This window comes from Marinovum sp. 2_MG-2023 (genome assembly GCF_030548265.1).
Lineage (GTDB): Bacteria > Pseudomonadota > Alphaproteobacteria > Rhodobacterales > Rhodobacteraceae > Marinovum.
In genome coordinates, this window is the sequence record NZ_JAUOSD010000009.1 from 115344 (window position 1) to 171986 (window position 56643).

Annotated in this window: 56 protein-coding genes and 1 riboswitch (2 of these 57 running past the window's edge); of the genes, 23 read left to right on the forward strand and 33 right to left on the reverse strand. The window is 60.6% G+C overall.

Features of this window, described 5'->3' with window-relative positions:
* Nucleotides 1-1016, forward strand: the 3' portion of a protein-coding gene (gene ettA / locus Q4577_RS12280; protein WP_244688831.1) for an energy-dependent translational throttle protein EttA. The gene continues 640 nt to the left of window position 1, outside the view; only the last 1016 of its 1656 coding nucleotides appear in the window; the start codon falls outside the window, past its left edge; the stop codon is at nucleotides 1014-1016.
* 93 nt (nucleotides 1017-1109) lie between these two features.
* Here ettA and Q4577_RS12285 read toward each other — a convergent pair whose 3' ends face one another.
* Complete coding sequence (locus tag Q4577_RS12285) at nucleotides 1110-1487, reverse strand: acyl-CoA thioesterase (RefSeq protein WP_244688830.1); 378 nt, start codon at nucleotides 1485-1487, stop codon at nucleotides 1110-1112.
* Nucleotides 1488-1732: 245 nt separating this feature from the next.
* On the opposite strand from Q4577_RS12285, the gene Q4577_RS12290 reads away from it, so the two are divergent.
* Complete coding sequence (locus tag Q4577_RS12290) at nucleotides 1733-1939, forward strand: cold-shock protein (protein WP_244688829.1); 207 nt, start codon at nucleotides 1733-1735, stop codon at nucleotides 1937-1939.
* A gap of 468 nt (nucleotides 1940-2407) precedes the next feature.
* Here the strand turns inward: Q4577_RS12290 and Q4577_RS12295 are convergent, their stop codons facing one another.
* Nucleotides 2408-2890, reverse strand: coding sequence for a DUF2938 domain-containing protein (locus Q4577_RS12295; RefSeq protein WP_303469434.1), 483 nt, complete (start codon nucleotides 2888-2890; stop codon nucleotides 2408-2410).
* 157 nt (nucleotides 2891-3047) lie between these two features.
* Here Q4577_RS12295 and Q4577_RS12300 point away from each other — a divergent pair, with 157 nt between their 5' ends.
* The 5 genes from Q4577_RS12300 to Q4577_RS12320 all read left to right on the forward strand — a co-directional run bounded on the left by Q4577_RS12300 (nucleotide 3048) and on the right by Q4577_RS12320 (nucleotide 6156).
* Complete coding sequence (locus Q4577_RS12300) at nucleotides 3048-3266, forward strand: hypothetical protein (RefSeq protein ID WP_303469432.1); 219 nt, start codon at nucleotides 3048-3050, stop codon at nucleotides 3264-3266.
* A 120-nt stretch (nucleotides 3267-3386) separates the two neighbouring features.
* On the forward strand, nucleotides 3387-3944 hold the full coding sequence (locus Q4577_RS12305; protein ID WP_303469431.1) for a L,D-transpeptidase: 558 nt from the start codon (nucleotides 3387-3389) through the stop codon (nucleotides 3942-3944).
* A 107-nt stretch (nucleotides 3945-4051) separates the two neighbouring features.
* Nucleotides 4052-5203 (forward strand): geranylgeranyl reductase family protein, encoded by a 1152-nt coding sequence (locus Q4577_RS12310; RefSeq protein WP_303469430.1) that lies wholly within the window; start codon nucleotides 4052-4054, stop codon nucleotides 5201-5203.
* 32 nt (nucleotides 5204-5235) lie between these two features.
* Complete coding sequence (locus Q4577_RS12315) at nucleotides 5236-5742, forward strand: histidine phosphatase family protein (RefSeq protein WP_303469429.1); 507 nt, start codon at nucleotides 5236-5238, stop codon at nucleotides 5740-5742.
* Between the two features lie 207 nt (nucleotides 5743-5949).
* Complete coding sequence (locus Q4577_RS12320) at nucleotides 5950-6156, forward strand: cold-shock protein (protein WP_244688822.1); 207 nt, start codon at nucleotides 5950-5952, stop codon at nucleotides 6154-6156.
* Nucleotides 6157-6230: 74 nt separating this feature from the next.
* Here Q4577_RS12320 and Q4577_RS12325 read toward each other — a convergent pair whose 3' ends face one another.
* The gene (locus Q4577_RS12325; RefSeq protein ID WP_244688820.1) at nucleotides 6231-6869 is read right to left on the reverse strand and encodes an arylesterase; all 639 of its coding nucleotides are present in this window, start codon (nucleotides 6867-6869) and stop codon (nucleotides 6231-6233) included.
* Between the two features lie 55 nt (nucleotides 6870-6924).
* On the opposite strand from Q4577_RS12325, the gene Q4577_RS12330 reads away from it, so the two are divergent.
* The 3 genes from Q4577_RS12330 (at nucleotide 6925) to Q4577_RS12340 (ending at nucleotide 11180) form a co-directional block, all read left to right on the forward strand.
* Nucleotides 6925-7617 (forward strand): ABC transporter ATP-binding protein, encoded by a 693-nt coding sequence (locus Q4577_RS12330; RefSeq protein ID WP_244688818.1) that lies wholly within the window; start codon nucleotides 6925-6927, stop codon nucleotides 7615-7617.
* Nucleotides 7614-10142, forward strand: a complete 2529-nt coding sequence (locus Q4577_RS12335) for an ABC transporter permease (protein ID WP_303469427.1) — start codon at nucleotides 7614-7616, stop codon at nucleotides 10140-10142. The genes Q4577_RS12330 and Q4577_RS12335 overlap by 4 nt, the downstream gene beginning before the upstream one ends.
* 123 nt (nucleotides 10143-10265) lie before the next feature.
* On the forward strand, nucleotides 10266-11180 hold the full coding sequence (locus Q4577_RS12340; RefSeq protein WP_303469425.1) for an inositol monophosphatase: 915 nt from the start codon (nucleotides 10266-10268) through the stop codon (nucleotides 11178-11180).
* 98 nt (nucleotides 11181-11278) lie between these two features.
* On the opposite strand, the gene gcvP is transcribed toward Q4577_RS12340, so the two are convergent.
* From gcvP to gcvT, 3 genes are all read right to left on the reverse strand, one after another.
* On the reverse strand, nucleotides 11279-14128 hold the full coding sequence (gcvP, locus tag Q4577_RS12345; protein ID WP_303469423.1) for an aminomethyl-transferring glycine dehydrogenase: 2850 nt from the start codon (nucleotides 14126-14128) through the stop codon (nucleotides 11279-11281).
* 288 nt (nucleotides 14129-14416) lie between these two features.
* Entirely contained in the window at nucleotides 14417-14776 is a 360-nt protein-coding gene (gene gcvH, locus Q4577_RS12350) for a glycine cleavage system protein GcvH (RefSeq protein WP_244688811.1), read from the reverse strand.
* A gap of 17 nt (nucleotides 14777-14793) precedes the next feature.
* Complete coding sequence (gcvT, locus tag Q4577_RS12355) at nucleotides 14794-15939, reverse strand: glycine cleavage system aminomethyltransferase GcvT (RefSeq protein ID WP_303469419.1); 1146 nt, start codon at nucleotides 15937-15939, stop codon at nucleotides 14794-14796.
* A gap of 168 nt (nucleotides 15940-16107) precedes the next feature.
* Nucleotides 16108-16193, reverse strand: a riboswitch (glycine riboswitch).
* A gap of 164 nt (nucleotides 16194-16357) precedes the next feature.
* Here gcvT and Q4577_RS12360 point away from each other — a divergent pair.
* Both Q4577_RS12360 and Q4577_RS12365 read left to right on the forward strand, forming a co-directional pair.
* Nucleotides 16358-16930 carry a gamma-glutamylcyclotransferase family protein gene (locus tag Q4577_RS12360; RefSeq protein ID WP_303469418.1) on the forward strand — a complete coding sequence of 191 codons (573 nt, stop codon included), beginning with the start codon at nucleotides 16358-16360 and terminating at the stop codon, nucleotides 16928-16930.
* Nucleotides 16927-18117, forward strand: a complete 1191-nt coding sequence (locus tag Q4577_RS12365) for a DUF2254 domain-containing protein (RefSeq protein WP_303469417.1) — start codon at nucleotides 16927-16929, stop codon at nucleotides 18115-18117. Before Q4577_RS12360 ends, Q4577_RS12365 begins: the two co-directional genes overlap by 4 nt.
* 41 nt (nucleotides 18118-18158) lie before the next feature.
* Here Q4577_RS12365 and gltX read toward each other — a convergent pair whose 3' ends face one another.
* Nucleotides 18159-19484 carry a glutamate--tRNA ligase gene (gltX, locus tag Q4577_RS12370; RefSeq protein WP_303469416.1) on the reverse strand — a complete coding sequence of 442 codons (1326 nt, stop codon included), beginning with the start codon at nucleotides 19482-19484 and terminating at the stop codon, nucleotides 18159-18161.
* A 169-nt stretch (nucleotides 19485-19653) separates the two neighbouring features.
* Nucleotides 19654-20088: a DUF1801 domain-containing protein gene (locus tag Q4577_RS12375; protein ID WP_303469415.1), complete on the reverse strand. Its 435-nt coding sequence runs from the start codon at nucleotides 20086-20088 to the stop codon at nucleotides 19654-19656.
* Between the two features lie 152 nt (nucleotides 20089-20240).
* Here Q4577_RS12375 and Q4577_RS12380 point away from each other — a divergent pair, with 152 nt between their 5' ends.
* The 3 genes from Q4577_RS12380 to Q4577_RS12390 all read left to right on the forward strand — a co-directional run bounded on the left by Q4577_RS12380 (nucleotide 20241) and on the right by Q4577_RS12390 (nucleotide 22339).
* On the forward strand, nucleotides 20241-21176 hold the full coding sequence (locus Q4577_RS12380) for an MBL fold metallo-hydrolase (RefSeq protein WP_303469414.1): 936 nt from the start codon (nucleotides 20241-20243) through the stop codon (nucleotides 21174-21176).
* 127 nt (nucleotides 21177-21303) lie between these two features.
* On the forward strand, nucleotides 21304-21630 hold the full coding sequence (locus Q4577_RS12385; protein WP_303469548.1) for a metallopeptidase family protein: 327 nt from the start codon (nucleotides 21304-21306) through the stop codon (nucleotides 21628-21630).
* A gap of 25 nt (nucleotides 21631-21655) precedes the next feature.
* Nucleotides 21656-22339: an SGNH/GDSL hydrolase family protein gene (locus Q4577_RS12390; protein WP_303469413.1), complete on the forward strand. Its 684-nt coding sequence runs from the start codon at nucleotides 21656-21658 to the stop codon at nucleotides 22337-22339.
* 85 nt (nucleotides 22340-22424) lie between these two features.
* Here Q4577_RS12390 and Q4577_RS12395 read toward each other — a convergent pair whose 3' ends face one another.
* Nucleotides 22425-24083 (reverse strand): NAD+ synthase, encoded by a 1659-nt coding sequence (locus Q4577_RS12395; RefSeq protein WP_244688797.1) that lies wholly within the window; start codon nucleotides 24081-24083, stop codon nucleotides 22425-22427.
* Between the two features lie 226 nt (nucleotides 24084-24309).
* Between Q4577_RS12395 and Q4577_RS12400 the strand changes: the two genes are divergently transcribed.
* Together Q4577_RS12400 and Q4577_RS12405 are read left to right on the forward strand one after the other, a co-directional pair.
* Nucleotides 24310-25782, forward strand: coding sequence for an MORN repeat-containing protein (locus Q4577_RS12400; protein WP_303469411.1), 1473 nt, complete (start codon nucleotides 24310-24312; stop codon nucleotides 25780-25782).
* Nucleotides 25783-26226: 444 nt separating this feature from the next.
* Nucleotides 26227-27810, forward strand: a complete 1584-nt coding sequence (locus Q4577_RS12405; protein ID WP_303469410.1) for a 2-isopropylmalate synthase — start codon at nucleotides 26227-26229, stop codon at nucleotides 27808-27810.
* A gap of 124 nt (nucleotides 27811-27934) precedes the next feature.
* Here Q4577_RS12405 and Q4577_RS12410 read toward each other — a convergent pair whose 3' ends face one another.
* The 3 genes from Q4577_RS12410 to Q4577_RS12420 form a co-directional block, all read right to left on the reverse strand.
* The gene (locus Q4577_RS12410) at nucleotides 27935-28516 is read right to left on the reverse strand and encodes a hypothetical protein (RefSeq protein ID WP_303469409.1); all 582 of its coding nucleotides are present in this window, start codon (nucleotides 28514-28516) and stop codon (nucleotides 27935-27937) included.
* 133 nt (nucleotides 28517-28649) lie between these two features.
* Entirely contained in the window at nucleotides 28650-29588 is a 939-nt protein-coding gene (locus Q4577_RS12415) for a DUF4339 domain-containing protein (RefSeq protein WP_303469407.1), read from the reverse strand.
* A gap of 159 nt (nucleotides 29589-29747) precedes the next feature.
* Nucleotides 29748-30734, reverse strand: a complete 987-nt coding sequence (locus tag Q4577_RS12420) for a D-glycerate dehydrogenase (RefSeq protein ID WP_244688791.1) — start codon at nucleotides 30732-30734, stop codon at nucleotides 29748-29750.
* A gap of 175 nt (nucleotides 30735-30909) precedes the next feature.
* Between Q4577_RS12420 and Q4577_RS12425 the strand changes: the two genes are divergently transcribed.
* Nucleotides 30910-31362, forward strand: coding sequence for an SH3 domain-containing protein (locus Q4577_RS12425; RefSeq protein ID WP_303469404.1), 453 nt, complete (start codon nucleotides 30910-30912; stop codon nucleotides 31360-31362).
* A 117-nt stretch (nucleotides 31363-31479) separates the two neighbouring features.
* On the opposite strand, the gene Q4577_RS12430 is transcribed toward Q4577_RS12425, so the two are convergent.
* The 4 genes from Q4577_RS12430 to Q4577_RS12445 all read right to left on the reverse strand — a co-directional run bounded on the left by Q4577_RS12430 (nucleotide 31480) and on the right by Q4577_RS12445 (nucleotide 35971).
* A complete protein-coding gene (locus tag Q4577_RS12430; RefSeq protein WP_303469402.1) occupies nucleotides 31480-32670 on the reverse strand; it encodes an HPP family protein in 1191 nt (396 codons plus the stop codon).
* A 60-nt stretch (nucleotides 32671-32730) separates the two neighbouring features.
* A complete protein-coding gene (locus Q4577_RS12435; protein WP_303469400.1) occupies nucleotides 32731-33996 on the reverse strand; it encodes an ABC transporter permease in 1266 nt (421 codons plus the stop codon).
* Nucleotides 33993-34799, reverse strand: coding sequence for a taurine ABC transporter ATP-binding protein (locus tag Q4577_RS12440; RefSeq protein WP_303469397.1), 807 nt, complete (start codon nucleotides 34797-34799; stop codon nucleotides 33993-33995). Before Q4577_RS12440 ends, Q4577_RS12435 begins: the two co-directional genes overlap by 4 nt.
* Nucleotides 34800-34960: 161 nt before the next feature.
* Complete coding sequence (locus tag Q4577_RS12445) at nucleotides 34961-35971, reverse strand: ABC transporter substrate-binding protein (RefSeq protein WP_303469395.1); 1011 nt, start codon at nucleotides 35969-35971, stop codon at nucleotides 34961-34963.
* Between the two features lie 373 nt (nucleotides 35972-36344).
* On the opposite strand from Q4577_RS12445, the gene Q4577_RS12450 reads away from it, so the two are divergent.
* On the forward strand, nucleotides 36345-37739 hold the full coding sequence (locus Q4577_RS12450; protein WP_303469394.1) for an aspartate aminotransferase family protein: 1395 nt from the start codon (nucleotides 36345-36347) through the stop codon (nucleotides 37737-37739).
* A 160-nt stretch (nucleotides 37740-37899) separates the two neighbouring features.
* Entirely contained in the window at nucleotides 37900-39363 is a 1464-nt protein-coding gene (locus Q4577_RS12455; protein WP_303469393.1) for a PLP-dependent aminotransferase family protein, read from the forward strand.
* Nucleotides 39364-39419: 56 nt separating this feature from the next.
* Here the strand turns inward: Q4577_RS12455 and Q4577_RS12460 are convergent, their stop codons facing one another.
* The 16 genes from Q4577_RS12460 to coxB form a co-directional block, all read right to left on the reverse strand.
* A complete protein-coding gene (locus tag Q4577_RS12460; protein WP_244688777.1) occupies nucleotides 39420-39656 on the reverse strand; it encodes a hypothetical protein in 237 nt (78 codons plus the stop codon).
* Nucleotides 39656-40570 carry a methionyl-tRNA formyltransferase gene (fmt, locus tag Q4577_RS12465; RefSeq protein ID WP_303469391.1) on the reverse strand — a complete coding sequence of 305 codons (915 nt, stop codon included), beginning with the start codon at nucleotides 40568-40570 and terminating at the stop codon, nucleotides 39656-39658. Before fmt ends, Q4577_RS12460 begins: the two co-directional genes overlap by 1 nt.
* Nucleotides 40571-40594: 24 nt before the next feature.
* Complete coding sequence (gene def, locus Q4577_RS12470) at nucleotides 40595-41086, reverse strand: peptide deformylase (RefSeq protein WP_303469547.1); 492 nt, start codon at nucleotides 41084-41086, stop codon at nucleotides 40595-40597.
* A 73-nt stretch (nucleotides 41087-41159) separates the two neighbouring features.
* Entirely contained in the window at nucleotides 41160-41696 is a 537-nt protein-coding gene (gene def, locus Q4577_RS12475; RefSeq protein ID WP_303469390.1) for a peptide deformylase, read from the reverse strand.
* Nucleotides 41693-42214, reverse strand: coding sequence for a peptide deformylase (def, locus tag Q4577_RS12480; protein WP_303469389.1), 522 nt, complete (start codon nucleotides 42212-42214; stop codon nucleotides 41693-41695). The genes def (Q4577_RS12475) and def (Q4577_RS12480) overlap by 4 nt, the downstream gene beginning before the upstream one ends.
* Before the next feature lie 171 nt (nucleotides 42215-42385).
* A complete protein-coding gene (locus tag Q4577_RS12485; protein ID WP_303469388.1) occupies nucleotides 42386-43813 on the reverse strand; it encodes an FAD-binding oxidoreductase in 1428 nt (475 codons plus the stop codon).
* A gap of 46 nt (nucleotides 43814-43859) precedes the next feature.
* Nucleotides 43860-44696 carry an MBL fold metallo-hydrolase gene (locus tag Q4577_RS12490; protein WP_303469387.1) on the reverse strand — a complete coding sequence of 279 codons (837 nt, stop codon included), beginning with the start codon at nucleotides 44694-44696 and terminating at the stop codon, nucleotides 43860-43862.
* 114 nt (nucleotides 44697-44810) lie between these two features.
* Entirely contained in the window at nucleotides 44811-45398 is a 588-nt protein-coding gene (locus Q4577_RS12495; protein ID WP_244688766.1) for a GNAT family N-acetyltransferase, read from the reverse strand.
* Complete coding sequence (locus Q4577_RS12500) at nucleotides 45398-46660, reverse strand: pitrilysin family protein (RefSeq protein ID WP_303469385.1); 1263 nt, start codon at nucleotides 46658-46660, stop codon at nucleotides 45398-45400. The genes Q4577_RS12495 and Q4577_RS12500 overlap by 1 nt, the downstream gene beginning before the upstream one ends.
* Nucleotides 46657-48045, reverse strand: a complete 1389-nt coding sequence (gene thrC, locus Q4577_RS12505; RefSeq protein WP_303469384.1) for a threonine synthase — start codon at nucleotides 48043-48045, stop codon at nucleotides 46657-46659. Before thrC ends, Q4577_RS12500 begins: the two co-directional genes overlap by 4 nt.
* Nucleotides 48046-48048: 3 nt before the next feature.
* A complete protein-coding gene (locus Q4577_RS12510; protein WP_303469382.1) occupies nucleotides 48049-48726 on the reverse strand; it encodes an SURF1 family protein in 678 nt (225 codons plus the stop codon).
* Between the two features lie 320 nt (nucleotides 48727-49046).
* Entirely contained in the window at nucleotides 49047-49847 is an 801-nt protein-coding gene (locus Q4577_RS12515) for a cytochrome c oxidase subunit 3 (protein WP_244688759.1), read from the reverse strand.
* A 27-nt stretch (nucleotides 49848-49874) separates the two neighbouring features.
* Nucleotides 49875-50450 (reverse strand): cytochrome c oxidase assembly protein, encoded by a 576-nt coding sequence (locus Q4577_RS12520; protein WP_244688757.1) that lies wholly within the window; start codon nucleotides 50448-50450, stop codon nucleotides 49875-49877.
* Nucleotides 50450-50614, reverse strand: a complete 165-nt coding sequence (locus tag Q4577_RS12525) for a cytochrome C oxidase assembly protein (protein WP_244688754.1) — start codon at nucleotides 50612-50614, stop codon at nucleotides 50450-50452. Before Q4577_RS12525 ends, Q4577_RS12520 begins: the two co-directional genes overlap by 1 nt.
* Nucleotides 50611-51567, reverse strand: coding sequence for a heme o synthase (cyoE, locus tag Q4577_RS12530; protein WP_303469381.1), 957 nt, complete (start codon nucleotides 51565-51567; stop codon nucleotides 50611-50613). Before cyoE ends, Q4577_RS12525 begins: the two co-directional genes overlap by 4 nt.
* 83 nt (nucleotides 51568-51650) lie before the next feature.
* The gene (gene coxB, locus Q4577_RS12535) at nucleotides 51651-52514 is read right to left on the reverse strand and encodes a cytochrome c oxidase subunit II (RefSeq protein WP_244688750.1); all 864 of its coding nucleotides are present in this window, start codon (nucleotides 52512-52514) and stop codon (nucleotides 51651-51653) included.
* A gap of 195 nt (nucleotides 52515-52709) precedes the next feature.
* Here coxB and tldD point away from each other — a divergent pair, with 195 nt between their 5' ends.
* Nucleotides 52710-54131, forward strand: a complete 1422-nt coding sequence (tldD, locus tag Q4577_RS12540) for a metalloprotease TldD (protein ID WP_303469545.1) — start codon at nucleotides 52710-52712, stop codon at nucleotides 54129-54131.
* 621 nt (nucleotides 54132-54752) lie between these two features.
* Entirely contained in the window at nucleotides 54753-55910 is a 1158-nt protein-coding gene (dprA, locus tag Q4577_RS12545) for a DNA-processing protein DprA (RefSeq protein WP_303469377.1), read from the forward strand.
* A 118-nt stretch (nucleotides 55911-56028) separates the two neighbouring features.
* Here dprA and Q4577_RS12550 read toward each other — a convergent pair whose 3' ends face one another.
* Complete coding sequence (locus Q4577_RS12550) at nucleotides 56029-56481, reverse strand: hypothetical protein (RefSeq protein WP_303469376.1); 453 nt, start codon at nucleotides 56479-56481, stop codon at nucleotides 56029-56031.
* Nucleotides 56482-56620: 139 nt separating this feature from the next.
* On the opposite strand from Q4577_RS12550, the gene topA reads away from it, so the two are divergent.
* Nucleotides 56621-56643: the 5' portion of a type I DNA topoisomerase gene (gene topA / locus Q4577_RS12555; protein WP_303469375.1), read on the forward strand. 2710 nt of this gene lie beyond the right edge of the window; only the first 23 of its 2733 coding nucleotides appear in the window; the start codon lies at nucleotides 56621-56623; its stop codon lies off the right edge, out of view.

Below are 56643 nucleotides of genomic sequence, written 5' to 3' on the forward strand. Positions count from 1 at the left end.
ACCGCTATTTCCTCGATGACATCACCGGCTGGATTCTCGAACTCGACCGTGGTCGCGGCATTCCCTACGAAGGCAACTACTCTGCCTGGCTGGAACAAAAGGCCAAGCGCCTGGCGCATGAAGCCAAGGAAGACAAAGCCAAGCAAAAGACGCTGGAACGCGAATTGGAATGGATGCAGCAGGGGGCCAAGGCCCGTCAGGCGAAATCCAAAGCGCGGATTCAGGCCTATGAACAGATGGCAGGCCAGTCCGAGCGCGAAAAAATCACCCATGCCCAGATCGTCATTCCCAACGGCCCGCGCCTTGGCGGCAAGGTGATCGAGGTCGAGGGGCTGAAAAAGGCGCTTGGTGACAAGCTCCTGGTCGAAGACCTCTCTTTCTCGCTGCCCCCCGGCGGGATTGTCGGTGTGATCGGGCCGAACGGTGCGGGTAAAACCACCCTGTTCCGCATGTTGACCGGCCAGGAACAACCCGATGAGGGCACAGTTTCTTATGGCGACACGGTTGATCTGTCTTATGTCGACCAATCGCGGGATGACCTGAAACCGGATGAAACCGTCTGGGAGGCGATCTCTGGCGGGGCGGAAATCATCGAACTGGGCGATGCCCAGGTCAATTCCCGCGCCTATTGCTCGTCCTTCAACTTCAAGGGCGGCGACCAGCAGAAAAAGGTTGGCCTGTTGTCGGGCGGTGAACGCAACCGTGTGCACATGGCGCGTCTGTTGAAAGAAGGCGGCAACGTGCTGCTGCTCGATGAACCGACCAACGATCTGGACGTCGAAACCCTGCGGGCATTGGAAGACGCGCTCGTCGATTTTGCCGGTTGCGCCGTGGTCATCTCGCACGACCGCTTCTTCCTCGACCGGATCTGCACCCATATGCTGGCGTTCGAGGGCGAGGCCCATGTCGAATGGTTCGAAGGCAACTTCGAGGACTATGAAGAAGACAAGAAACGTCGTCTTGGCGCCGATGCGCTAGAGCCGAAGCGGATCAAACACAAAAAGTTTGTGCGCTAAACTGACCAAAGGGTGCGCAATGGCTGCGCACCCCTCGACCTGTCGACCCGATCCGTCGAACCGAACCGGCAATGCGCCATGGCGCATTGTCGCCTACCCCGGCACCACACGCGGCTTGCCCACGTCATCGATCGCCACAAAGGTAAACACCGCCTCTGTCACCTTTTCGCGTTCCACAAGCCGTTCGCGGCGCACCCAGCATTCCACTTCGATCGCCATCGACGTCCGGCCCACCCGGACAATCCGGCAGTAGACGCACAGCACATCACCGACCTTTACCGGGCGGATGAACTTCATCGCGTCAACTGCAATGGTCGCCACCCTGCCCTGCGCCTTGTCTCCGGCGATGATTCCCGCCGCCATGTCCATTTGGCTCAGCACCCAGCCGCCAAAAATATCGCCTGACACATTGGTGTCGGCCGGCATTGCCAATGTGCGCAACATCAGCTCGCCTTTTGGTTCCTTGTTCATCAATATAGCCTCCGAATTTGAACTACATAGTAGCCATCACCGCCAGATTGCCAACGCAAGAACACGGTTGCCGCCCCCCGCTTTCCCCTTGCAAACGACCGCATCACATGGCATATCACGGCCTGCTAACGATCTTCTTTTCGACCTTCTGTTTTCCTTCATCGGCACAGAGTCTTCGATCCAGACGTGACTTCGCCGGGCTGTCGCATACTGCGGACAGTATAGAAAAACTAAGGATACTTCACATGGCCACTGGCACAGTGAAATGGTTCAACACCACCAAAGGCTTCGGCTTCATCGCACCCGACGGCGGCACCAAGGACGTTTTCGTCCACATTTCTGCTGTTGAGCGTTCGGGCCTGACCGGTCTGGCCGACAACCAGAAAGTCACCTTCGACATCGAAGCTGGCCGCGACGGCCGCGAGAGCGCGACCAACATCGCACTGGCGTAAGCCGGGCTGCTGGTTCAAGCCTTCTGGCTTTCGAATTCGAAAGGCGCGCTTAGGCGCGCCTTTTTGCGTTTACGGATATGGTTGCCTGTGGGGTTCGGGCACCTGAGGTAAGGAATACATCCGTCTGGAATCCCTGACTGTCGCGGAATGTCGCCTTGCTGCAAACTTGTTGGCAGGAGGATGATCAAATGACCCCGAGCCCCAGCACCCCGCAGCCAGCCCCAAGCAAACCGCAACCCGGTCCGCAGATGCCTGCCACATGGCGCTTCACTGATTGGGCCGCGATCTAGCGGCTCAGGTTCTGTGATTGATCCGCATTTGGCGGCACAACTTTATTGATTGGACCGCATTCAGCGGCTCAGATTCATTAATTCGTCCGCATTTAGCGGCCGAAGCGCAGGGTGGGCACCTGTCCCTCCCCCGGAACGCCCACCCTGCCGCAGAATCAAATGATCCGAAACATTTTGCTCAGGCCGCTGCCAACAGCGCCACCACCCACATTCCAAGTCCGAAAAACGTATGCGCCACAAGGCCCAGCGCCCGCCCCTTCCATGGTGTGGGCGTGCGCGACAACGCAACCCCCAGCCCCATGCCCGGTTGCAACAGGAACCAGCCCGCCGAAATTGTGACCAATGCAAACAGCCACACCGGAAGGAACGTCGGCGCCGCCAACCAACCCTGTCCCGCCAAAAAGACAAAGATCACGCCATAAAGAATGCCAACGCCATAATGAACGGCCCAGCCCAAGGCCAATTCACCCGGCACCGGGCGCACAGCGGCAATATCATCATGAAACACCTGCCCGCGCGGCACATGCCCGGCCCAACGACCGACATTGGCCCAATTCGGCCGCCCTTGACCGAATCCCCGCGCCAGCACCTCGGCCCAGATATCCATCGCTATTGTTCCGCCGAGCCCAATGAAAATCCCGGCCCAGATCAGTTCGTTCATTAAAAAGTCCCCCAAAATCTATCTTGCAGAGGCTGGCAGAACAGCTAACCTGCCACAACCCCGAACCGAACAGGGCACAAAAACGCACAACAGCCGCCCCAATCCCGCCCCACTTTAACGATTTATTAACCATGGACAGGGACAGAAGGACACTCACATGGCACTTGTTTCACTCTTGGGCGGCTCGACATTGGGCGCAAGCGGCGGCCTCTTGGCATGGTTGCTCTTCGGGGTCAGCGCGGCAACCGCGTTTGGATTTTATCTGGCCTGTGGCGTGTTGATGCCTGTGACCGTGGTTGCCATCTCTTTGCTTGTTTCGCCGGGCTCACGCGACGATGTCGCCCATGCGGAACCGGCCAAAGCACTGGCTGCTTGATCGCTCTTGATCGCAACCCGTTGCGAAAGCCCCACATTCGCACATGGTAACGGATTCCTGACTCCCGCTTTGACCCCGACTGGCCTATGATTTTCAGGCTCAGTTCTGGAGGGACAAAGTATGTTAACACGCCGCAGTTTTATCGGCACTGCTGCTGCAACCCTGGCAATGCCGGCGGTGGCCAATGCGCAATTCAAACTTGATCCGAAATATGTTCCGCAATACGTGCGCGTCCGCGCCGATCTGGCCCCGGGCCAGATCATCGTGTTGCAAAAGGCCCGTTTCCTGTATCACATCGAGGAACCAGGCAAGGCGCTGCGCTATGGGATCAGCGTCGGCCGTGCCGGGCTGGAATTTTCCGGCACCGCGGTCATTCAGGTCAAGAAGGAATGGCCGACCTGGCGTCCGACAAACGACATGATCGAGCGCGAACCCCACACCTATGCCAGATTCGTCGACAACGACTATGTGCAACCGGGTGGCCCCGGCAACCCGCTTGGCTCGCGCGCGCTGTATCTGTTTCAAAACGGCCGCGACACCTTTGCCCGCATTCATGGCACCGATGCCGTGCAATCCATTGGCCGCGCTGCATCAAACGGGTGTTTCCGCATGGCAAATGATCATGTTGCTGCCCTCTATGAACGGGTGCCAATCGGCACCACCGTCACTGTCATCTGACGCCCCGATCCCGGGCGACCGCATCTGCCGGGGCATGTATCTGCCATGCATGCCCCGGCTTTGTTTTGCCACTTGACCAAAGGCCGGGATAAAGGGAAACCGCGCGCATGGAATTCGATCTGATTGTCATTGGGGCCGGTCCCGCCGGTGCCGCCGCCGCAATGACCGCTGTGCGCGCCGGACTTCGCTGTGCCTTGGTCGACAAGGCACGTTTTCCGCGTGACAAGCTTTGCGGGGCCGGTTTCACCGGGCGGGCGGCCAAATATTACCGCGAAATCTTTGCCACGGATCTGCCCAGAGAATTTGACCGGAAAACCACGGTCGAGCTTTACGGTTTTGGCGAAAAGCTTGGCATCATTGCGGATGTGCCAACCGTTTATTTGACCATGCGGCTGTCGCTGGATGCGCATTTATGCGCTCTGGCACTGGCGGCGGGGGCGGTGGATTTCACCGGCCAGAGGATCGCCGAACTCAGCCCCGAAGCGGGCAAGGTCACCCTGTCCGATGGCCGTATATTGACCGCACCAATTGTCATTGGCGCCGATGGGGTGAATTCCATGACGGCGCGCACCTTGTTTGGCCGTGCGTTTGATCCCGCCCGGATCGGGTTCGCGCTAGAGGTCGAGGCACCGCCAATTTCCCCTGACGCGCCGTTACGCATCGACATGGGGGCGGCGCATTGGGGCTATGGCTGGTCCTTTCCCAAATCCGGCAGCCACACCGTTGGCGTTGGCGGGGTGCATAGCCGAAATCCCAATCTCAAATCCCTGATGCAGGATTATATGTCACTGCTGGATGTGCCATCCGATTTGCGGATCAAGGGGCAATACCTGCCGTTTGGACAGGCGCGAAAGCGCCCCGGACGGGCCAATGTCCTTTTGGCGGGCGATGCCGCCTGGTTGGTCGATCCGGTCACCGGCGAAGGCATCGCCTATGCGCTGAAGTCCGGTCAATTGGCGGCGCTGGCAGCACGGGATGCCTTGGCGCGGCATGAACCGGCTGCGGCGCTGATGCTCTACCGGCATCGCCTGCGGCCAATCCTGAACGCAATGCGCCATGCAAATTTGGTGCGTTATTTGCTGTATTGGGGGCCGTTTCAACGCGGCTTTGTCCGTGCGGCGCGTGGATCGGGCCGATTGCGCCACGATTACATGGCGCTGCTGGGCGGCAACTTGGAATATAGCGATCTGATGTGGCGTTTACTGCGGCGGTTCCCGAACTACATCGCGCGGGCGACCGGGATCAAGACCAACACTTGACCTAACGTCACCTGTCGGTTTCTATTGAAACCATGCAGCTCACTCGTCGTCTTTTCCTCTTTGCGCCCCTGGCCATTGGTGGTCTGGCAGTATCGGCCTGCGCGGTTGGGCCTTTGGCGCCGCTGCGCCTTGCGCCCGGATCGACCCTGATTCTCGTGCGTCATGCGGATCGCACCGACGAAAACCTGAACGCCGCCGGTCGCGCCCGTGCTGCGGCACTGCCCGCCGCTTTGGACGGCCTTGCATTGGACCTTATCCTCAGCCCCGGCATCCAGCGCAATCTCGACACCGCCAAACCGTTGGCAGAAGCCCGGGGCCTCGCAATCACCCGCCTGCCCCAGGAACGCCCGGCCGCGCGCATTGTCGCCCTTGGGGCCGGAAAATCCGCGATCTGGATTGGCAACAAGGGCAATTTGCAAAGCATCTGGGACGATCTCGCCCCGGGCGGAGAGCCGCCGCTTGAATATGGCGATCTGTTTATCCTGACCGCAGATGCAGAAGGCCGGCTTCTGGTCGACCGCCGCCATTGGGGGGCCTGACCGCGCCGCCAGCCCACAAAAGGCCGCGAAACGCATCCATTAAACCTCACCGTGAAATATCTTGAAACATGCGCGCATTGGTCGCATATTTCGCGCGCGAAGTTAACTATCGACCACTGCACCTATTACGGCTCAGTCCTTCGATCTGCATTGACTAAGCCGGGCTGTCGCAGTTCCGCGGACAGCAAAACACGAGGAGAAGACAGAATGGCCACTGGCACTGTCAAATGGTTCAATACCACCAAAGGCTATGGATTCATCGCGCCCGATGGCGGCAGCAAAGATGTGTTTGTCCATATTTCCGCAGTTGAACGCTCTGGTTTGACCGGACTTGCCGACAACCAAAAAGTCACGTTCGACATTACCCCCGGCCGCGACGGCCGTGAATCCGCCGAAAACATCGCACTGGCCTAAGCCATCCGGCAAAACGGTTTCACAGCGATCCCAGGACCCCGCCCGCAAGCGGGGTCTTTTCTTTGCCAAAACGCCTAGTCTTCGCGATCAACAATCGCGATCAACTGCTCCACATGCGGGCCAATCCCCTGGACGATCTGCCCCACGCCCACGGCATTCGGGTGAATGCCATCACCTTGAATCAAGTGCTGAATTTCTGCCGGGGTCTGCCCGCCTGACAGCAGGATGTCAAAAAAGCTGGGCGCCAGCAGCACGTCATATTCTGCGGCCAACGCGGGATAAAGTGCATCGAATTGTAATTTGTAATCTTCGCCATAATTCGCCGGGGCCTGCATCGGCACCAGTAGCACCGCAATCCCGTGGTCCCGGGCGACCTGCAAAATTCCGTCCAGATTGGCCCGCGCCACATCCGGCGCGATGCCGCGCAACACGTCATTGCCGCCAAGCGCGACGATCATCGCATCAATCTCGGGCGTCAAACTCCATTCGACCCGCGCCAATCCGCCTGCCGTCGTATCCCCGGACACACCGGCGTTGATCAGGGTCACGTCATGGCCCTGTTCCGCCAGCCAACCGCGCATTTGCGGCACAAATCCCTGATCTTCGACCAAGCCATAGCCCTGGATCAGGCTGTCCCCCAGCGCAAGAATATCCAGCTCTTGCGCGGATACAGGCGCAGACATCGCCAAAACCAGTGCTGCCGCCTTGCTCATCTGGCACCGCACCCCATATGTCAAAAGCTGAAACATTACCCAAAAGGCCCTTTTCATGACGGATCCCGTTCTCTCGCTTAAAGATGTGCATCTGGCGCTGGATGGCAATGCCGGACGGGTCGAGATTCTGCATGGAATCACGCTTGATGTCGCAAAGGGCAGCTCTCTGGGGCTGATTGGGCCATCCGGGTCGGGAAAATCTTCGCTTTTGATGTTGATGGGCGGATTGGAACGCGCGACCGGCGGCAGTGTGACGGCCCTGGGCCAAGAGCTGGGCGCAATGGGCGAAGACGGGCTGGCGCGGTTCCGGCGTGATCACATGGGCGTTGTATTCCAAAGCTTTCATTTGATCCCGACAATGACCGCATTGGAAAACGTGGCGACGCCGCTGGAACTGGCCGGGCATCGCGATGCCTTTGACCGGGCCGCAGCAGAGCTTGAGGCCGTTGGCCTTGGCCATCGTGCCGACCATTATCCTGCGCAAATGTCCGGCGGCGAACAACAGCGTGTGGCGCTGGCACGGGCGCTGGCACCACGCCCCGCGATCCTTCTTGCGGATGAGCCGACCGGCAATCTCGACGAGGCAAACGGCGGCGCGATCATGGATCTGCTGTTTGGACTGCGCGATCGCCATGGCGCGACTCTTGTTCTGGTCACCCATGCGCCCAGTCTGGCTGCGCGCTGTGACAATGTCGTGCGGTTGCGCGATGGCCGGGTCGATGACGTTGCGCGTGAGGCCGCAGAATGAGCCTTGCGACCGACGCGGCCTCTGCCGCCCGTTTTGCCCGTCGCGAGCTGCGCGGTGGCCTGCGCGGATTTCGTATTTTTCTGGCGTGCCTGGCACTGGGTGTGGCTGCAATCGCCGGAATCGGCATGGTGCGCGCCTCGATCCAGATGGGACTGGAAGAAAAAGGCGCGGAACTGCTGGGCGGCGACGCCGAGGTGCGGTTCACCTATCGTTTTGCCGAGGCCGAGGAACGCGCCTGGATGGCGGCGCGCGCGACCAAGGTTTCCGAGATCACCGATTTCCGATCCATGGTTGTGGTCGACGGCCCGGAGGGAACCGAACGTGCGTTGACCCAGATCAAATCCGTCGATGCCAACTATCCGCTGTTGGGCGCTGTGACGCTTGCGCCGGACATGCCGCTGGATCAGGCGCTGGCCGATCATGGCGCGGTCATGGCCCCGGTGCTGGCCGATCGACTTGGCCTGGAACCGGGTGACAATTTTCGCCTTGGAACGCAGGATTTTACCCTCTCCGCACTTCTGATGGTTGAACCGGACAATGCCGGTGGTGGGTTTTCGCTTGGGCCGCGCACCTTGGTGCGCACAGACGCTTTGACAGATTCCGGTCTTCTGCAACCCGGCACCCTGTTTGAAACCCATTATCGTTTGCAATTGCCGGCGGATACCAACCTCGACACATTGGAAACCGAGGCCCGCGCACGGTTTACCGAGACCGGCGGTCGCTGGCGGGATGCCCGCAATGGCGCGCCGGGAATTGGCCGGTTTGTCGACCGGCTCAGCAATTTTCTGATCCTTGTCGGCCTGTCCGGTCTTGCGGTCGGCGGCGTCGGCGTGTCGGCAGCGGTGCGCGCCTATCTGGCCACCAAGACATCCGTGATTGCCACCCTGCGGACCCTGGGCGCGACGCGTCGGGTGATTTTCCTCACCTATTTCCTGCAAATCGGCGTCCTCAGCCTGGTCGGGATCACCATTGGCCTCGCTCTGGGGGCCATTGTCCCGCTGGCCCTTGCCCCGCTGCTGCAATCGCAACTGCCGGTGCCTGCGGTGTTTGCCCTGCATGCGCAACCGCTGGCCGAGGCTGCGCTTTATGGTGCGCTGACTGCGTTGATTTTCACCCTTTGGCCACTGGCCCGAACCGAAGACATCCGCCCCGCCACCCTGTTTCGCGATGCGATGGGCGGCGCGCGGCTGTTGCCGCATTGGCCTTATGTGGCGACAACCCTGGTGCTGACAGCCGCCCTTCTGGGCGCGGCGGCCCTGTTTTCCAATTCTCTCTGGCTCACGCTCTGGACCGCAGGCGGGATCATTGCGGCCTTGATCGTGCTGGCACTGACCGCCGTCCTGATCCGATGGATCGCCCGCCGGTCGGGCCGCGCCGTGCGCCACCGTCCTGCCCTGCGCTGGGCCTTGTCGGCGATTTCCGGCAAGACCGAGGGCGCGGCGGCCACCGTGTTGTCGCTGGGTCTGGGGCTCTCGGTGCTGGCCTCTGTTGGCCAGATCGAAGGCAACATGCGCGCCGCCATTCAAACCGACCTGCCCGAGATTGCGCCGTCCTATTTCTTTGTCGACATCCAGAAAGATCAGATGCCGGGGTTTCAGGCCCGCCTGGACGATGACCCTGCGGTCAGCAAGGTCGACAGCGCCCCGATGCTGCGCGGGATCATCACCCAGATCAACGGACAGCCGGCCCGTGATGTGGCCGGGGACCACTGGGTCATTCGCGGCGATCGTGGCATCACCTATTCCGCCGAAATTCCGGCGGACACGACACTCACATCCGGGGACTGGTGGCCGTCAGATTATTCCGGCCCGCCTCTGGTCAGCTTTGCCGCCGAGGAGGCCGAAGAAATCGGCCTGAAGCTGGGGGATGAATTGACCGTCAACATCCTTGGCCGCGACATCACCGCCACCATCGCATCCTTTCGCGAGGTCGATTTTTCCACCGCCGGGATCGGGTTCGTGATGTCGATGAACGCCGCCGCCCTCTCGGCTGCCCCGCATAGTTTCATCGCCACCGTCTATGCCGAAGAAACCGCCGAGGCGGCAATCCTGCGCGATCTTGCAACCGCCTATCCCAATATCACCGCCATTCGCGTGCGCGACGCGGTGGATCAGGTGGCCGGCATACTGACCGGCATCGCCTCGGCCACGGCCTGGGGCGCGGCGGCCACCCTCCTGACCGGGTTCCTGGTGCTGATCGGCGCCGCCGCCGCCGGAATACAGGCGCGCACCTACGAGGCGGCGGTGTTGAAAACCCTTGGCGCCGCCCGCGCCCGGATATTGCAGAGCTTCGCCCTGCGCGCGATCCTTTTGGGAATGGCGGCCGGATTGGTGGCGCTGGGGGCCGGAATTGCCGGGGGCTGGGCCGTCATGACCTACCTGATGGAGGTCAGCTATTCCGTACAATGGGCCTCCGCGCTTTTGATCGTGTTCGGCGGTGTCATGGCGACGCTTCTGGCCGGTTTGGCCTTCGCCTGGCAGCCGCTGGCCGCGCGCCCGGCACAGGTGCTCAGAGCCAGAGAATGAGGCGCGTAATGCCTGCCCCCCCCATCAAGGGCGAGATCAACCAACAATCCTGCCCTTGATCCCCTGCCGCCGCACTGGCACACCCGGCACAACAGTTTTGAAACCCTTGGAATCGGAGCCCCCATGTCAGACAACCTGCCCATGGCCGTGCATGCACCGCTAACCCGCGCCCAGAAAACCGCCCTGCTGAACCTGGTGCGCCGTGCCGCACGGGCCGAAATCCTGCCACGGTTCCGCGCCCTGGACCCTTCCGAGATTTCCGAAAAGACCAGCAAGCTGGATCTGGTCACCGCCGCCGATGAGGCCGCCGAAGCCATGATCACCCGTGGCCTGCAAATGGCATTCCCCTCTGCGGTCATTGTCGGCGAAGAAGCCGCCTCGAAGAAGCCCGAGATTCTGGATGCCCTGGACGACGCGCCGCTTGGCTTCCTGATCGACCCTGTTGATGGCACGTGGAACTTCGCCCATGGCCTGTCGGTTTTTGGCACAATGGTTGCGGCCACCCGTTTCGGCAAACCCGTCTATGGCATGATCTATGACCCGCTGAACGACGATGTGGTCGTCGCCGACGAAGACAGCCTAACAACCTGGACCGGGCCGCGCGGACGCCGCCGCACCCTGACCACCGCCGCGCCCAAGCCATTGGACGAAATGGTGGGCTATATCCATCTGAAGCTGATGCCCGAAGCGGTTCAGCCGCAGGTGGCCGCCGTTTACCCCCGCATTGGCCGCCCCGACGCGCTGCGCTGTTCGGCCCATGAATACCGCCTGCTCGCCGAGGGGCATTGCGACTTTGTCCTGTCGTGCAAGATGACCCCCTGGGATCATGCTGCCGGGGTATTGCTCTGCCAGAAGGCCGGCGGCCATGTCGCATTTTTGGATGGCCGCGAATTTTCGGTGTCCGAGCGTGAAGGCTATCTGCTCTGCGCCAGCAGCGAAGAAGCCTGGAACACCGTGGCCGCGGCACTGGATTTTCTGGTAGAGCCGAAACCCGATACCGCGGAAGCCAGCGACGAAGAAACCCCCGCCGCCAGCTGAGCCGCACCACGGTCCCGGACTTGATCCGGGACCTCATATGTCAGTTACCGTGGAGGTCCCGGATCAAGTCCGGGACCACGCCGAAAGCACCGCCGACGTCACTCCGCCGCGTCGGCATATTCCTCCATCGGGGGACAGGTGCAGACCAGATGGCGGTCCCCATAGACATTGTCCACGCGGTTGACCGGCGGCCAGTATTTGTCCACCCGGAACGCGCCCGGCGGAAAACAGCCCTGTTCGCGGCTATAGGGCCGGTCCCAATCGCGCACCAGATCTTCCATCGTATGCGGCGCGTTTTTCAGCGGGTTGTTCGCCCGGTCCATCCGCCCCGCCTCGATTTCACGGATCTCTTCGCGGATCGCCAGCATGGCATCGCAGAACCGGTCCAACTCGGCCTTGGTCTCGCTTTCTGTTGGCTCGACCATCAAGGTGCCGGCCACCGGCCAGGACATTGTCGGCGCGTGGAACCCGCAATCCGCCAGACGTTTGGCAATATCGTCGACGCTGACATCCGCGCTTTCGGCAAAGGGACGTGTGTCGATGATACATTCATGTGCCACCCGCCCATTGCGCCCCCGGTAAAGGATGTCAAACGACCCCTCCAACCGCTTTGCGATGTAATTTGCATTCAGGATCGCGACCCGTGTCGCCTGCGTCAGCCCCTCGCCGCCCATCATCAGGATATAGGCCCATGAAATCGGCAAGATCGAAGGCGAACCAAAAGGCGCAGCGCTGACCGGCCCTTCGGCACCCGACACTTCGGGATGGCCCGGCAGATGCGGCACCAGATGCGATTTCACCCCGATCGGCCCCATGCCGGGACCACCGCCGCCATGCGGAATACAGAACGTCTTGTGCAGGTTCAGGTGGCTGACGTCGCCGCCCAGATCACCCGGACGGCTGAGACCGACCATCGCATTGAGGTTGGCCCCGTCGATATAGACCTGTCCGCCAAAGTCATGCACAATGCTGCACACGTCACGCACGGTTTCTTCGAACACCCCATGGGTCGACGGATAGGTGATCATGCAGGCCGCCAGATTGTCGGCGTGCTGTGTCGCCTTGGCGCGGAAATCATCCAAGTCGATATCGCCATTGGCCGCCGATTTCACCACCACGACCTTCCAGCCCACCATCTGGGCCGAGGCCGGGTTGGTGCCATGTGCCGACATCGGGATCAGACAGACGTTGCGATGCCCCTGCCCCTGTGCCGCGTGATAGGCCGCGATTGTCAACAGACCGGCGTATTCCCCCTGCGCGCCGGAATTCGGCTGCATCGAAAAATCATCGTATCCGGTGATCTGGCACAGCTTGGACGATAGATCGTCGATCAGATGTTTGTACCCCAGCGCCTGATTTTCCGGGGCAAAGGGGTGCAATTCGGAAAATTCCGGCCAGCTGATCGGCATCATTTCCGCGGCCGAGTTCAACTTCATCGTGCAGGACCCCAGCGGGATCATCGCCCGATCCAACGCCAGATCACGGTCCGCCAACCGGCGCATATAGCGCATCATTTCGGTCTCGGCCCGGTTCATGTGGAAAATCGGATGGCCCAGATAGCCGGACGTGCGCAGCATCGCCTCTGGCATCTTGTAAACGGGTTCGAAATCATCGTCTTTCTGTTCGATGCCAAAGGCCCGCCAAACCGCCTCGATGGTCGAGGGGCGTGTACATTCGTCAAGTGTGATCCCGACACGGGTCTCACCGACACGGCGCAGGTTCACGCCTTCGTCGCGCGCCGATTTCAGCACCGCGGATTGCAAGGTGCGCACATCGACGGTGATCGTGTCAAAGTAGTTCTTTGGATCAACGGTAAAGCCCGCCGCCTCCAATCCGCGTGCCAGCCGAACCGTTTTGCGATGGATACGCTGGGCAATCGCGCGAAGCCCCTCAGGCCCATGAAACACCGCATACATCCCGGCCATGACCGCCAGCAGCGCCTGTGCCGTACAGACGTTTGATGTCGCTTTTTCGCGGCGAATATGCTGTTCGCGGGTTTGCAACGACAGCCGATAGGCCCGGTTGCCGTGGCTGTCCACCGACACGCCGACAATCCGGCCCGGCATCGCGCGTTTATAGGCGTCGCGACAGGCCATATAGGCCGCATGCGGCCCGCCGTATCCCATGGGCACGCCAAAACGCTGAGTCGACCCGACGGCAATATCCGCACCCATCGCCCCCGGTTCCTTCAACAGGGTCAGCGAAAGCGGATCGGCGGCCACGATCCCAACCGCCTTGGCCCCATGCAGGGCCTCCATTTCGGCGCTGAAATCACGCAGATGGCCATAGGTGCCCGGATACTGGAAGATCGCGCCAAAAACCGCCTCCGGGTCAAGGTTTTCCGGCTTGTCCACAATCACCTCGATCCCCAGCGGCGCGGCGCGGGTCTGCATCACGGCGATGTTCTGGGGGTGGCAGTCACGGTCGATGAAAAATGCCTTGGCCTTTGATTTGGCCACTCGCTGCGCCATGGTCATCGCCTCGGCACAGGCGGTCGCCTCGTCCAGCAGGGACGCATTGGCAATCTCCAGCCCGGTCAGGTCGCTGACCATGGTCTGAAAGTTCAACAGCGCCTCAAGCCGACCTTGGGAAATCTCGGGCTGATAAGGGGTATAGGCCGTATACCATGCCGGATTTTCCAGAATGTTGCGCTGGATCGCCGGCGGTGTGACCGTGCCATGATAGCCCTGACCGATCAGCGAGGTCAGAACCTTGTTCTTGCTGGCGACTTCGCGCATGTGATGCAGCAACTCGCGCTCTGACTTCGGCTTGCCGAAATCCAGTGGCGCATCCTGACGGATCGCCTTTGGCACGGTTTCGTCGATCAGCGCGCCAAGGTCAGAAACCCCAAGAACCGCAAACATATCGGCCATTTCTGCCGGTGACGGGCCGATATGACGCCGGTTGGCAAAATCATAGGGCAGATAGTCTGTTGGTGTGAATGTCATGGCAAAGCCCCTGCTTCATTTCGGATCGGCATATCTCTCGGTCAGCCCCAAGGAACGCCTTTGTTGTAGTCGATTTCGAGCCGCCCAAACCGGATAACGCCGACAGTACCGTCGCGCGCCCATGTCCTGCGCAATGTGCCCGGCATCATTTGACGCCCTCCGGGTCGCCTTCGATGGGCCCGAAAACCCGTCCGGTCAACACGAAACAGATGATGCAAGACCGCAAGCGCGCGCCCCCTGCCGCTCATCTGCTTCGTGTTCCGCGATTTTACACGGCGACCCAGATTATTACCCGATGAAGTCCTTGTATTCCGCTTCATCCATGTAATCGTCCATCTGGCTCAGGTCGGCGGCCTTGATCTTGAAGAACCAGGCCTCGCCCTCGGGATCGTCGTTCACCTTGCCCGGCTCTGCCACGATCGCCTCGTTGACCTCGACAATCTCGCCGTCAATCGGGGCCAGAATATCGCTGGCGGCCTTGACCGATTCAATCACCACGATTTCATCGTCTTTGGTGACTTCGGTGTCCACCTCGGGCAATTCCACAAACACCACATCGCCCAATTGTTCGGCGGCATGGGCCGTAATACCGATGGTCACAACGTCGCCATCGACATCAAGCCATTCATGTTCTTCGGTAAATTTCATCTTTGTCTCCTGTCGAACTATCTTTTGAAGCCTTGTTTCACAAAGGGCAGCTTGGCCACCCGCACCGGAAGCCGTTTGCCGCGCACCTCGCCATATAGCAACGTGCCCTCAGCCGCCAAGGCTGTCGAGACATAGCCCATTGCGACCGGGCCACCGACCGTCGGGCCAAAGCTGCCAGAGGTGATTTTGCCGATTGCCGCGCTGCCTTCTGCATCGGCAAACAATTCCGTTCCATCCCGCATCGGCGCGCGCCCCTCGGGCAGAAGCCCGACCCGTTTCTGCGCACAGCCCTCTGCCAGATCGCTGAAAATTTCCGCAGCGCCGGGAAAGCCGCCTTCGCGGTCACCACCGGCGCGGCGCACCTTTTGCATCGCCCAGGTCAAACCAGCCGCAACCGGTGTGGTTTCGGCGTCGATGTCGTGACCATAAAGACAAAGCCCACCCTCAAGCCGCAGGCTGTCGCGGGCACCAAGACCGATGGGTTCCACATCCTCATGCGCAAGCAAGGCCCGCGCCAGATCCAGGGCCGCCGATGCAGGCACCGAAATCTCAAACCCATCTTCGCCGGTATAGCCCGACCGCGATACCCAGCATTCAGCCCCCGCAATCGGCAGGGTTTCAACATCCATGAATTTCATCTCGGCAATGGCCGGATAATGCTCTGCCAGAACAGCCTCGGCCGCCGGCCCCTGCAACGCAATAAGCGCGCGGTTGGTGATTTCCTTGACCGTCACCTCAGGCTCAAGCGCCGCGCGCATGGCCGCAATATCCGCCACCTTGCAGGCCGCATTGACCACCACGAACAGATGATCGCCACGGTTGGCAATCATCAGATCATCTTCGATCCCGCCATGTTCATTGGTGAAAAACCCATAGCGTTGCCGCCCCTCGCCCAGCCCCAGCACATCGACCGGCACCATGCGTTCCAGCGCGATCTTGGCGACATCGGGGTCACGGGCCCGCAGCACAACCTGCCCCATGTGGCTGACATCAAACAGCCCGGCCTTGGCACGGGTATGAAGATGTTCCTTCATTACCCCCAGCGGATATTGCACCGGCATGTCATATCCGGCGAACGGCACCATACGTGCGCCCAGTTCCACATGAAGATCATACAATGGCGTTTTCTTCAGCGCGGTCTTGTCGGTTTGGTCGTCTGACACTCACATTCTCCCGTTTCGGGCCGGAGTGCCCATTTTTGGGCGGAGTCCCGGCATCCCCTGTTCCCCGACCCCAAAAGGTCAGTTCGGCGATGCCCCATCTGTCCTTTTGCCTGAGATCGCTATCCCTTCGGCGGCCCGGTCATACGCCGGACACTCTCCAGATTTTGGTCGACATCAGAGGTCCGTTGGCCTGAGAGTTTCCGGGGCGGTTGCTCCTTCGGCACCGGCGAAACCGGTTCTCCCACTGAGTCGCGAGGAATGTATGACAAGGCCAACAGGCAGGGCAACGGCAAAATCAACGCGCAACGCCCCAGACGGCATTTTGACATGCCCCGGACGGCACAAGATTGCCCGTGGTGCACAATCTTTGCGCCATCAGGGGTTTGACTTCCCCGGACGAGCCGTCACATTTGCCCCCATGATGGATCCCTATTTCTTTGGCTATGGTTCGCTGGTGAACAGCGCGACACATGATTTCACCGACATTCACGCCGCGCGTGCCCGTGGCTGGCGGCGGGCATGGCGACAGACAGACCTGCGGCCTGTGTCCTTCCTTACGGTTGTGCCAGATGCGCAATCCACCATCGACGGGGTGATTGCCGCAGTGCCCGGTGCCGATTGGGCGGCGCTTGATCTGCGCGAAGGCGCCTATGACCGGGTGCCCGCCAGCGATCAGGTGGAGCACAGCCTTGATCCTGCGCTGGATATTGCGATCTATGCGATTCCGGCGAACCGGCACGCGCCGCCCACCACGGCGCATCCGATTTTGATGTCCTATCTGGACTGTGTGTTCCAAGGTTATTTGCACCGCTATGGCTGGGAAGGGGTGACCGGCTTCATTGCCACGACGGATGGCTGGCACGCGCCAATTCTGGATGACCGCGACGCCCCGCGGTATCCCCGCCACCAACCGATCGACGCCGAAGACCGCAGCCGCTTCAACGATCTGCTGACAGATGTCGGCGCGCGTATCCTGATGAGTCTGGCTTGATCTCCTGGGTCCTCGTTCTGGCACGGCGGATCTGGACCCGGCTTTGGGTCCGGGTGGTCCTGCTGTCGCTCTGTTCCCTGCTGTCGCTGGCATTTGCACCGCTGCTGACGCCACTCATCCCGGAAGGGATCAAATATCAACTCGGCCGTGATGCGATCCTGCCGGTGCTGACAATCCTGGCCTCCGGCATGTTGGCCGTCACCACCTTTTCGCTGAATGTCATGGTGTCGGCCTATCGCGCCGCGTCTTCGATGGCGACGCCAAGGGCCTATCGGCTGTTGCTGGAAGACACGACAACCCAAAGCGTGCTGGCGACCTTTGTTGGCGGATTTGTCTATTCGCTGAGCGCGGTGATCCTGTTTCATGCCCAGGTTTATTCCGACGACGCGGCGGTTGTGGTGTTTGGCTTCACCATCGTGGTTGTGGTCCTGATCGTGCTGGCGATCCTGCGTTGGATCGACCATCTGTCCCATCTGGGCAGCATGGATCACACCCTACAAATCATCGAGGCGCAAGCGCGGGAAACCCTGCGCAATCGGGCGCGCCGCCCCTGTCTTGGCGCGCGGGCCGCCACCGATGACGACATTCTCCCCGTGAGTGCGCGGGCGTTTGTGGCGCGAAAATCCGGCTACATCCGCTTTATCGACATGGCAAAGCTGAACCAGCTGGCCCAGGAGGCGGCCAGCGATATTCACATCGGCTGCGCGCCCGGTGATTTTGTCCTGCGCGACACCCCGCTGGGGATGGCCAACATGGGCGATGACCGCGTGCTGAAAACGGCGGCCCGCTGTTTCGAAATCGGCGATGTGCGCAGCTTTGATCAGGATCCGGCGCTTGGTCTGGTCATTCTGGCCGAAACCGCCCAGCGCGCGCTGTCGCCCGGTGTGAACGATCCGGGCACCGCGGTCGAGGTCATTGGTCGGTTGCAACGCCTGCTGTGGGAAGAATTGCCAGTGCCGCCAAACGCGGAAAAGGACCACAAGGCAACCTTCCCCCGTGTCTCCATCGCGCCGGTGGCGGTCACGACCCTTTTGTCCGCCGCCTTTGCCGCGATTGCCCGCGATGGCGCCAAAGATCCAGATGTCATGGCACGGCTGCACGGGGCGCTGGCCGCGCTGGCCGACCATCCCAATACCCAGATGGCCGCAGCGGCGCAGGACATGCAAAAGACACTGAACCAGAGCTAGGGGACAGCAAGCCGCCGGCCCCTAAAGGTGGTGTAAAGCGGTCAGCCCCGCGCCTTGACCACTTGCAGCAATGGCATCACATCCGACATGTCGGGCCCACGTTCCATGCCGGTCAGCGCCTTGCGCAACGGCATGAACAACCCACGGCCCTTGCGCCCGGTGGCGGATTTGACCGCCGCGGTCCAGCTGCCCCAGGTATCGCCATCAAACGGACCTTCGGGCAACAATGCCAGCGCCTCGGCCACGAAATCCGCATCCTCGGCGTCAATCACCGGCTCCGCCCCGTCGCGGAACATCGCCCACCATCCGGCCAGGTCACCCTTGGTCGAAATGTTTTCCCGCGTCACGGTCCAGAACCGTTCCGCCAGATCCGCAGGCACGCCCAGCGCCGCAATATCATCTGCCACTTGCGACACGGTCAACGTCTGCAAATAGCGCCCGGTCAGCGGATACAGATCCTGTTCATCGAACTTGGTCGGCGCAGAGCCGAATTTCGACAGATCAAAACCTTCGATCAATTCCGCCATTTCGGTGCGCAGTTCGACCGGCTCCGACGACCCCAGCCGCGCCATCAGGCTCAGCACCGCCATGGGTTCAACCCCATTGGCGCGCAGATCGCGCAAGGACAGCGTGCCAAGACGTTTCGACAAAGCCTCGCCCTGCGGTCCGGTCAACAACGAGTGATGTGCAAACTCTGGCGGCGTGCCGCCCAGCGCGCGAATGATCTGGATCTGGGTTGCGGTGTTGGTCACATGGTCCGACCCGCGCACCACATGGCTCACGCCCATCTCCATATCGTCAACAACCGACGCCAGCGTATAAAGCAACTGGCCATCCTGGCGGATCAACACCGGGTCCGACACGCTGGCGGCATCAATCGAAATATCGCCCAGGATACCGTCCGCCCATTCGATCCGTTCCTGATCGAGCTTGAAGCGCCACACGCCCTGCCCCCGCTCGGCGCGGAGCGCGGCAATTTCATCTTCGGACAGGTTCAATGCCGTACGATCATAGACCGGCGGCTTGCCCATATTCAGTTGCTTCTTGCGCTTCAGATCCAGCTCGGTCGGGGTTTCGAACGCCTCATAGAACCGGCCAATCTCGCGTAGCTTGTCAGCGGCGGCATTGTATTGCTCCAACCGATCCGATTGACGTTCGACCCGGTCCCAATGCAGGCCCAACCATTCCAGATCCTGTTTGATTGCATCGACATATTCTTCTTTCGACCGCTCCGGGTCGGTGTCGTCAATCCGCAGGATGAACGAGCCGCCAGATTTGCGCGCGATCAGGAAATTGAACAGCGCGGTGCGAAGGTTGCCGATATGGATGTAACCGGTGGGCGATGGGGCGAAACGGGTGGTGGTCATGGGGGGTCTCCTGTTGCCGCAGGCTTTCCCATGAACCACGCGCTTTGTCCAGTACCGCGCCCCGATGCGGCCCGCGATGCATCCCTGATATGGCTCCGGCGCGACGCGGATAAGACTCTGGCGCGGCCCCGGGCCTGACCCGGGGCCTCATGCCGCGCCACCGGGCCCGTCAGGTCGCCGTGACCGGCCAGTGTTGTGCCAGATCTTCAAGCCCGGCGCGGATCAGCTCTGCCAAGACATCGAGATCAATATCCGCCAGCTTGTTCACATAAAGACAGGATTTTCCGATCTTGTGTTTGCCCAGGCGCGCCAGAATACCGCCGAAATCGGTATATCCCGGCATGATATAGATCGAGAACCGCGCCGCGCGTGGCGAAAATCCGGTGGCCAGCGTGTCGCCTTCGCGCCCGGATGCATAGCGATAGTGATACTGGCCGTAGCCAATAATCGACGGCCCCCACATACGCGGCTGGAACCCGGTCACCGCGCGAAACAGCTGATCCAGCTGCGCCGCTTCGATGGCTTTGCGCTCCGGCTGCACGCTGGCCAGAAAATCCCCGACTGCAACCTCGGTGATCTGCGTCTTGTTTTCACGTTTACCCATGCCCGCCCTCCAAGCCGTGTTGCCCGTTGTTCACACAGTATCGCAACACGCGGCGCGCCCGCAGTGTCACGAAGGCGTGAGCCCACAAGACGCAGGAACATGTCAGTATTAGATCAGACCATGATCATAAAAAGACAACTGGGAGAAACCACATGTCTGACTTACTTTCGCGCCGCCAGATGCTTGCTGCAGGTGTTGCCACCGGGGTTGCTGCGCCCTTTCTCGGGCTGGCAACAACGCCCGCACGCGCCAGCGCCCCGCAACAGGGCATTGCAGCGGTCGATTTTCGCCGCGTGAAACTCGGCGAATTCGAGGTCACGACGCTTCTGGCCGGCACGCGCAGCGTCCCCGATCCGCAAACCATCTTTGGCATGAACGCCAGCGCCGAAGATTTCGCCGCCGCATCCGAAAAGGCCCATATTCCGATCGACGCCGCGCAATTCTTTTTCACGCCGACGCTGGTCAACACCGGCACCGAGCTTGTGCTGTTCGACACCGGTTTGAATGCCGCAGGGATCACAGCCGCATTGGCGGCGGCGGGTCACACCCCGGATCAGATTGACGTTGTTGTCCTGACCCATATGCACGGCGACCACATCGGCGGGCTAAGTGATGATGGCGGGGCGGCGACCTTTGCCAATGCCCGCTACGTGACCGGCGTGACAGAGTTCGATCATTGGGCCGGTGCCGGCAATGACGGGTTTGAGGCCAAGATGCGTCCGCTGGCCGAACAAACCGACATGCTCAGCGGTGGCGGGACTGTGACCTCGGGTATTGAAGCAATCGAGGCTTTCGGCCACACGCCGGGCCATATGGCCTATCGGATCGAAAGCGCGGGCAAGAACCTGATCGTCGCGGCCGATTTTGCCAACCACTATGTCTGGTCGCTTGCCTACCCCGATTGGGAAGTGCGGTTTGACATGGACAAATCCGCCGCCGCGGCCACCCGCAAATCGCTGCTGTCGATGATGGCCGCCGACAAGCTGCCCTTTATCGGCTATCACATGCCCTTCCCGGCGATTGGCTATGTGGATCAGGGCGATAGCGGATATAGCTATACGCCGATGTCATATCAACTCATGCTGTGACCCACTGCGCCCGCCGTTTTGGCGGGCGCGCCTTACCCAAGCGGCAGAAAACGTGATCGACCCCATCGCAGCCCCCTCAGCCAATGATTTTGCCCGCATTGCGGCGGCGGCATTGGACGCATTGCCAATGGAATTTTCCGGCCCCGCCGCGGCGGTTGTCCTGCAAATCGCCGATTGGCCGGCACCAGAAATGCTCGCCGCCCTGAACATCGAGACCCGCGAAGAGCTGACCGGGTTGTACGAGGGCATTCCACTGACGGAAAAATCCAGCTTTGATCAACCCATGGGCCCGGATGTCATCTGGCTTTTCCGCGAACCGATCCTGTCGGAATGGCGGGCACGCGGCGATATTGCGCTGGCCGATCTGATCACACATGTGTTGGTTCACGAACTTGCGCATCATTTTGGCTGGTCGGATGATGACATTGCCTTAGTTGACCGATGGTGGGAATGACCCCTCGCGACTGAAAGGCCCTGAAATGCTGCGTTTGTTAATGGTATTGGGCCTTGTCAGCCTGGGCCTGACGGCCCTTCCCCGGCTCGCCATCGCGGAGACACGCATATTGGTTCTGGGGGATTCGATCCTGACGTGGAACCGGACCGGCGGCAACGCCATCCCACAGCTTCTGGACCGGCAGCCGGGGTTTTCCGCCACCAGCCGCGCCAGTCCGGGGGCGGTGTTTTCCGACACACCGGGCCTGCGCCGTTTGATCCAGCGCGACATTCCTGCGCAACTGCCCGCAGGCACCTGGGATGTGATTGTGGTCAATGGCGGTGGCAATGATCTTGCCCGCAAATGTGGCTGTGCGCCCTGTGACGCCACGCTGGACACATTGGTCGCTGCCGATGGAAAGACCGGCGAGATCCCGGCATTTCTGGACCTATTGTACCATCGCGGTCGGCATGTGATCTGGCTGGATTATTTCCCGGTGTCCGTGCGCGGCGGCCCTTTCGCGCCGTGCATTGATGCGCTTGCCACGCTTGAAACCCGCATGGAACTTGCCGCGGGCCGCAGATCCTGGGTCAGCTTTGTCGATGCGGGCGATGTTTATGACCGCCGTGACATGTCGCTTTATGCGCGCGATCTCATACATCCGACGCCCAAGGGCAGCGCGCGCATCGCCGCGCACCTTCTGCGGGAAATCCTGACCCGAACGCCCTGATCCAAACGGCCCACCCGAAGCGGGGTCAAGACAGCTTGATAAGCCGCTCTTCAAGCCCTTGCGGGCATTCTTCGCGCAATGCCCCTTAGCCCGGATCGCGCCAACGGTTCACAATCGGATAACGCCGATCCAGCCAGAAGGCGCGCTTTGTCAGGCGCGTGCCGGGTGCGGATTGGAACCGTTTGTATTCACTGATGTAGAGCAGGTGCTCCACCTTTTTCGCCGTCGCGCGGTCAAAGCCGGCCGCGATGCAATCCTCGATCGACCCATCCAGATCGACCAGAATATTCAGGATCGCATCCAGTTCCGGGTAATCCGGCAGGGAATCGCTGTCTTTCTGGTCATCGCGCAATTCCGCCGAGGGCGGCTTGTCGATGATGGTCACCGGAATGACCTCGCCCTCTGGTCCCATCATCCAATCGCGGTGGTTGGCATTGCGCCAGCGGCATTGTTCGAACACGCGGGTTTTGTAGAGATCCTTGATCGGATTATAGCCACCCGACATATCGCCATAGATCGTGGCATAGCCTACCGAAACTTCGGATTTGTTGCCGGTGGTCAGCAGCATCTCGCCGAACTTGTTCGACATCGCCATCAACAGCAGCCCGCGCAGCCGGGATTGAATGTTTTCTTCGGTCAGCCCCGGTTCGGTGCCCTCAAACAACGGGGCCAGCGTGTTGGTGATCGCGGCACGCCCCTCGGCAATCGGCACGAAATCATAGTGGCATCCCAGCCGCTCGGCGCAATCCTTGGCATCATCCAATGACCCCTGCGAGGTATATTCCGACGGCAGCATCACACAGCGCACGTTCTCTGGCCCCAGCGCATCGGCGGCAATCGTCGCCACAAGTGCGGAATCAATCCCGCCCGACATGCCCAGCAACACTTTCTTGAACCCGGTTTTGCGCATGTAATCGCGCAAAGCCAGCACCATGCAATGGTAATCCTGCTCCCATTCATCGGGATGATGCACCACCTTGCCCGGCACGATGCGCCAGCCCTCTGCCCCGCGCTCCAGATCCACATGGGCAATCTCTTCGGCAAACACAGGCATTTGAAACGCGATTTCGCCATGCGGATTGATGCCAAATGTCCCGCCATCAAATACCTGATCGTCCTGCCCACCGACAAAGTTCAGATAGATCAGCGGCAACCCGGTCTCGACCACACGGCTGACCATATGGGTCAGACGCACATCGAACTTGCCCCGGTAATAGGGCGATCCATTGGGCACCAACAGGAACTCTGCCCCGGTCTCTGCCAATGTTTCAGCCACATCCTCGTGCCAGGCATCTTCGCAGATCGGGCTGCCGATCCGGGTGTTGCCGACGGAAAACGGCCCGCCCATCGGCCCGGCGTCAAAGATCCGAACCTCGTCAAACACCGTTTCATTTGGCAGGTGATGCTTCAACTGTGCCGAGGCGATCTTGCCGCCCTTGCAAATCAAGTAGGCATTGAAAAGCTCCGCCCCCTCAACCCAGGGCGCGCCGATCGCCAGCGCCGGGCCATCCGCACATTCCGCCGCCAGGGCCCGTACGGCATCAATCGCAGCGGTGTGGAACGCCGGTTTCATCACCAGATCCTGGGCATTATAGCCGGTGATGAACATCTCTGGCAGCGCCACAAGGTCGGCACCTGCCGCCTTGCCCTGTGCCCAGGCATCGCGCGCCAATGCGGCATTTCCGGTGATGTCGCCCACGGTCGGGTTCAGCTGTGCCAATGTGATGCGGAATGTCTCGGCCATGGTGGCAATGCCCTCTTGCGTCTTTGCCCCTCCCTTACCAGATCAGACACCGGGGAACAGGGGGGAACAGGCCAACATCCCCCCCGGATTGTGATGCATCCCGGCAAATCAACGCCAATCAGATGACGAATTCCGTCAGAACAAGCACCTGTGATCAAAAGGCATTGTCTGTGACCGCGCCCTCCTTTACCTTTTGGCAAAACCATTCCGGGGGCACGTCGGCCAAATGAAGCACAACTTTCGCATCGCAGGCGCGACTTTGGCCACAACACTGGCACTGACACTTGGCTGTCCGGCCTTGGCCCAGGACGGCGAGATCCTGACCAAGCAATACGACGATGGCGGCGTCTATCAGGGCGCGTTCCAGGACGGGTTGCAACATGGCGACGGCAGCTACCGGCTCCCCAATGGCTATGAATATTCCGGTCAATGGGACAAGGGCGAGATCAAGGGCATCGGCGTTGCGCGTTTTCCCAATGGATCGGTCTATGAAGGCGAATTTGCCAAGGGCAAGCCACATGGCATCGGCAAGATCACCTTTACCGACGGCGGCACCTATGAGGGCACCTGGGACGACGGGGAAATCACCGGCCAGGGCGTGGCGATCTATGCCAATGGCGTGCGCTACGAAGGCGCGTTCCGCAATGCGATGCACCATGGGCGCGGCGCAATGACCAGCCCCGGCGGCTATGTCTATGATGGCGATTGGGTCAATGGCGTCAAAGATGGCCATGCCACAATCACCTATCCGGATGGATCGGTCTATGACGGGCGCGTCGCCGAAGGCACGCGGGATGGCCAGGGCAAACTGGTGATGACCGATGGCCTGATCTACGAAGGCCTGTGGCGCAATGGCCAGATATCCGGCACCGGCAAGCTGATGCAGCCCAATGGCGACGTCTACGAAGGCGAATTGGTCGAAGGCCGTCGCGAGGGCCAGGGCCTTGTGACCTATGCCAATGGCGACATCTACGAAGGCACGTTCCGCAACGACCAACGCAATGGCAAAGGTGTGTTCACCGGCGACGATGGTTATCGCTACGAAGGTGACTGGGAAAACGGCAAGATCCAGGGCGTCGGCACGGTGACCTACCCCGATGGATCCATCTATGTCGGCGAATTCCGCGATGACCTGGCCCATGGCATCGGCAATATCACCTACCCCGACGGCTCGACCTACGAAGGCAATTGGGTCGATGGCGTGATCGACGGCGAAGGCCGCGCGACCTATCCCAATGGGTTGGTCTACGAAGGCGGCTTTACCAATGCCCGAAACCATGGCTTTGGCGTGATGACCTATGCCGACGGTTATCGCTATGAAGGCGAATGGGAACGCGGGCGCCGCCACGGCAAAGGCACCGCAACCTATGCAGATGGCACGATCTACACCGGCACCTTCCGCGACGGCCAACGCCATGGCGAAGGCGAGATTTCCATGCCGGACGGGTTCAAATACATCGGTGATTGGGCGAATGGCGAAATCAGCGGCCAGGGTGTGGCGACATATGCCAACGGCGATGTCTACGAAGGCACCTTCGTGGCCGGAAAACGCCAGGGCGAAGGCACCATGCGCTATGCTGCCGGCCAAGAGGCCACCGGCGAATGGAAGAATGGCGCATTGATGCAATCCACCGCAGCGCCCGAAGCCGCCGACGACGATGGCGAAACGGAACCCGAAGACGCGCAACCCGCTGAATAACCCCCCAAATATCCGCACCGCCTCCATCAACCGATCGAACCTGTCGACGAGACCGCGCGGGCTTCATCTGACCAAAAATATCCCGGGGGTGAGGCCGCAGGCCGAGGGGGCCGGCCCCCTTCCTCCTTACGACTTTTCCTTCCAACTTATCCCAGCAGCACCCGGTTTGGTCCCAAAGACCGGGCACGCATACTGTCGCCGCGGGGCGGGAAACTTTCCCGGCACAGGCCCAAAAAGGCGCTTTTCATTCGCGGCCATCCCGGTATAGTCGCCGACATGTTGATTTTGGCCCATATTGCGACCCCGATCCGTGCTGCCCGCACGGCGCTGTCGCTTGGCCTGCTGCTTCTCCTAAGTCGCCTCTGAGCGTGCCTTCGGCGCGACCGCTCAGAGGAGGCATGTTCGCGTCTGAACCCCGGAGAACCACTTCAAGAGACTGATACAATGACCCAGACTGACAAAACACCTGCGGATAAAAACCGTGTGTTGATTTTCGACACGACCCTGCGCGATGGCGAACAAAGCCCCGGCGCGACCATGACCCATGATGAAAAGCTCGAAATTGCCGAGCTGCTGGACGACATGGGCGTCGACATTATCGAAGCCGGATTTCCCATCGCATCCGAAGGCGATTTTCGCGCGGTGTCGGAGATCGCCCAGCGATCCCGGAATGCGGTCATTTGTGGCCTTGCCCGCGCGCAAATGCCGGACATTGACCGCTGCTTCGAGGCGGTCAAAAAGGCCGCCCAGCCGCGCATTCACACCTTTATCGGCACCTCGCCGCTGCACCGCGCCATTCCCAACCTCACAATGGATGAAATGGCCGACCGCATTCACGAAACGGTCACCCATGCCCGCAATCTTTGCGACAATGTGCAATGGTCGCCGATGGATGCAACGCGCACAGAATGGGATTACCTCTGCCGGGTGATTGAAATCGCGATCAAGGCCGGGGCCACCACGATCAATATCCCCGACACGGTCGGCTATACCGCGCCCCGCGAATCCTCGGATCTGATCAAACGGTTGATCGAAACCGTACCGGGGGCGGACGATGTGATTTTTGCCACCCATTGCCACAATGACCTTGGCATGGCGACGGCCAATTCCCTGGCCGCGGTCGAGGCCGGTGCGCGGCAAATCGAATGCACGATCAATGGCTTGGGCGAACGGGCCGGCAACACCGCGCTGGAAGAAGTTGTCATGGCGATGAAGGTCCGCAACGACATCATGCCGTTTTCCACCGGCATCGACACCCGCAAGATCATGCATATCTCGCGGCGGGTCGCGACGGTGTCCGGCTTCAACGTTCAGTTCAACAAGGCGATTGTCGGCAAGAACGCCTTTGCCCATGAAAGCGGCATTCACCAGGACGGCATGTTGAAAAATGCCGAAACCTTTGAAATCATGCGGCCCGAGGATGTTGGCCTCTCTGGCACCTCTTTGCCGCTGGGCAAACACTCCGGCCGGGCGGCCTTGCGCGCCAAGCTGAAGGATCTGGGTGTCGAAGTGGGCGACAACCAGTTGAAGGATGTCTTTGTACGCTTCAAGGAATTGGCCGACCGGAAGAAAGAGGTGTTCGACGACGACGTTCTTGCCTTGGTTTCGGCCACCACCGACGGTGATTCCGACCGGCTGGAATTGATCAACCTCAAAGTGGTCTGTGGGACCGGCGGCCCGGCAGAGGCCACGTTGGAAATGGAAATCGACGGCGCCGAAACCTCGGCCACATGTCATGGCGATGGCCCGGTCGACGCCTCGTTCCGGGCGGTGCGCAAATTGCACCCCAACACCGCGAAACTGCAATTGTATCAGGTGCATGCGGTCACCGAAGGCACCGATGCCCAGGCGACGGTCTCTGTGCGTCTGGAAGAGGACGGCATGATTGCCACCGGTCGGTCGGCGGATACCGACACGGTTGTCGCCTCGGTCAAGGCCTATGTCCAGGCGTTGAACCGGCTTCTGGTGCGCCGTGAAAAGGTAGGCCCCGGTGCCGATGCGCGCGAAATCAGTTACAAGGAAATGTAACGGAATGCGCTCTGCATGGCGCATTGCGGGCATGCTCTGAAAATTTCGGCGGGCCGGACATCATGTTCCGGCCCGTGTTCGTTTCCGCATTGGTTTCAGCAGATGAAATCAGCGTATAGGCCGTTCAACGCGCCGCTTGTTGCCGCCGAATGCGCCAGACCTCTGCCCGGGGGGTCCAGCGATAGCGCGCGTCGTCCAGCGTCGCGACCCAGGTCAGGCTGCCGCCCTTGCGCCATGGGTCCAGCACGATGCCGGAATACATGTCATCGCCCCGTTGGCTTATGATCACTGTGCTATGTTCCAGGCGGATATTGTCCCAATTGGCCACCGCGCGGTGCAAGGCCAGCGTTTGAAACCGCTCCTGTTTCAGACGCCGCTCCAGATCGTCCGCCCAATGATAACAAAGCCCACGCGGCTTGATGCCAAGATTGACCTTGCTGTTATGGGTCAACGGCGGATCCTCGATCTCGTAAGCGAGGGCAAGACGATAGGTTTCGGAATAGGCCAGACTGGCGGCAAGATAGGCTTCGGCCGGATTGACGTAGTGCCCAAGCGCCTGGATCACCTGGGTCAACTGCATGACCTCGACCTCTGTTCCGGGGCGCACCTCGCCCGGCACGCCGCCGGAACATCCGGCCAGACCACTTGCGGCCACGCCAGACGCGGCCAGTGTCGTCAGAAACCTGCGGCGGGTCGAATGCGCCATATCAAAGCCTCGTAAAAGAACAGTATCACAAGACTTTTAGCCTTTTCGCCCCTGCTGTCGACCCGTCGCCCGGGATTGGGCACCCTGCCCTGCGCGGTCTGTTGCGCATTGGCCAAATTGCCCAAACGCCGTGCTATCGAATGCGCCGCGACCGCGTGCCTTTTTGATTGGTAATCGTGTTCTGATCAACAATCTGGATCGGAAAGGCGCCATTGATGACTTCGACAAACGGGCCGGTGTCCATGAAATAGGTCGCCTTGCCATCCAGCGTCAGCACAAAGCCGGTTTCGGTCTCGTTCTGGGTGGAATAGGTGCCGGTGACGGTAAAATTCAACGTGCTGGCAAAGCCCTGGGACACCATGTTGAGCGTTCCGAACCCTTCATAGGTTTTGTCGCGCCGGTATTGCACCGTGCCCTGAATACGGGCGGTCTGAACACCGGGGATTTCCAGTGCTTCGGGATCGGATTCCCACGTGCCGCTGAGATAGGCGACCGCGTCAAAACCCGGCGTTTCGGGCGGCGGGGCGGCGGCCAGAATTTCGCGCAGCTCGGGCACATCCCTGGCGCGTTTCCAATCCGCCATGCCTTCGGTCCAGACATAGGTGTCGCCGGTCAAAGCACCGCTTGCAACCTTCTGCGCCAGCTCCTTGGCGTTGAAAGGTCCGGTCGATCCGCCCCCCTCTGCAATGAAATAGGCCAGCACCACCTCTGGCGGCGGCGGCGGTGGTGTCACGTTTTTGGGCGGATCTGTTTTGGGCGGCGGTGGCGGGGTCACAACCTTGACCGGGGTGTCATCACTGGCTGGATTTTCGTTGGCCGGGCTTTCGTTGGCCGGATTTTCACTGGCCGGCGTGTCATTGCCGGTGACGGGTGGTTTCGGCGCGATGGAAATCGGCGGCTTTGGCGTCTCGCCCTCGGCGGGTTTTGCGCCTTCGCCCAGCACATTGAACAATCCCGGGGTGACAAACGCCACCTGCGCCGACGCGGACATGCCAGACAGCGGGGCAACCAGCCCAACCCCGACACCGGTGACAACAATTGCGGCCCAAAGGCCCAAATTTCGAAGACTCATCTCGGGAACTCCTTTGATCAGAATGACCAAAGGGTAACAGAGCCTCGCCAAAGCTCCGAAAAGAATCGCGGTCGGGACCACAATTGTCAGAATCCCGCGCTACTGACGGATTGCCCCGGTCCAACGGGATGCGCCCCGCAATCGGGGACGCAGGTCCGTTCAGAGCATCGAGGGCACGACCTGATCCGGCGGGCGGTGACCATCGGCAAAGGTCTTGATATTCAACAAGACCTTTTCCCCCATTTCGATCCGGCCTTCCAACGTCGCCGAGGCCATATGCGGCAGCAACACGACATTGGCCAAGGCACGCAGATCCGGGTTCACCGCCGCACCATGTTCGTAAACATCCAGCCCTGCCCCGGCGATGTCACCGGCTTTCAACATCCGCGCCATGGCGTTTTCGTCGATCACCTCGCCGCGCGAGGTGTTGACGATCACCGCGTCCGGCTTCATCAGCTTCAGCCGCCGGGCGTTCATCAGATGGAATGTCGACGGGGTATGCGGGCAATTGACCGAAATCACGTCCATGCGCGCGACCATCTGGTCCAGGCTTTCCCAATAGGTGGCGTTCAGCGCCTCCTCGACCTCGGGGCGCAATCGGCGGCGGTTGTGATAATGCACCTGCATGCCAAAGGCCAAGGCGCGGCGTGCCACGGCCTGACCGATGCGGCCCATGCCCAGAATCCCAAGACGGCGGCCACCCACGCGGCCCCCCAACATTGCCGTCGGCGACCAGCCCTGCCAACCACCGGTTTGCATCAGCGCCAGCCCCTCGGGAATGCGCCGGGTCACGGCAAGCAGCAGCGACATGGTCATGTCGGCGGTATCTTCGGACGAGACCCCCGGTGTGTTCGACACCAGAACCCCACGTTGCCGTGCGGTTTCAACATCAACGTGATCGACGCCAGCGCCATAATTGGCAATCAGCTTCAACCGCTCGCCCGCCCCGGAAATCAAACCGGAATCAATCGTGTCCGACAGGGTCGGAACCAGCACATCAGCCTCTTGCATCGCAGCGGCAAGTTCCTGTCGGGTCATTGGCGTGTCGTCATCGCGCAGCGAGACGTCGAACAATTCCTTCATCCGGGTCTCTACCACCTCGGGCAAGCGTCGCGTAACGACAACACTCAGACGTTTTGATGGCATATGCTCCCGGCTCCTTCTTTTCATTCGGGTCAAACTGCTGGCACACTGCCGCAGAGCACGCGGAGGCACAAGAACCCCGCGGCGAATAAACCATTGGCAGGCAGAGCAAGGGTAAGACATGGTGTCGCGGATCGGGCGAAAAGGCGCATTAGGTGCCATTTTTTTGAGTCTCTGGATGGGAATCGCATCCGCCGCAGAAGAGCGTGGACCCGTCACCAACCTTCCCCTGCCGAGATTCGTGTCGCTGAAGGCCAACGAGGGCAATGTGCGGCGCGGCCCCTCGCTCAGCCATCGGATTGATTGGGTGTTCAAACGCCGCGACATGCCGCTTGAGGTGACCGCCGAATATGGCCACTGGCGCCGGGTGCGCGACCGCGAAGGCGCTGGCGGTTGGGTGCATTATGCGCTGCTGTCGGGGTCACGCACGGTTATCGTCGAAAACGATTATCTGGAATTGCATTCACGTGCCGATGCCGGTGCGCCGGTGGCTGCGCGATTGGAACGCGGCGTGATCGCCCGTCTTGGCGATTGCAACCTCGAATGGTGCAGGCTGACCTCTGGTGGCTACAAGGGCTGGGCGCAAAAGACCGCGCTTTGGGGCGTGTCGCCGGATGAGATCCGCGAATAGATCCACGGTGAACGGCGCCGGCTGATCCAGCTGTATGCCGTAAGTCCCACGGGGGTTTCACGGCGGATGCACAGCGGTTTCAATGCGGCTTTGCCCGTCGGCTTTTGGAACCCCGGTCTAGCGCGTCAGGCTTTCGCGGGCGAGGGCCGCCACCAGATCGGTGCGTGTCACAATGCCGATGATGCGCCCATGATCCAGCACGGGCACCGCATCACAATCACTTGCCGCCATCATCGGCACCACCGCCGCAATTGGCGCATGTTGCGTCACTCTGGGACCGGCCACCCCCATGATGTCACGTGCACGCGCTGGGCGGTCACGATCATTGTCCAACAGCCGCGCCATGGCCGCCGCAAAACCGCGTTCCAGCCGCAGCGCGTCATCCCGTGCGCGGTCAATCAGGTGGCTTTGAAAGATCACCCCCAGAAACCGGTTTTCCGTCTCGACCACCGGCAAAACCGTGAAACGGTGCTGGCGGAACAGATCGGCAATCTCGCCCAATCGCGTGTCCGGTGCGACCGTGACCAATTGACGGGACATGATATCCGACACCGTCAACGGCCCGGTCCGATGCCCGGCGGCCCGCACCTCTGCCGCGCCAATCAACCGCGCCAGATCCTCGATCCCCAGATTCAGGGTCTGGCGATATTGTTCCAGGATCTCTGACAGTTCCGCCTCGCTCAGACCAAGCCGCGCAACCGGGTCCGGCTCCGCGGTGCCGTGGTCCTTGGGGCCGTCAAATTGACGCAGCGGGTAATGGCGCCCGGTCGCCCTAGCGTAGACCATGGCAATCACCACCAGAACAACACTGCCAAAGGCCACCGGAACCAGCGCAAAGAAAAAACCCTGCTCCGCCATCATGTCCGGGTTCAGTGCGGCGGTCATCGCCACCGCCCCCGCCGGGGGATGCACGGCGCGACAGAGGCTCATGAAGGTGATGGCAAGGCCAACCGCCACCGCGACCCGCAACACCGGCTCTGTCACCAGCAGACAGACCGCCACCCCGACCACCGCCGCGATGACATTGCCGACGACCGCCGGCCAGGGCTGGGCCAGCGGGCTGTTGGGCACGGCAAACAACAGAACCGAACTGGCCGCGAAAGGCGCAATCAGATAAAAGCCCAGCGTCTGATCGACCCAGGGCGTCAGCGTCAGCAGCCCGACCAAAGCCAGACCAACCAAAGCCCCAAGCCCGGCTCTGATGGCCTCGGCCGGTGGTGCACCGGCGGCGGCGGGCCCAAACGCCCGCAAAAGAACAGGCCATCGGCGAAACGGCTTTGCAGCAGAATCTGTCTTCTTATCACTCATATTTCGGGCATCTAGCCCAAAATCAAAGCAAGCACCACGGCGGGATTGCGGAAAATCCGGTCAGGAGCGCCCTTTCCACGGCACCAGAACCCGTTCGGCCCGGCGCATCAACATGTCGATGCCAAAGCCGATGATGCCAATCAGAATGATCCCCATGATCACAATATCGGTCAACTGAAACTTGGAGGCGACCATGATCATCATGCCTGCGCCCTTTTCCGCCGCCACCAGTTCGGCGGCGACCACCGTCCCCCAGCAGACCCCCATCGCCACCCGCGCACCGGTGAAGATTTCCGGCAGGGAATTTGGCACAATCACATAGCGCATGATCTGAAACTTGCTGGCCCCAAGGGAATAGGCCGCGTGGACCTTGGTGATGTTTACCCCCGACACCCCGGCCCGTGCGGCGATTGCCATGATCCAGAGCGCGGCGAGGAACAACAGGATGATCTTGCCCGCCTCGCCAATCCCGGCCCAGATAATCACCAGAGGGATCAACGCCAATGGCGGCACAGGTCGCATGAATTCGACAATCGGATCGAACCAGCCCCGGAACCAGCCTGACAGCCCCATGGCATAGCCAAGCGGAATGCCCACCAAAGCCCCAAGCGCAAAACCGACAACCACACGAAACAAGGAAAACCCAAGATGTTGCCACAGGGTCGATCCACGATACCCCTCGCTGGCAATGTCTTTCAAACGGGCCATCACCGCCTCTGGCGATGGCAACCAGATCGGCTCCATCTGCCAACCTTTGGTAGGTTCGAAATTCAGCGTGCCTTTGGGCGACATGCCAACCCGGCCAAATTCGGTCTGAACCTGACCGCCCGGCGCAATCGGTGTGCCATTGACGGCAATCACCTGATGCCCGACATCTCGGCCTTTTTCGTCATTGCGGTCCACCCGCATCAATCCCGACCGCCAGGCCCCAATGGCAAAGGCATCATCTTTGGCCCACCCCTCGCCCGGGTCGATTTCAGGCAGGGTATCATCCGCGCCCAGACGATGCACGAGCACGGTGATTGTCGCGTCATCCGTGCTGCCGTCATCGGCGCTGGCGGTATATTCCATTTTGGCCAGCCCTTCGAATGGGCCGGGCGCATGCAGGAACCCCGGCAGCAGGGCCGAGCCGGTAAAAGCCCCCCACAGCACAAAGATCGCCAGAACCGAAATCACGCTGGCAATCCGGTTCGAGGTGACAGCGCTTTCATCGCCAAATGTCACCGTCTTGCGCGCGGTATACCCATTCGCCGTCTGGTCAACGATCAGCCGCACAAGAAAGAATGCGCCAACGAAAATAGCGATGTAAATCAGCAGGATAATCATTGATCTGCCTCCGATCGGCCCATGATTTCCTCTTCCATATCCCAGATCATGCCCAAAATTTCCTCGCGCCGTGTTGCGAATTCGGGATGTTTCTTGACCTCGCGCAGGTCCTGCCCCACCCCAAGATCAGCAAAGGGCAGCCGATATTCGCGGTGAATTCTCCCCGGCCGTGGCGCCATCACCAAAAGACGTTCCCCCAGCAACAGCGCCTCTTCCACCGAATGGGTGATCAGGATGATCGTCTTGCCGGTCTCTTTCCACAGTTTCAGCACCAGCGACTGCATCTTCTCGCGGGTCAGCGCATCCAGCGCGCCCAGCGGCTCGTCCATCAAGATGACATCCGGGTCATTGGCCAGACAGCGCGCCAGCGCAACCCGCTGCTGCATGCCCCCCGACAGTTCGTAAATCGCCTTTTCCTTGAAATCCTGCAGCCCGACAATATCGAGAAGATGATCAACCGCCTGGCCATATTCCTGTTCGCGCTGGCCCTTCATCCGGGGACCGAAACTGACGTTTTCGCGCACCGACATCCATTCGAACAATGCGCCCTGCTGGAACACCATGCCCCGTTCGGCATCCGGCCCGATGACCGCATGTCCGTTCAGGGTGATTTGCCCATCCGTCGGGGCCAGAAATCCCGCGACGATATTCAACAGCGTGGTCTTGCCACAGCCAGATGGCCCCAGGACCGACAGCAATTCCCCCGCCGCCAGATCCAGCGACACATCCTGTAGCGCCTGAACATGCCCACCATTGGGCAGGTCAAACCGCATGGACAAATTTTCGATCAACAATCCCGACATGGCCCGCCTTTTCCGCTCGGTTTCTGCGTGTTGTACAGGACAGCCAAATGCGCCGCAGATGTCTGGCGCTTGACTGTCATGCAAACGCGCCGCTCCTTGGCCCTTGCGGGCCTTTTCGCGATGCATTGCTGCACCGTCGTAAGGAACGGCGCGAGATTTGTTTACATTTCACCCGCAGCGGTGATCGGCCCGGCATTCACGGCCGCATCATAGGACCCAAGCGCGGCGTCAATCGCCCCCGCCGCAACAAAGACATCGGCCACGCCCTTCATGAAGGTCTGCACACCGCCGCCCAGCCATTTCTCGCCCAATTGATCGGCAAGCGGCGGGAACACAAAGGTCGACAGCGAATTCATCGCCGCCTCTTCCTCCATCCCGGCATCCTTGGCAATCATCGGCAGCATTTCGGCGTGATTGGCTTCATCCGCCCACATGGCATTGGCATCTGCCGTCACCTTCAGGAAGGCCGCAACCGTATCAGAATTTTCCGCAATCCAGGAGGCCGGCCCCGTGGTGGCGTCAAACACCAGAATGCCAAGCGCCTCTTTTTCCGGGCCGGTCAGCAGCACATTGCCGTGCTCTTTCATCCGCAACAGCGATCCACCCCAACCACAGGCCATATCCACCGCGCCCTGGGCAATCGCCGCCGCGCCATCTGGCGGCGCCATGTCAACCACATCCATGCTGGCAATATCGACGCCGAAATGGTTCATCTGCTTCAAGAAGCCGAAATGCGCCGCAGTGCCAAGCGGCACGGCCACTTTCTTGCCCGCCAGCTCGCCGGCCGACATCTTGTCGATTTCCAGATCCTCGCGCACCACGCAATTGTCATTGTCGGAATAGCTGACCGCAATATCCAGGATCTGAAGATCCTGACCGGCCGACGTGGCCACCACAAACGGCGGCAACCCCTGGCTGACCGACAATTGGACATCCCCCGACGCCATCGCCGCCGACATCGCGGTGCCGGTGTCAAAGCTGACCCAGTTCACGGTCATGCCCAGCGCATCGTCATAGGTGCCCATCTGTTTGGCATATTGAAACGGCATCGGCCATTCCAGGAAGTAGCCGACAGTGATCTCTCCGCCATGGCTCGCGGCCAAACCGGCCTGCGCCGAGGCCACCAGCGCCAGACCGGCGACCGAGCTCAGGATCTTGTGCATCTGTTTCATATTGTCTTCCCCGTGTTGGTCCCGCCGCATTTGCGGCTTTTCTTTCTTGGCCAAGGCAGATCCGGCCACGCATGGGGTTGGCCACATGCGCAATTTCAATCCGACCGGAATTCCTGTGACCGATCAACGAAAATATTTTACCCAGACCCAAAGGATAAATTGCCGCCCGTCAATTAAACGATCACTTCCTTCCTGTTATCAACACCTTATCATTCCACCAAATTGTAGAAATAAATCCACCACCCAAAACTGGACTTACGAGAGAGCGGGTTTTGGCCCTATCCATTGCCGCATATTACGGCTTGTGTGACGTAACGCGGCGGCCCTTGGGTGCGCCGCCCTCGGTCTTTCAAACAAGTTAAAAGGTGGCGCAATGGACGGCACATTCAGTGAAAATGACATCAGCCAGGTGATTGCGGCGGACAAGGCCCATATCTGGCACCATCTGACCCAGCACAAATCGCTGGAAACCACCGACCCGCGGATCATCATCGAAGGCCGCGGCATGCATGTTTGGGATCAAAACGGCACCAAATTCCTTGACGCGGTCTCGGGCGGTGTCTGGACGGTCAATGTCGGCTATGGCCGGGAACGGATTGCCAATGCGGTGCGTGATCAGCTGATCAAGCTGAACTATTTCGCCGGGTCGGCCGGCTCTGTGCCCGGGTCCCGCTTCGCCGAGGAGCTGTTGGCCAAAATGCCGGGCATGTCCCGCGTTTATTATTGCAACTCCGGGTCCGAAGCGAACGAAAAGGCGTTCAAGATGGTGCGCCAGATCGCGCACAAGAAATACGGCGGCAAGAAACACAAGATCCTCTACCGCGACCGCGACTATCACGGCACGACCATCGCCTGCCTGTCGGCTGGTGGCCAGGACGAGCGTGGTGCGCAATACGGCCCCTTCACCCCCGGTTTCGTCCGTGTGCCCCATTGCATGGAATATCGCCGCCATGAACAGGACGGCGCACCCGTCGAAAACTATGGCGTCTGGGCGGCAGAGCAAATCGAAGCCACGATATTGCGCGAAGGCCCCGACACGGTTGGCGCATTGTGCCTGGAACCGGTGACCGCCGGCGGCGGCGTGATCACGCCCCCCGAAGGCTACTGGCAAAAAGTGCAGGAGATTTGCCGCAAATACGACATCCTGTTGCACATCGACGAGGTCGTCTGCGGCGTGGGCCGTACCGGCGCCTGGTTCGGCTACCAGCATTATGGCGTAGAGCCGGATTTCGTGACCATGGCCAAGGGCGTGGCCTCGGGCTATGCCGCCATCGCCTGCCTGGTGACCCGCGATGACGTGTTTGACCAGTTCAAGGACACCCCAGCGGATCCGCTGAACTATTTCCGCGACATTTCCACCTTTGGCGGCTGCACTGCCGGCCCGGCGGCGGCGCTGGAAAACCTGGCAATCATCGAAGAAGAAAACCTGTTGGAAAACACCACCGCAATGGGCAACTACATGCTGGATGCGCTGGCCGATCTGTCGGACCGGCATCCCGTCATCGGGAATGTGCGCGGCAAGGGTCTGTTCCTCGGCGCGGAACTGGTTCAAAACCGCGAAGACAAAACCCCGGTGGCCGAAGCACAGGTACAGGCCGTGGTCGCGGATTGTGGCCGCCAGGGCGTGATCATCGGCGCCACCAACCGGTCGGTGCCCGGCTACAACAACACGCTCTGCTTCAGCCCGGCCCTGATCGCCAACAAGGACAATATCGACGAGATTGTCACAGCGGTCGATGGCGCACTTGGCCGGGTCTTCGCTGGCTGAAACCATCCACGGTCGTGAATTTCATCTGACCGTAAATATCCCGGGGGGTCTGGGGGGCTGGCCCCCCAGGCTGTCGGCGCGCAAGGGCGCGTCGACACCTTATGCCCCGAACACTTAAGTCCAGATTGCACCTCCCCTAAGTCCAGCCTAGGTTGGGCGCATGGCCGTTCCCGTCGAAGCTCTCTCTCTTGATCCCCATGCTCAGGGCACCCTCCAGGTGCGCATCCAGCAGATGATTGCCCAGGGTATCCTGGCCGGTCGCCTGGCCCAGGGCGAGAAGCTGCCCTCAACACGCCGGCTGGCGACACATCTCGGGGTCAGTCGGATCACCGTCACGCTGGCCTATACCGAACTGGTGGCCGGCGATTATCTCACATCCCGCGGACGGTCAGGATATTTTGTCTCGCAAAACGCGCCCGGCCCGCCGGACTTCCCCCCCCTTCCAGAGCGTCAGGATGCGGTCGACTGGAACCGCGCGCTTGGCACCCGGTTTGCCGCCCGGGCAGAGGCGCTCAAACCGATGGATTGGGCACGCTACAAATACCCCTTTGTCTATGGCCAGGCCGATGCCACGCTGTTTGATCACGCAAATTGGCGGCTTTGCGCGCTGCGGGCCCTCGGCGCGCGGGATTTCAATGCGCTGACCTCGGATTATTATGATCAGGACGATCCCGAATTGATCGCCTTCATCGCGCGTCACACGCTGCCGCGCCGTGGGATCCATGCCAGACCCGAGGAGATTCTGGTCACCATGGGGGCGCAAAACGCCCTTTGGCTGGCCGCGCAGGTCCTGCTCACGCGACGGCGCGTCGCGGCCATCGAAGACCCCTGCTATCCGGCGTTACGCGACATGCTGCTTCAGGCCCGCTGCCAATTGGCGCCTGTCAGCGTCGATCAACACGGGCTGCAACCGGACGCCCTGCCCGACCGCGCCGATGTGATTTTCGCCACACCCAGCCACCACAGCCCGACCTCTGCCACCATGCCGATTGATCGCCGCGAAACATTGCTCGACCGTGCACGCGATATGAACGCATTGATCGTGGAAGACGATTATGACTACGAAATGTCCTTTCAGAATTCCGCGCATCCGGCGTTGAAATCACTCGACCGGGATGGGCGGGTGATCTACGTCGGCTCTTTTTCGAAATCCCTGTTTCCGGGGCTGCGGCTTGGCTATCTGGTGGGATCAGAACCCTTCATCCGCGAGGCCCGCGCGCGCCGCACCAGTGTTTTGCGCCATCCTCCCGGCCATATTCAACGCACCACCGCCTATTTCCTCGGCCTGGGTCACTATGATGCGCTGATGCGCCGACAGGCCCGTGCGCTGCATGAACGGTGCACCGCAATGGGGGCCGCAATTGCCGAAGCGGGGCTCGAGGTGGTGGGTCAGACCGGGTCTGGCGGCTCGTCCTTCTGGATGCGGGCGCCCGACCGGATCGACACCCGGCAGCTGGCGGACCGTCTTCGGGCGCAATCGGTTCTGATCGAACCCGGTCACAGCTTTTTCTCGGGCGAGGACGTGCCGCGAAACTACTACCGTCTTGGGTATTCTTCGATCCCGACAGCCCGGATTCCCGCCGGTATCGCCCTGATTGCGCATGCAATCTCCGGCTCAGGCTAAAACCGGCTCAGGCTAAAAACAACTCCGGCTGACCACGGTTCCGGCCCCCGCGCGCCCTAGCGTCGCCAATGGGTTGGCACGATGATCAACGCCCCGATGGACGACAGAATTGCATTCACCCCCGGCGAGGCAAACCCAAAGCCAAACATCAGCCGCACAAAATAGAACAAAAACGCCCCACCGATGCAAATGATGATGCTTTGCACATAGCCGTTGTGGGTAAATCGCGATTTTTCCGAGATATATCCAACGATCCCGGCGATCACCACCGTCCCAATCAACACCGGAAACATCAGTTTTCCCCCAGCTTTGTCCCCGCAGGCAATGGCATGCCACGCAGAAAGGTGGCCGCATCCTGTGCGCCCTTGCCCGCCCTTTGCAGGGTCAACAGACGCAGCGCGCCCGTGCCACAGGCAACGGTGATCTGATCATCCAGAAGGACGCCGGCATCGCCCTGTCCTTCTGCCAATTCGGACATCAGGATTTTCACCCGCGTCTCGCCAATCACGGTCCAGGCCCCGGGAAAGGGCGACAGCCCCCGGATTTGGCGATCAATATCAGCCGCCGGTCGCGACCAATCAATCGCGGCCTCGGCCTTGTCGATCTTGGCCGCATAGGTCACGCCATCATCCGGCTGGGCCTCGGGCTTCAGCGTGGGGAGCTGATCAAGCGCCTCGACAATCAACCGCGCGCCAATGGCAGACAGGCGATCGTGCAACGCGGCGGTGGTATCGGCGGCGGTAATTGGCGTGTCTTCGCGCAACAACACCGGCCCCGTGTCCAATCCGGCCTCCATCTGCATGATACAGACCCCGGTTTGCGCGTCACCGGAAAGGATCGCGCGGTGAATCGGCGCCGCCCCGCGCCATCGCGGCAGCAAAGACGCGTGAATGTTCAGACAGCCATGGGTTGGCGCATCCAGCGTCGCCTGCGGCAGGATCAAACCATAGGCAACAACAACCGCAATATCGGCCTTCAAAGCGGCGAAATCGGCCTGTGCGCTTTCAGATTTCAAGGACACCGGGTGGCGCACCTCCAGGCCCAGCGCCTCAGCGCGGGCGTGCACCGGCGTCGGGCGCTCTTTTTTGCCCCGCCCGGCGGGGCGCGGCGGCTGGCAATAGACCGCGGCAATGTCGTGGCCCGCATCCACCAATGCATCCAGCACCGGCACCGAGAAATCCGGCGTGCCCATGAAGATCACTCTCATTGCGAATCCCCCATCTCGGTGTTCCTACTTTGCCTTGCGCGCCTTGCGGATCAGCATATCGCGTTTGACCTTGCTCAAATGGTCAAAATACATGCGCCCGTTCAGATGGTCGATCTGATGCTGCACCGATGTGGCCCACAGGCTGACCAGATCCCGGTCCTCGATCTGGCCGGCCTCGTTCATGTAGCGCACGGTCACCGCGCGCGGGCGGGCGATTTTCGCCGAAACGCCGGGGAGATTGGGGCTTGCCTCTTCATGCTCGCGCAGCTGCACAGAGGCATGCAGAATTTCCGGATTGGCCATGCGGATCACCTGGCCGCGTTCCTCTGACGCGTCGACAACGGCAAGCCGCAGCATGTCGCCCAATTGCGGGGCGGCCAGACCGACACCGGGCATTTCCTCCATCACCGCAATCATCTGATCCCAGAGACTGCGGATGTCATCGGTGATTTCTGTCACCGGGGCGGCGGCGGTGCGCAGACGTTTGTCTGGCCAGGGAATAACTTTACGGGTCATATGCGCGAGGTAAGGCAGCACAGCGGCCGAAGCAAGAGAGACCTGCACCCGCCCAGCGGCAGGCCGGGTCACATCAACCGGTCGTTTGGGCCCAGGCGTATTCGGCGGCCAGATCCTGAGCGGCGTCTGGCGGCAGGTGATCGAAAATCACGCGACCGTTCAAATGGTCCAATTCGTGTTGGGCGCATTTCGCCTCGATCCCCGACAGTTCACGTTCCTGACGGGTGCCATCCGCATCCGTGAACCGCAAGACAATCTGCGCGGGCCGCATCACATCGGCACTTACACCCGGGATCGACAGACAGCCTTCTTCGCCGCCGACACGGGTTTCCGAGGCCTGAATGACTTCAGGATTGATGCAGACCATGGGCTGGCGCGGACCCGTTTTCCATGCGCAATCCATCACGAACAGACGCAGAGCAACCCCGACCTGGGGCGCGGCCAGCCCCCGGCCCGGTGCGTCATACATTGTTTCCAACATATCCTGCACCAATGTCGCCACATCACCGGCGCCGTTTCTGGCCTTATCTCTGGCCCCATCTTTGGCCACAGGCAGGCAGTTGGTTTGCAATATCGGGTCCGGCCAGAGCCGGATCGCCAGCACCGTCACGCGGAACGCGCCCGTTCGCGTTTCAGCTTCTGCATCCGGCGGGTGATCATCTGGCGTTTCAGCGGCTTGAGGTAATCAATGAACAATTTGCCGTCCAGATGGTCGATTTCGTGCTGTACGCAGGTCGCCCAAAGACCGTCAAATTCCTGTTCCTGCACATTGCCGTCCCGATCCAGCCAGCGCACCTGCACGGCCTCTGGACGGGTGACATCCGCATATTGATCCGGGATCGACAAACAGCCCTCTTCATAGGTGTTGAGATCTTCGGAGCTGACGATAATTTCAGGATTGAACATCACCAAGGGTTTTGGTGGTGCGGTTTCGTCTTTTTCACAATCCAACACAATCAGCCGGTTCAACACGCCGATTTGTGGCGCGGCCAGGCCAATGCCGGGCGCCTGATACATTGTATCCAGCATGTCGTCGGCCAGCCTGCGCAGGTCGTCGGAAATATCATCAACGGCTGAGCAAGGCTTTTTCAGCCGCGGGTCGGGGTGGATGAGAATGGGCAATTTCATGTGCTGTGATCTAGGACAGCTTGGTCAAAAGCGCAATGACGGCCTGCGCCTGAACTGTGGAAATGCCACATGACCGGCAGGGCAGAAGGGGGCCAGCCCCCTCGGCCTTTGGCCTCACCCCCGGGATATTTTGATCCAGGAGAAAGACGGGCGCATTTGTCCTGGTTGGCATCAGCGCAGGACAGCGCCCGGGTTCATGATTCCGTTTGGATCCAATGCCGCTTTGATGGCGCGCATGGCCGCCAGTTTTGCCGGATCAGCGTAGCGTTCCAAATCCGCCACTTTCAGCCGGCCGACCCCGTGTTCCGCGCTGAAGGAGCCGCCCATTGCAACACAGAGATCATGGACGGTTTGCTGGATCGCGGCGCGATGATCGGCGAAGTCGGATTTGCTCTGCCCTTTGGCGGGAAAGACATTGTAATGCAGGTTTCCATCGCCCAAATGGCCAAAGCAGTTGATGCGTATGTCACCGAAACCGGCCAATTTTTCCGGGGCTGTGGCGATGAAATCGGCCACCACACCAAGCGGCAGCGCGATGTCATGCGAAGAAATGGAGCCAATTGCCTTGTTCGCCACCGGGATATGTTCGCGCAACGCCCAGAAATCGGCCCGTTGGCCGACGCTTTGCGCAATCACGCCATCGCTGGCGAGGCCGGCCTCCAGCGCGGCGGTAAAGATGGTCTCGAGGGCCGCTGCGGGATCGTCCCCTTTGCCCATGCCCAATTCGATCAGCACCATCCAGCCGGGTTTTTCCGCAAATGGTTGGCGGATGTCCGGCAAGGTTTCGGACAGGAAGTTCAGTGACATTTCGCTGATCAGTTCAAACGCCGAAACGGTTTCCCCGGCGATGTCGCGCGCCAGCGCCAAGAGGGCCAGGGCCGCGCTGGGGCTTTCGACCACGATCATCGCGGTGCCGGTGGTGGCGGGTTTTGGCGACAGGCGCAGGCATGCGGCGGTGATCACGCCGAGGCTGCCCTCTGCGCCGATCAGGAGCTGTTTCAGGTCATATCCGGTGTTGTCTTTGTAAAGCCGTTTCAGCCCATGCCAGATGGTGCCATCGGGCAAGACTGCCTCGAGCCCGAGACATAGCGCACGGGTATTTCCATACCGCAGCACGTTGACCCCGCCAGCATTGGTCGCAAGACAGCCGCCGATGCGTGCGCTGCCCTCTGACGCGAGAGAGAGCGGGAACAGGCGATTGACGTCCTCGGCCGCGGTCTGGATGTCGGCGAGGATGGCGCCGGCCTCGGCAATCAACACGTTTTCCTGGGGATGGACCGCGCGGATCGCATTCATCCGCTCGAGCGACAGGATCAACGGCGCCGGGCCGTCGGGCTTGACCTGTCCGCCCACCAACCCGGTGCCGCCGCCATAGGGCAAGACGCCGATCCGCGCGGCATTGCAGGCCCTGACCAGGGTAGCGACCTCTTCTACGGTGCGCGGACGGGCGAGATATGCTGGTTGGCCCTGCCAACGGCCGCGCGGCTCTTCGAGATAGCGGGGATCTGCCGCGCGGATCGTATCATCGGGCAAATCACGGGCCAGGGCCGCAAGAATATCTGCGGTCACCGGTGAAAGGTCGCGGGGTGTCTCAGGCATGGTTGTCCTCCTGCCCGCGCGGTCCAGAGCATTGATAAAGCGGGCGTTACTGGTCTGTGTCGCGCAACCAGTCAGGGCGCAGAATGACCACGGTTGGCCGGGATGGCAAGGTGGCAAGCGACAGTTCAATCGACGCCCCCCCGGGGCGCTGGATGTCAAATTCATCCGCCATGCCAGCGGCAAATTGGTTCAGGCCATAGTCGGAAAACCAATGCATCGGAATCACGACAGAGGATTTCAATCGTTTCAGGATACGGATCATGGTGGCCAGATCCACGGTCATCCCGCCGTCCACCGGCGCCATCACCACATCAAGTCTCCCCAAAGCGGCATATTGCCGATCATCCGGTTCATGATGCAAATGGCCCAGATGGCCAATGCAAAGGCCTTCGACCTCGAACACGAAAATCGAATTTCCCTTGGGTTCCACACCGCTGCCCGAACGGATGTCAGTCGATACATTGCGCACCAGCATTTCGCCCAGATCGAGGTAATGTTCGATGCCTGTGCCAAAGGGCGTGCCCCACCCGGGCAGCGCATGTGGTATGGCCGGATCGGGGGCGGCGGTCCAATGGCTTGAATGGGCATGGTTCATGGTCACCACATCGGGGATCATTTTGGTGGTGCCAATAAATCCGGTGAAATCGGTCACCGCGTTCAGCCCGCCCTGGGTCTGAATCAGAAAGGCCGCATGCTGGATATAATGGATGCGCACGGAATATTGCGGCACCGGATCGCGCCAGGCCGCCCGGTGGAGATATTCGACCCCCGGCGCCGCATCGGCAATGGCGATGCAATGGCTGGGTCGGCGATCAAGCTCGCGGGTCTGAGCGTGGCTTGAATTGGCAAAGAGCACAAGGAACGGCAGGATAAAGCGCAACATCAGGTCACCTCTTTTTGCAAAGGGTAACGCGATTCGCGCGCGGGTCACGCGGTGTTGATGGGGCAGATACGTATTTTCAAAGAGAAGAAGCCCGGATCGCCCGAAACAGCGGCGTCAGAGACCGGCATCGGTCTTGCCGCGACGGTCGACCCGCAAAGCAGCATAAAGAACATGGGTGCGCCAGCGACCGTTGATTTGCAGATAGCTTTGCGCCACGCCTTCGTATTTGAAACCCGAACGCTCAAGCAACCCGCGCGAGGCCGCGTTTTCCGGCAGGCAGGCCGCTTCGATGCGGGACAGATCCATTTTGGTAAAGGCGTGATGCACCAATCCCAGAATTGCCTCGCGCATATAGCCCTGGCGCGCGTAGGGCGCACCGATCCAATACCCCAGAGTTCCGGCCTGCGCCGGTCCGCGGCGGATATTGTCGAGGGTGATGGCCCCCAGCAGCGCATTGTCCTGACGCCGGATGATGAACAACGGCACGGCGGTGCCATTGGTGATGGCGCGCTGTGCCCAATAGACCCGGTTGGTAAAGCTCTTGCGGCTCAGGTGGTCGCTGGCCCAAGTCGGTTCCCACGGGGTCAGGAAGGCTTCGCTGGTGGCGCGCAACCCCGACCAATCGCGGAAATCCGAATGGATCGGGGCCCGCAGGGATAGACGATGGGTTTCAAGCCTTATCCGGCGGCGCGACAGAAGCATCAGGCCGCGCGCCGCGCATTCAGCCCGGCCAGATCCGGGGCACCGTCGACAGGACCATAAAGCGCCAGCGCCGAGGGCGCGACAGAAACGAGATTTCCGGCAAAGTCGCGCACGCCCCCGGTGGTCACCGCGTCAATCATGGTGATGGTTTCAGACAGATCCGGCACCCGGTTCCAGATCTGTATCATCCGCGCCAGCCGCTCTGCCCGACTTGACGGGCTTTCCAGCCCCATGAGCAGGCCAGCCTTCATCTGGGCGCGGGCACGGGCAATCTCGGCCTCGGACATGTCATCCGCGGCGCGCTTCATCTCGTCGATGGTCAGATCGAGCAATTCCCCCAATTGCCCGCCCGAGGTGCCGGCATAGATCGTGGTCATCCCGGTATCGGCATAGGCGCCGGCCTGGGCAAAGATGGTGTAGCACAATCCCCGGCTTTCGCGGATTTCCTGAAACAGGCGGGACGACATGCCGCCGCCAAGCGCAATGGAATAGATCTGGGCGGTGTAAATCGCATCATCGCGATAGCCCGGACTTTCAAAGGCCAGTGCAACATGGGCCTGTTCCAGGGTCTTGATGTTGCGGCTTTCGCCGCCATGGAACCGCGCCGGCACATCGGCATCCGCGCTGCGCGCCGGAAGATGGCCAAACAGCGCCTCGGCCTGTCGGACCAAAGCGGCATGATCCACAGCGCCAGCCGCCGACAGGATCATCTGATCCGGGCCATACCGTTCGGTCACAAATTGCGACAGGTCATCCCGACCAAAGGCGCGAACACGTTCGGTTGGGCCCAGAATGGACCGGCCCAGCGGTTGATCCGGGTAGGCCTGTTCCTGAAGCCAGTCAAAGATCACATCGTCGGGTGTGTCCAGCGCCTGACCGATCTCTTGCAGGATCACGCCGCGCTCGATCTCGATCTCCTTGGGGTCAAAGACCGGGTTAAGCAGAATATCCGCCACCACATCCACCGCCAACGGCACATCGGTGCGCAGCACACGGGCGTAATAGGCTGTCACCTCGCGCGAGGTATAGGCGTTGATATAACCGCCGACATCCTCGATCGCCTCGGCAATCTGCAACGCACTGCGGGTCTTGGTGCCCTTGAACGCCATATGTTCAAGAAAATGCGCAATCCCGTTCTGTTCAACCCGTTCGGCCCGCGCCCCGGCCCCCACCCAGATCCCAACCGAGGCGGATTCAAGCCCGGGCATAAATTCGGTCACAATGCGGAAACCGTTGGACAGCGTATGCAATTCTACCGTCAAGAGGCGATCTTCTCCCGTATGAGGGTTTCAAGAGCGGCGAGGTCGTTTGACACCCGCGTCACCCGTTCCGGACGCTCATATAGATTGCCCATCCGTTGGGGAAGCCCCGGCCGCAGACCGGTGGCTTTTTCAACAGCATCCGGGAACTTGGCCGGATGCGCCGTGGCCAGAGTAATCATCGGCGTTTTTGCATCGCGCAGCTCCTCGGCGACCTTCACACCGACGGCGGAATGCGGGCAGAGCAATTCGCCCATGGTGTTTTGCGCGGTGCCAATCGTGGCGAGGGTTTCCTCCTCGCTGGCGCGGCCACTGTCAAAATGCTCACGCAAGCGCTGCAGCGCACCTTGCGACACGGTGAACCCGCCCTGGCCCAATTCCTCCATCAGCAGACCGATGGCATTGCCGTCGCGGTCATAGGCATCAAACAAGGCACGTTCGAAATTGCTGCTGACCTCAATATCCATCGACGGCGAAATCGAGGCATGCACCGCATCCTTGGCATAGGCCCCCGACGACAGACAGCGATGCAGAATATCGTTCTGGTTTGTCGCCACCACCAGCCGGTCAATCGGCAGGCCCATCCGTTTGGCAATATAGCCCGCAAAGATGTCACCGAAATTGCCGGTGGGCACGGTAAAGCTGACACTGCGCCCCGGCGCCCCAAGCGACACCGCGGACGAGAAATAATAGACCACCTGCGCCAGCACCCGCGCCCAGTTGATCGAATTGACCCCGGCAAGGCGGACTTCGTCGCGAAAATCAAAATCGTTGAACATGTCCTTCAAACGCGCCTGACAATCGTCGAAATTGCCATTCATCGCCAGCGCATGCACATTCGACTCGGACGGTGTGGTCATCTGGCGGCGCTGTACTTCACTGACGCGGCCATGCGGGAACAGGATAAAGACATCCACCGCATCAAGCCCGCGAAACGCCTCGATCGCGGCGCTGCCGGTATCCCCCGAAGTCGCCCCCACAATCGTCACTCGTTCGCCGCGCCGCCTCAACGCATCCTGAAACAGCTGACCGATCAGCTGCATGGCGAAATCCTTGAACGCCAGGGTCGGGCCGTGGAACAATTCCAGCAGGAAATGATTGGGAGCAAGCTGCACCAGCGGCGCGCGGGCACCATGGCCAAAATTGGCATAAGCACGCGTAATGATGTCGCCCAACGTCGCATCGGTGAAGGTGTCATCGATAAACGGCCGCATGACGCGAAAGGCCACCTCCTCATAAGACAGCCCCGCCAGCGCCGCGATATCTTCGCTGCGCATCACCGGGATTTCCGCCGGCACATACAGGCCACCGTCCCGCGCCAACCCGCTCAGCATCGCCTCTTCAAAGGTCAGTTCCGGGGCGCGGCCCCTTGTCGAGATATATTTCATCGCTCAGGCGTCCTTGTTCCGTGTCGCACGGTAAATATAGAATCCGGTCATCCCCAGCCAAATCGCGGCCAGGGAAAACCATGTGATGACATACTGCAAATGGTCGTTCGGGATCGAGGCCGTGTCGACCGGCAGCGGCGTGATGGCGGGGTCTTCCGGCTCCGATGTTCGCGCGATGACGAGCGCCGGCGTGGTGTCCAGTGCTGCGGACATATCGACAATATCGCGGGCGAACCAGATATTGCCCGCCAGATCATTGTCCGGGGTCGACGAATTGCGATCATCCGGCCAATGCAGATTGCCGATCACGCGCGCCGGGCCAATCGGGCGGGCATCGTCAACGGCGACCACCGGAACAAACCCGCGATCCACCAGAATGCGGCGCCCATCCTCAAGCACAAACGGCGCAATCACCCGGTACCCGGCGCCGACGTGTTTCTGCGAGACCAGAACATGGATTTCGCCGCTGTCAAACCGCCCCTCCAGCGCAACAGGCAGGTATTTGTCTGTCACTGGATCGGGATGTGCGGGCAGCGCGACCGGCGTCGCGGAAATCCGATCCTCAATCGCCGCCAGCACCCCCTGCTTCCAATCCAGCCGCTGCATCTGCCACAGCCCAAGCCCGACCAGAACCGCTGTCCCGGCCAACCCGACGATCAAGGCAAAGAGGATACGTTGCATGGAGCCCCGTGCAAATAAGAGTCACACATGCGCAGGCCCGCATGCGCCAAGGGTTTTCCCTGTTTCCCACGCATGATGCAACCCGCTTCGCACATCTGATACCCTAGCGTCGGGCACAAATGCCAATCAAACCACCTGAATTTCTTCTTGGTCCAAATATCCCGGGGGTGAGGCCACAGGCCGAGGGGGCTGGCCCCCTCTCCCGCGACGGCCAAATCGCGCCCCGGTCCGCGACAGGCAGTTCCGCCAGCCACGACCGCCCAAAACCAAAAACGCCCACCACAAGGGCAGGCGTTTTCATGTCACAGGATCGGGCGGGCTCAGCCCCCCCAGATGTAGACCGCAGCAAACAGGAACAGCCACACCACGTCCACAAAGTGCCAGTACCAAGCCGCAGCTTCAAAACCGACATGCACTTCAGAGGTGAAATGGCCCTTGTAGACCCGCAACAGGCAGACGAACAAAAAGATCGTGCCGATGATCACATGTGCGCCGTGGAACCCGGTCGCCATGAAGAAGGTCGCGCCATAGATGTTACCAGAGAAGCCAAAGGCCGCATGGCTGTATTCATACGCCTGGAAGAAGGTGAAGATCACACCCAGAACAATCGCGATGATCAGACCCGATTTCACATCTTCCCGGTTGTCTTCATGCACCAAAGCATGGTGCGCCCATGTCGCGGCAGCACCGGAACACAGCAGGATCAGCGTGTTGATCAGCGGCAGGTGAAAGGCATCAAATGTCTCGATGCCCGCAGGGGGCCAGACGCCATCAACCGCCGGGCTGTTGGGGCCCATCGGATACATCGCGTGTTTGAAGAAGGTCCAAAACCAGGCGGCAAAGAACATCACTTCGGACATGATGAACAGGATGAAACCGTATTTCAGGCCAATCCGCACCACCGGTGTATGGTCGCCAACATGGCTTTCGGCCACCACTTCGGACCACCAGGCAAACATGACATAGAGCACGCCAACCAAGCCGATCAAAAAGATCCACGGGCCTTTGTCGTGGAACATCAGCACCGCGCCGAAGAGCATGACAAACCCAGTCAATGCGCCCAGGAAGGGCCAGATCGAGGGGCTCAGAATGTGATAGTCGTGATTTTTAACATGGGCCATTGTTGGTCATTCCCTCGTTGGCAAGGCTCAGTTCGTTTGGGTCGTCGCCGGAGCAACCGAAAGTTCGGCAGTTTCCGGCATGTCGATTTCATAGAACGTATAAGACAGAGTGATATGTTTGGTGTACTTGGCGTCGCGGTCTTCGACAATGGCCGGATCAACAAAGAAGGTCACCGGCATTTCGACCCGTTCGCCCGGCATCAGCACCTGTTCGGTGAAACAGAAACACTCGATCTTGGTGAAAAAACCGCCCGCATCAAACGGCGCGACATTATAGCTCGCCTGACCGGCAATCGGCCGATCGGTCGGATTATACGCCTCGTAGAACGCCAATCCGGTTTCGCCAATACGAATGGTCATTTCCGGCTGCAGCGCGCGGAATTCCCAGGCCATCTCGCGGTCACGCGAGGCGTCGAAACGGATCTTGATGGTCTTGTCGAGGATCACATCGCTGCCGGTCTCAGCGGTATTGGTCACCCCGCCAAAGCCGGTGACACGGCAGAACCAATCGTAAAACGGCACGGAGGCCCAGGCCAACCCGCCCATCAGCAAAACCACTGAAACCGTCTGCAACACGGTCTTTTTCGGACCCGACAGCGCCATTATTCCGCTCCCGCAACATTGCTCGGGGCCTGAAAGCCCTGGCTCGTGATCTTGACATAGGTCAGACCAAAGATGATCGCGATCAACGCCCCCAGAAGCAGCCCAACCCCAAGGTTGCGACCACGCCGGCGGATGTGCAGTTCATGTTCGTCCTGAAAGCTCACAACAGACCTCCAAAGGTCAACTGCAGTCCAAAGCGGTCAAATCCGGCTTCTGCCAGGATGGCCCCGAAATGCAAAAAGAGATACAGCAAAGACAGTTTGAAGAACCGCCGTTCGGCGCGAAAATCATCTGCCTCCGCCTGTGTTTCGTCACGCCGCCAGATGGCAAACGCCCCCTTGATGAACAGGGCATTCAGCACCACCGACACGATCAGATAGATTGGCCCGCCTGCCCCGGTAAAGGAAATAGAGATCGCCAGAACCGCCAGCAGCAGCGTGTAGACCAAAATATGGGCGCGCGTCGATTTGCGGCCATGGGTCACGGTCAGCATCGGCACTTTGGCCGCATCGTAATCGCCGCGCATGAACAGCGCCAGCGCCCAGAAATGCGGCGGTGTCCACATGAAGGTCAGACAGAACATCAACACCGATTCAACCGAGATCCCGCCCGTGGCCGCGGCCCAGCCGATCATCGGCGGAAACGCCCCCGCCGCACCACCGATCACGATGTTCTGGGGCGTCCAGCGCTTCAACCACATGGTATAGATCACCACATAGAAAAAGATGGTAAAGGCCAGCAGCCCGGCCGCCACCCAATTTGTCGCCAGTCCCAGCAGCACAACGGAAAAGCCCGACAATGCCACCCCCAGCGCCAGCGCCTCTTGCGGCGTGACCTTGCCCGCCGGGATCGGGCGGCGCGCGGTGCGTTTCATCACCGCATCAATATCGGCATCCCACCACATGTTCAGCGCGCCAGAGGCACCACCGCCCACGGCGATGAACAGGACCGCGCAGAAGCCGACAAAAGGATGCACCGCGACCGGCGCGGCCAACAGACCGACAAAGGCGGTGAACACCACAAGCGTCATCACACGTGGCTTCAGCAGGGCGAAATAGTCGCCGAACTGGGCCTCATGCTCTGTGGCGCTGGCGTTATTGATGCTGGCGTCGGTCATAGTTTTCTCCGGGACGGTGCGCAGTGACTGCGCACCCTGCGGGTTTGCATGGCGGGTGCGCAGTCACTGCGCACCGCTTCGCGTCATTCGGCTGCGGCAACCTCGAAGGGCAGCGGCAGACCGGCGTATTCTTCAACAGCGGCGGCCATCCAGTCGGCATAGGCTTCTTCGCTGACCACTTTGACGGTGATCGGCATGTAAGCGTGATCCTTGCCGCACAGCTCGGAACATTGACCGAAATAGATGCCTTCTTTTTCGGCTTTGAACCAAAGCTCGGCAATCCGGCCCGGCACGGCATCCTGTTTCACGCCAAAGGCGGGGATGGTCCAGGAGTGGATCACGTCAGCACCGGTGATCTGCATCACGACGGTCTTGTTGACCGGAACCACCACTTGTGTGTCGGTGGCCAGCAGGTAGAGATCATCGCTGTACCCGGCTTCGGCCAGATCGTCGCGCCCCAGCATGAAGCTGTCAAACGCAACAACGTTGGAGTCGACACCTTCGATACCCGCATCGACATATTCATAGCCCCAGTACCATTGGTAACCGGTGGCCTTGATCACGATGTCGCCTTCGGGAATTTCCTGCTGCTTGAACAGAACCGGCAGCGAAAACGCACCAATCAGCACCAGAATGACAATCGGCACGATGGTCCAGGCCACTTCGATCGGGGTGTTGTGGGTGAATGTGGCGGGGGTCGGGTTCGACTTCCGGTTGAAGCGAACAAAGACAAACACCATCAGCCCGGCCACGAAGACACAGATAATGGTGATGATCCACAACAGCATCCCGTCCAGCCATTGCAATTCGCGGGCCAATTCGGTGGCGGCGGGCTGAAAGCCGATGCCATTGGGGATTGGCTTGCCGACCACCTCAAGATCCTGCGCCAGGGCGGACCCGGCAACAAAAGTGGCCGTTAGGCCGGTGAACAGTGATTTAAGTCGCATCATATACACCCTGGTCGGTTCATGCTGTTCTGTTTCGGGGGGCGGCCCCGCATGTGACACGCACACGAATCCATTCGCGCGCCGCCCATTGTAACGCTCCCGTTTAAAATCATATTCTGTACCTGAGATAAAGCACCGTGGCCGCGTCAAACGGACGCTTTTTTGACGCAGATCAACAATTTCGAGGCACATGACATGGCAGACACCGGATTTCGCCCCTTTCAGACATCCCTGGACAAGGACCGCGCACTGGCATTGGTGCGACGTGCCACCGATGGCGCAGATGACGGAGAGCTGTTTCTGGAACGCCGCCGCTCCGAGGTGCTGCATTTCGACGATGGCCGCGTAAAAACAGCCAGTTACGATGCTTCGGAGGGGTTTGGACTTCGGGCCGTCAAGGGCGAGATTTCCGGATACGCCCATGCCACAGAGATCAGCGAAGCGGCGCTGATCCGGGCGGTGGACACCGCAAGATTGGCCGTGGGGGATGGTGGCGGCACGCTGGCACCCGCGCCCATGGCAACAAATCGACGGTTTTACAGCGACGTTGATCCGATCGAGGGCGCGTCTTTTCCCGTCAAGATCGAGACATTGCGCGAAATTGACGCCTTTGCCCGTGATATGGACAGCCGGGTGGTTCAGGTTTCGGCCACCATCATGGCCGCCCACCAGGAGGTCGAGATCCTGCGCCCCGATGGCGTGCATGTGACCGACGTGCGGCCAATGACGCGGGTCAATGTCTCGGTCATTGTCGAACAAAACGGCCGGCGCGAAAGCGGCACGGCGGGCGGCGGCGGGCGCGTTGGCCTCGATGGTTTGCTGGATCGTGAGGATTGGCAGGCCAAGGCGCGCGAAGCGCTGCGGATTGCGCTGGTCAATCTCGATGCGGTTCCCGCCCCCGCCGGGGTGATGGACATCGTGCTTGGGCCCGGCTGGCCCGGCATCCTGTTGCACGAGGCAATTGGACATGGGCTGGAAGGGGACTTCAACCGCAAGGGCAGTTCGGCGTTTGCCGGGCTGATGGGCCAACAGGTGGCGGCAAAAGGCGTGACAGTGCTGGATGACGGTACCCTGCCCGACCGGCGCGGGTCGCTGACAGTGGATGACGAAGGCACGCCGTCGGGGCGCAATGTGCTGATCGAGGACGGTATCCTGACCGGTTTCATGCAGGACCGCCAGAATGCGCGGTTGATGGGAGTGGCCCCCACCGGCAACGGACGGCGCGAAAGCTTTGCCCATGCGCCGATGCCCCGGATGACCAATACCTATATGCTGGGTGGCGATGCCGACCCCGCCGACATCGTCGCAGATCTGAAAGACGGGATCTGGGCCGTTGGCTTTGGCGGTGGTCAGGTGGACATTACCAATGGCAAATTCGTGTTTTCCTGTACCGAAGCCTATCGGGTTGAAAACGGCAAGGTCGGCGCGCCGGTCAAAGGTGCCACGCTGATCGGCGATGGGCCATCGGCGTTGAAACGCATTCATGCGCTTGGCAACGACATGGCGCTGGACCCCGGCATGGGCAATTGCGGCAAGGCCGGACAATGGGTGCCGGTCGGCGTTGGCCAGCCCACAGTCAAGATCGGCGGTTTGACCGTGGGTGGCGCGGCGGCGTGACCGGGCCCGCGCTGCGGACACCGCCAATACCCGCAGGCCAGACTACGCCTGGTCGGCATCTGGGGGTGGTGATTCTTTCGCTGGCGGCCAGGCCCTGACTGGGGCTGATCATCTGGGGCTGATCATCATGGGGTTGGGGGTCTTGTTGACCCCCACCTCGCAAGGCCTGCGCGAAATGTTCAAGAACCGGCCTGTTTACCGGGATTGGCCATCTGATGGGCGCGCCGCTGTGGCACATCGCCCTGCGGTGGGGAATCGGCGGGTCGCAGATCCCCTTGAGCATAGGTTTGGCAATCGGGCTGTTTTGGGCGACCGCATTGCGCATTTGGCTGCCAGCGATGCCTGGCCCGCCAATGGCCTTCGGGTTTGGCTGGATCTTGCGGCATAGTCCCTGCGCGAATCGCAATGGAGTTTGATTGTGGCACGTCATTAAAGAATACGCCGGATCAGATCCCATAAAGTCAGATTCCATAAAAACGCCCCGGAATTGAAAACGCAATTTCAACGAGATCGCCTGTTTTTCATCGCCAGCGCCAAAAGTTTTGCGAGATGGATGAATGCGATTTACCCCCTGTTAACCAGTCACAATGTAAACACAATTCAGCAAGAAGGCGGGGCTGGATGACCGACGAAAAATTTTCTTCCACTCACCCCCTACTCCCACCCACCTCGGAAGATGACCGGTTGGATTGGCTTCGCCTCTTGCGCTCACGTCGGGTCGGCGTGACGACATTTTACCGCCTGATGGCCGAACACGGCAACGCCGCCGCCGCATTGGCGGCCCTGCCCGATATTGCCCGGGCAGCCGGGCTCAAGGATTATGAGGCCTGCCCGCCCGCATGGGTCGCACGCGAATATGCCGCCGGACGCCGGGCCAAGGCCCGTCTGATCTGTTATGGCGATGCCGATTACCCCACCGATCTGGCCGATCTGGCCGATGCGCCGCCGATGCTGTGGGCGCGGGGCGACCTGACATTGTTGCGCAAACCCATGCTGGCGCTGGTCGGCGCCCGCAATGCATCCTCTTTGGGCACGCGCATGGCCCGCGCCCTGGCAAGTGAATTGGGCGAAGCCGGATTTGTCGTGGTATCGGGGCTGGCGCGTGGCGTGGATACCGCGGCGCATCTTGCTGCATTGGAAATGGGCACCGTGGCGGTTTTCGCCGGGGGGGTGGATGTCACCTATCCCGCGGAGAATACCCGCCTAGCCGAGGATATTGCCGCCCGCGGCGTCATCCTGTCGGAACAACCCATCGGCATGACACCACAGGCCCGGCATTTTCCAATGCGCAATCGCATTATTTCCGGCCTGTCACGGGGGGTCATTGTGGTGGAGGCCGCCGCAAAATCCGGCAGTTTGATCACCGCGCGCAATGCACTGGATCAGGGGCGCGATGTGTTGGCGGTGCCGGGTCATCCATTTGATGCCCGCGCCGGTGGGTGCAACATGTTGATTCGCGACGGCGCGCAACTTGTCCGCAATGCCGCCGACGTGATCGAGGCGGTGGGGCCAGCCCTCTCTGAGCTCGCCGAAGCTGCCGAGATGCAACCGGACCTACCGCTCGGCCCGACACCGCCCCCGCAGAAACGCACATTGCGCGAAACCGCCGCTTTGCATTCGCAGATCCTGTCGCGCCTTGCGCCGTCACCGGTGGCCGAAGACCAATTGATCCGCGACCTGAAGGGCGAGTCTGGCACAGTCGCGGCGCAATTGACCGATTTGGAATTGGACGGCAAGATCACCCGCCACCCCGGCGGACTTATCTCGCTATCACCCTGAATGCGCAAACGGCATTGCGCAGCCCCTGACCGGGGGCCAGCCCCCGGACCCCCGGGATATTTTCAAACAGAAGAAGGCGCGAAATACCGCCGCCTTTCGCCCGACTTTCACGACGGGTTCAAAAACAATAATCCGAGATCACCGCGCGATATTCCACGCAGAGAGGTTCCCAGGAAAACCACACATCCGTTGCGCCAATGGCGTGATGTACCGCGACCCAGGTGTCGCCACTCTTGCGATAAAGCGCCTGGATATTGGTGCCATCCATAAAATCAGGGTCCAGGGTGCCGCGCAAAAACCCCGGCGTTGCGGTCAGGTCGATCACCCCGCCCCCCGGATGCTGTGCCGCCACTGCCGCAAAAGCCAGGTCGCCCGCCAATCGCAATTCCCCGACCACAAATTCCACAGGCGCACCCAATTCCCATTCAACATGCGGGCGCAGCGCATCCATCAGCGCGCCGCGCGTTACGCTGCCGCGTTCGGGTGTCGTCCACTCCTGTGCGGTGGTTGGCGTTGCCAGCAACAGCGCAACACCGACACAAGAGGGAAATAAGGAAATGAAATTCTGCATGGCTCCTCCGGACTATTGTGCGTATCGTAGCCAATCGTAACAAGAAAACAAAAGCCCGGAATGGCCGCATTGACTTTTGTCCTTTCGCGGCACCATGTTCCGCCGCCAGAGCAGTGACCCTGAGTCGAGAGGAATTTTTATGCCAGTTGTTGTTGTCGAATC

Bases quoted from the DNA above. Each gene is read 5' to 3' on its own strand.
- thrC (WP_303469384.1), bottom strand. From the start codon at position 48,045: ATGAAATATATCTCGACAAGGGGCCGCGCCCCGGAACTGACCTTTGAA.
- Q4577_RS12435 (WP_303469400.1), bottom strand. From the start codon at position 33,996: ATGATTATCCTGCTGATTTACATCGCTATTTTCGTTGGCGCATTCTTT.
- coxB (WP_244688750.1), bottom strand. From the start codon at position 52,514: ATGCGACTTAAATCACTGTTCACCGGCCTAACGGCCACTTTTGTTGCC.
- Q4577_RS12305 (WP_303469431.1), top strand. From the start codon at position 3,387: ATGTTAACACGCCGCAGTTTTATCGGCACTGCTGCTGCAACCCTGGCA.
- Q4577_RS12515 (WP_244688759.1), bottom strand. From the start codon at position 49,847: ATGGCCCATGTTAAAAATCACGACTATCACATTCTGAGCCCCTCGATC.
- Q4577_RS12490 (WP_303469387.1), bottom strand. From the start codon at position 44,696: ATGTTGCGCTTTATCCTGCCGTTCCTTGTGCTCTTTGCCAATTCAAGC.
- Q4577_RS12375 (WP_303469415.1), bottom strand. From the start codon at position 20,088: ATGGGTAAACGTGAAAACAAGACGCAGATCACCGAGGTTGCAGTCGGG.
- cyoE (WP_303469381.1), bottom strand. From the start codon at position 51,567: ATGACCGACGCCAGCATCAATAACGCCAGCGCCACAGAGCATGAGGCC.
- Q4577_RS12295 (WP_303469434.1), bottom strand. From the start codon at position 2,890: ATGAACGAACTGATCTGGGCCGGGATTTTCATTGGGCTCGGCGGAACA.
- Q4577_RS12390 (WP_303469413.1), top strand. From the start codon at position 21,656: ATGCTGCGTTTGTTAATGGTATTGGGCCTTGTCAGCCTGGGCCTGACG.
- Q4577_RS12455 (WP_303469393.1), top strand. From the start codon at position 37,900: ATGGCCGTTCCCGTCGAAGCTCTCTCTCTTGATCCCCATGCTCAGGGC.
- Q4577_RS12460 (WP_244688777.1), bottom strand. From the start codon at position 39,656: ATGTTTCCGGTGTTGATTGGGACGGTGGTGATCGCCGGGATCGTTGGA.
- Q4577_RS12430 (WP_303469402.1), bottom strand. From the start codon at position 32,670: ATGAGTGATAAGAAGACAGATTCTGCTGCAAAGCCGTTTCGCCGATGG.
- Q4577_RS12510 (WP_303469382.1), bottom strand. From the start codon at position 48,726: ATGCAACGTATCCTCTTTGCCTTGATCGTCGGGTTGGCCGGGACAGCG.
- Q4577_RS12405 (WP_303469410.1), top strand. From the start codon at position 26,227: ATGACCCAGACTGACAAAACACCTGCGGATAAAAACCGTGTGTTGATT.
- Q4577_RS12380 (WP_303469414.1), top strand. From the start codon at position 20,241: ATGTCTGACTTACTTTCGCGCCGCCAGATGCTTGCTGCAGGTGTTGCC.
- Q4577_RS12395 (WP_244688797.1), bottom strand. From the start codon at position 24,083: ATGGCCGAGACATTCCGCATCACATTGGCACAGCTGAACCCGACCGTG.
- Q4577_RS12285 (WP_244688830.1), bottom strand. From the start codon at position 1,487: ATGAACAAGGAACCAAAAGGCGAGCTGATGTTGCGCACATTGGCAATG.
- Q4577_RS12360 (WP_303469418.1), top strand. From the start codon at position 16,358: ATGATGGATCCCTATTTCTTTGGCTATGGTTCGCTGGTGAACAGCGCG.
- gcvH (WP_244688811.1), bottom strand. From the start codon at position 14,776: ATGAAATTTACCGAAGAACATGAATGGCTTGATGTCGATGGCGACGTT.
- Q4577_RS12340 (WP_303469425.1), top strand. From the start codon at position 10,266: ATGTCAGACAACCTGCCCATGGCCGTGCATGCACCGCTAACCCGCGCC.
- Q4577_RS12415 (WP_303469407.1), bottom strand. From the start codon at position 29,588: ATGAGTCTTCGAAATTTGGGCCTTTGGGCCGCAATTGTTGTCACCGGT.
- Q4577_RS12450 (WP_303469394.1), top strand. From the start codon at position 36,345: ATGGACGGCACATTCAGTGAAAATGACATCAGCCAGGTGATTGCGGCG.
- Q4577_RS12425 (WP_303469404.1), top strand. From the start codon at position 30,910: ATGGGAATCGCATCCGCCGCAGAAGAGCGTGGACCCGTCACCAACCTT.
- Q4577_RS12410 (WP_303469409.1), bottom strand. From the start codon at position 28,516: ATGGCGCATTCGACCCGCCGCAGGTTTCTGACGACACTGGCCGCGTCT.
- Q4577_RS12330 (WP_244688818.1), top strand. From the start codon at position 6,925: ATGACGGATCCCGTTCTCTCGCTTAAAGATGTGCATCTGGCGCTGGAT.
- tldD (WP_303469545.1), top strand. From the start codon at position 52,710: ATGGCAGACACCGGATTTCGCCCCTTTCAGACATCCCTGGACAAGGAC.
- gcvP (WP_303469423.1), bottom strand. From the start codon at position 14,128: ATGACATTCACACCAACAGACTATCTGCCCTATGATTTTGCCAACCGG.
- Q4577_RS12420 (WP_244688791.1), bottom strand. From the start codon at position 30,734: ATGCCATCAAAACGTCTGAGTGTTGTCGTTACGCGACGCTTGCCCGAG.
- Q4577_RS12290 (WP_244688829.1), top strand. From the start codon at position 1,733: ATGGCCACTGGCACAGTGAAATGGTTCAACACCACCAAAGGCTTCGGC.
- def (WP_303469547.1), bottom strand. From the start codon at position 41,086: ATGACCCGTAAAGTTATTCCCTGGCCAGACAAACGTCTGCGCACCGCC.
- dprA (WP_303469377.1), top strand. From the start codon at position 54,753: ATGACCGACGAAAAATTTTCTTCCACTCACCCCCTACTCCCACCCACC.
- Q4577_RS12400 (WP_303469411.1), top strand. From the start codon at position 24,310: ATGAAGCACAACTTTCGCATCGCAGGCGCGACTTTGGCCACAACACTG.
- Q4577_RS12385 (WP_303469548.1), top strand. From the start codon at position 21,304: ATGGAATTTTCCGGCCCCGCCGCGGCGGTTGTCCTGCAAATCGCCGAT.
- Q4577_RS12520 (WP_244688757.1), bottom strand. From the start codon at position 50,450: ATGGCGCTGTCGGGTCCGAAAAAGACCGTGTTGCAGACGGTTTCAGTG.
- Q4577_RS12320 (WP_244688822.1), top strand. From the start codon at position 5,950: ATGGCCACTGGCACTGTCAAATGGTTCAATACCACCAAAGGCTATGGA.
- Q4577_RS12310 (WP_303469430.1), top strand. From the start codon at position 4,052: ATGGAATTCGATCTGATTGTCATTGGGGCCGGTCCCGCCGGTGCCGCC.
- Q4577_RS12445 (WP_303469395.1), bottom strand. From the start codon at position 35,971: ATGAAACAGATGCACAAGATCCTGAGCTCGGTCGCCGGTCTGGCGCTG.
- Q4577_RS12485 (WP_303469388.1), bottom strand. From the start codon at position 43,813: ATGCCTGAGACACCCCGCGACCTTTCACCGGTGACCGCAGATATTCTT.
- Q4577_RS12550 (WP_303469376.1), bottom strand. From the start codon at position 56,481: ATGCAGAATTTCATTTCCTTATTTCCCTCTTGTGTCGGTGTTGCGCTG.
- Q4577_RS12300 (WP_303469432.1), top strand. From the start codon at position 3,048: ATGGCACTTGTTTCACTCTTGGGCGGCTCGACATTGGGCGCAAGCGGC.
- def (WP_303469389.1), bottom strand. From the start codon at position 42,214: ATGAAATTGCCCATTCTCATCCACCCCGACCCGCGGCTGAAAAAGCCT.
- Q4577_RS12440 (WP_303469397.1), bottom strand. From the start codon at position 34,799: ATGTCGGGATTGTTGATCGAAAATTTGTCCATGCGGTTTGACCTGCCC.
- Q4577_RS12315 (WP_303469429.1), top strand. From the start codon at position 5,236: ATGCAGCTCACTCGTCGTCTTTTCCTCTTTGCGCCCCTGGCCATTGGT.
- fmt (WP_303469391.1), bottom strand. From the start codon at position 40,570: ATGAGAGTGATCTTCATGGGCACGCCGGATTTCTCGGTGCCGGTGCTG.
- Q4577_RS12495 (WP_244688766.1), bottom strand. From the start codon at position 45,398: ATGCTTCTGTCGCGCCGCCGGATAAGGCTTGAAACCCATCGTCTATCC.
- Q4577_RS12335 (WP_303469427.1), top strand. From the start codon at position 7,614: ATGAGCCTTGCGACCGACGCGGCCTCTGCCGCCCGTTTTGCCCGTCGC.
- Q4577_RS12325 (WP_244688820.1), bottom strand. From the start codon at position 6,869: ATGAGCAAGGCGGCAGCACTGGTTTTGGCGATGTCTGCGCCTGTATCC.
- gltX (WP_303469416.1), bottom strand. From the start codon at position 19,484: ATGACCACCACCCGTTTCGCCCCATCGCCCACCGGTTACATCCATATC.